59 protein-coding genes (2 of these 59 cut by a window edge) are annotated in these 53,492 nt (G+C 71.6%); 13 read left to right on the forward strand and 46 right to left on the reverse strand.

The window, feature by feature from the left end:
- The 12 genes in view from nuoL to ACLGIH_RS13945 are tightly spaced (at most 18 nt apart) and all read right to left on the reverse strand, a layout consistent with a single transcriptional unit that may run on beyond the window.
- On the reverse strand, window positions 1–778 hold the 5' portion of the coding sequence (nuoL, locus tag ACLGIH_RS13890) for an NADH-quinone oxidoreductase subunit L (protein WP_416529373.1). Its footprint begins 1,193 nt before the window's first position; the window shows 778 of its 1,971 coding nt (coding positions 1–778); the start codon lies at window positions 776–778; its stop codon lies off the left edge, out of view.
- An 18-nt stretch (window positions 779–796) separates the two neighbouring features.
- Window positions 797–1,096 (reverse strand): NADH-quinone oxidoreductase subunit NuoK, encoded by a 300-nt coding sequence (nuoK, locus tag ACLGIH_RS13895; protein ID WP_004927567.1) that lies wholly within the window; start codon window positions 1,094–1,096, stop codon window positions 797–799.
- Window positions 1,093–1,935, reverse strand: a complete 843-nt coding sequence (locus ACLGIH_RS13900; protein ID WP_416525555.1) for an NADH-quinone oxidoreductase subunit J — start codon at window positions 1,933–1,935, stop codon at window positions 1,093–1,095. The genes nuoK and ACLGIH_RS13900 overlap by 4 nt, the downstream gene beginning before the upstream one ends.
- A complete protein-coding gene (nuoI, locus tag ACLGIH_RS13905; RefSeq protein WP_416525556.1) occupies window positions 1,932–2,573 on the reverse strand; it encodes an NADH-quinone oxidoreductase subunit NuoI in 642 nt (213 codons plus the stop codon). Before nuoI ends, ACLGIH_RS13900 begins: the two co-directional genes overlap by 4 nt.
- Complete coding sequence (gene nuoH, locus ACLGIH_RS13910; RefSeq protein WP_416525557.1) at window positions 2,566–3,942, reverse strand: NADH-quinone oxidoreductase subunit NuoH; 1,377 nt, start codon at window positions 3,940–3,942, stop codon at window positions 2,566–2,568. Before nuoH ends, nuoI begins: the two co-directional genes overlap by 8 nt.
- Window positions 3,939–6,467, reverse strand: a complete 2,529-nt coding sequence (locus ACLGIH_RS13915) for an NADH-quinone oxidoreductase subunit G (protein WP_416525558.1) — start codon at window positions 6,465–6,467, stop codon at window positions 3,939–3,941. The genes nuoH and ACLGIH_RS13915 overlap by 4 nt, the downstream gene beginning before the upstream one ends.
- Window positions 6,464–7,816, reverse strand: coding sequence for an NADH-quinone oxidoreductase subunit NuoF (nuoF, locus tag ACLGIH_RS13920; RefSeq protein WP_416525559.1), 1,353 nt, complete (start codon window positions 7,814–7,816; stop codon window positions 6,464–6,466). The genes ACLGIH_RS13915 and nuoF overlap by 4 nt, the downstream gene beginning before the upstream one ends.
- A complete protein-coding gene (gene nuoE / locus ACLGIH_RS13925; protein WP_416525560.1) occupies window positions 7,813–8,685 on the reverse strand; it encodes an NADH-quinone oxidoreductase subunit NuoE in 873 nt (290 codons plus the stop codon). Before nuoE ends, nuoF begins: the two co-directional genes overlap by 4 nt.
- Window positions 8,682–10,004: an NADH-quinone oxidoreductase subunit D gene (locus ACLGIH_RS13930; RefSeq protein WP_416525561.1), complete on the reverse strand. Its 1,323-nt coding sequence runs from the start codon at window positions 10,002–10,004 to the stop codon at window positions 8,682–8,684. The genes nuoE and ACLGIH_RS13930 overlap by 4 nt, the downstream gene beginning before the upstream one ends.
- Window positions 10,001–10,756, reverse strand: a complete 756-nt coding sequence (locus ACLGIH_RS13935; protein WP_416525562.1) for an NADH-quinone oxidoreductase subunit C — start codon at window positions 10,754–10,756, stop codon at window positions 10,001–10,003. The genes ACLGIH_RS13930 and ACLGIH_RS13935 overlap by 4 nt, the downstream gene beginning before the upstream one ends.
- Window positions 10,753–11,307: a NuoB/complex I 20 kDa subunit family protein gene (locus ACLGIH_RS13940; RefSeq protein ID WP_416525563.1), complete on the reverse strand. Its 555-nt coding sequence runs from the start codon at window positions 11,305–11,307 to the stop codon at window positions 10,753–10,755. Before ACLGIH_RS13940 ends, ACLGIH_RS13935 begins: the two co-directional genes overlap by 4 nt.
- Window positions 11,308–11,320: 13 nt before the next feature.
- On the reverse strand, window positions 11,321–11,680 hold the full coding sequence (locus ACLGIH_RS13945; RefSeq protein WP_007490928.1) for an NADH-quinone oxidoreductase subunit A: 360 nt from the start codon (window positions 11,678–11,680) through the stop codon (window positions 11,321–11,323).
- Between the two features lie 743 nt (window positions 11,681–12,423).
- On the opposite strand from ACLGIH_RS13945, the gene ACLGIH_RS13950 reads away from it, so the two are divergent.
- Window positions 12,424–13,275 carry a C40 family peptidase gene (locus ACLGIH_RS13950; protein WP_416525564.1) on the forward strand — a complete coding sequence of 284 codons (852 nt, stop codon included), beginning with the start codon at window positions 12,424–12,426 and terminating at the stop codon, window positions 13,273–13,275.
- A gap of 110 nt (window positions 13,276–13,385) precedes the next feature.
- On the opposite strand, the gene ACLGIH_RS13955 is transcribed toward ACLGIH_RS13950, so the two are convergent.
- Together ACLGIH_RS13955 and ACLGIH_RS13960 are read right to left on the reverse strand one after the other, a co-directional pair.
- A complete protein-coding gene (locus ACLGIH_RS13955; protein ID WP_416525565.1) occupies window positions 13,386–14,669 on the reverse strand; it encodes a geranylgeranyl reductase family protein in 1,284 nt (427 codons plus the stop codon).
- Window positions 14,670–14,737: 68 nt separating this feature from the next.
- A complete protein-coding gene (locus ACLGIH_RS13960; RefSeq protein WP_416525566.1) occupies window positions 14,738–14,905 on the reverse strand; it encodes a pentapeptide repeat-containing protein in 168 nt (55 codons plus the stop codon).
- Here ACLGIH_RS13960 and ACLGIH_RS13965 point away from each other — a divergent pair.
- Together ACLGIH_RS13965 and ACLGIH_RS13970 are read left to right on the forward strand one after the other, a co-directional pair.
- On the forward strand, window positions 14,841–15,320 hold the full coding sequence (locus ACLGIH_RS13965) for a GNAT family N-acetyltransferase (RefSeq protein WP_416525567.1): 480 nt from the start codon (window positions 14,841–14,843) through the stop codon (window positions 15,318–15,320). The two genes, ACLGIH_RS13960 and ACLGIH_RS13965, sit on opposite strands and share 65 nt — an antisense overlap.
- Window positions 15,321–15,439: 119 nt before the next feature.
- On the forward strand, window positions 15,440–15,766 hold the full coding sequence (locus ACLGIH_RS13970) for a PASTA domain-containing protein (protein WP_416529374.1): 327 nt from the start codon (window positions 15,440–15,442) through the stop codon (window positions 15,764–15,766).
- A 137-nt stretch (window positions 15,767–15,903) separates the two neighbouring features.
- Here ACLGIH_RS13970 and ACLGIH_RS13975 read toward each other — a convergent pair whose 3' ends face one another.
- The 6 genes from ACLGIH_RS13975 to ACLGIH_RS14000 form a co-directional block, all read right to left on the reverse strand.
- Window positions 15,904–16,599 carry a demethylmenaquinone methyltransferase gene (locus ACLGIH_RS13975; protein WP_416525568.1) on the reverse strand — a complete coding sequence of 232 codons (696 nt, stop codon included), beginning with the start codon at window positions 16,597–16,599 and terminating at the stop codon, window positions 15,904–15,906.
- A gap of 31 nt (window positions 16,600–16,630) precedes the next feature.
- A complete protein-coding gene (locus ACLGIH_RS13980; protein WP_416525569.1) occupies window positions 16,631–17,230 on the reverse strand; it encodes an imidazolonepropionase-like domain-containing protein in 600 nt (199 codons plus the stop codon).
- A 7-nt stretch (window positions 17,231–17,237) separates the two neighbouring features.
- Window positions 17,238–18,437, reverse strand: a complete 1,200-nt coding sequence (gene mqnC / locus ACLGIH_RS13985) for a cyclic dehypoxanthinyl futalosine synthase (RefSeq protein ID WP_416525570.1) — start codon at window positions 18,435–18,437, stop codon at window positions 17,238–17,240.
- 78 nt (window positions 18,438–18,515) lie between these two features.
- Entirely contained in the window at window positions 18,516–19,370 is an 855-nt protein-coding gene (locus ACLGIH_RS13990; RefSeq protein ID WP_416525571.1) for a prepilin peptidase, read from the reverse strand.
- A gap of 92 nt (window positions 19,371–19,462) precedes the next feature.
- A complete protein-coding gene (locus ACLGIH_RS13995) occupies window positions 19,463–21,526 on the reverse strand; it encodes a serine/threonine-protein kinase (protein ID WP_416525572.1) in 2,064 nt (687 codons plus the stop codon).
- 65 nt (window positions 21,527–21,591) lie between these two features.
- Window positions 21,592–22,440, reverse strand: coding sequence for a menaquinone biosynthetic enzyme MqnA/MqnD family protein (locus ACLGIH_RS14000; RefSeq protein ID WP_416525573.1), 849 nt, complete (start codon window positions 22,438–22,440; stop codon window positions 21,592–21,594).
- A gap of 289 nt (window positions 22,441–22,729) precedes the next feature.
- Here ACLGIH_RS14000 and ACLGIH_RS14005 point away from each other — a divergent pair, with 289 nt between their 5' ends.
- Window positions 22,730–22,933 (forward strand): cold-shock protein, encoded by a 204-nt coding sequence (locus ACLGIH_RS14005; protein ID WP_004984723.1) that lies wholly within the window; start codon window positions 22,730–22,732, stop codon window positions 22,931–22,933.
- Window positions 22,934–23,068: 135 nt separating this feature from the next.
- Here ACLGIH_RS14005 and ACLGIH_RS14010 read toward each other — a convergent pair whose 3' ends face one another.
- The gene (locus ACLGIH_RS14010) at window positions 23,069–23,641 is read right to left on the reverse strand and encodes a helix-turn-helix domain-containing protein (protein WP_416525574.1); all 573 of its coding nucleotides are present in this window, start codon (window positions 23,639–23,641) and stop codon (window positions 23,069–23,071) included.
- A gap of 151 nt (window positions 23,642–23,792) precedes the next feature.
- Here ACLGIH_RS14010 and ACLGIH_RS14015 point away from each other — a divergent pair, with 151 nt between their 5' ends.
- Window positions 23,793–24,497: an AzlC family ABC transporter permease gene (locus ACLGIH_RS14015; protein ID WP_416525575.1), complete on the forward strand. Its 705-nt coding sequence runs from the start codon at window positions 23,793–23,795 to the stop codon at window positions 24,495–24,497.
- On the forward strand, window positions 24,494–24,808 hold the full coding sequence (locus ACLGIH_RS14020) for an AzlD domain-containing protein (protein ID WP_416525576.1): 315 nt from the start codon (window positions 24,494–24,496) through the stop codon (window positions 24,806–24,808). The genes ACLGIH_RS14015 and ACLGIH_RS14020 overlap by 4 nt, the downstream gene beginning before the upstream one ends.
- A gap of 351 nt (window positions 24,809–25,159) precedes the next feature.
- Here ACLGIH_RS14020 and ACLGIH_RS14025 read toward each other — a convergent pair whose 3' ends face one another.
- Together ACLGIH_RS14025 and ACLGIH_RS14030 are read right to left on the reverse strand one after the other, a co-directional pair.
- Window positions 25,160–27,088, reverse strand: a complete 1,929-nt coding sequence (locus ACLGIH_RS14025; RefSeq protein WP_416525577.1) for an AMP-dependent synthetase/ligase — start codon at window positions 27,086–27,088, stop codon at window positions 25,160–25,162.
- A 271-nt stretch (window positions 27,089–27,359) separates the two neighbouring features.
- Entirely contained in the window at window positions 27,360–28,646 is a 1,287-nt protein-coding gene (locus ACLGIH_RS14030; protein WP_416525578.1) for an acetyl-CoA C-acetyltransferase, read from the reverse strand.
- Window positions 28,647–28,763: 117 nt separating this feature from the next.
- Between ACLGIH_RS14030 and ACLGIH_RS14035 the strand changes: the two genes are divergently transcribed.
- Window positions 28,764–30,065 carry a 3-oxoacyl-ACP reductase gene (locus tag ACLGIH_RS14035; protein WP_416525579.1) on the forward strand — a complete coding sequence of 434 codons (1,302 nt, stop codon included), beginning with the start codon at window positions 28,764–28,766 and terminating at the stop codon, window positions 30,063–30,065.
- Entirely contained in the window at window positions 30,065–30,922 is an 858-nt protein-coding gene (locus ACLGIH_RS14040; RefSeq protein WP_416529375.1) for a MaoC family dehydratase, read from the forward strand. The genes ACLGIH_RS14035 and ACLGIH_RS14040 overlap by 1 nt, the downstream gene beginning before the upstream one ends.
- Here ACLGIH_RS14040 and ACLGIH_RS14045 read toward each other — a convergent pair.
- The 9 genes from ACLGIH_RS14045 to ACLGIH_RS14085 form a co-directional block, all read right to left on the reverse strand.
- A complete protein-coding gene (locus ACLGIH_RS14045; protein WP_416525580.1) occupies window positions 30,910–31,587 on the reverse strand; it encodes a TetR/AcrR family transcriptional regulator in 678 nt (225 codons plus the stop codon). The genes ACLGIH_RS14040 and ACLGIH_RS14045 overlap by 13 nt on opposite strands.
- Before the next feature lie 96 nt (window positions 31,588–31,683).
- Window positions 31,684–32,994, reverse strand: coding sequence for a dicarboxylate/amino acid:cation symporter (locus tag ACLGIH_RS14050; protein WP_416525581.1), 1,311 nt, complete (start codon window positions 32,992–32,994; stop codon window positions 31,684–31,686).
- Window positions 32,995–33,066: 72 nt separating this feature from the next.
- Window positions 33,067–33,168 (reverse strand): putative leader peptide, encoded by a 102-nt coding sequence (locus ACLGIH_RS14055; RefSeq protein ID WP_416525582.1) that lies wholly within the window; start codon window positions 33,166–33,168, stop codon window positions 33,067–33,069.
- A gap of 165 nt (window positions 33,169–33,333) precedes the next feature.
- Complete coding sequence (locus ACLGIH_RS14060; protein WP_416525583.1) at window positions 33,334–33,633, reverse strand: DUF4229 domain-containing protein; 300 nt, start codon at window positions 33,631–33,633, stop codon at window positions 33,334–33,336.
- A gap of 103 nt (window positions 33,634–33,736) precedes the next feature.
- On the reverse strand, window positions 33,737–34,261 hold the full coding sequence (locus ACLGIH_RS14065; protein WP_416525584.1) for a GNAT family N-acetyltransferase: 525 nt from the start codon (window positions 34,259–34,261) through the stop codon (window positions 33,737–33,739).
- Between the two features lie 16 nt (window positions 34,262–34,277).
- Window positions 34,278–34,928 (reverse strand): UdgX family uracil-DNA binding protein, encoded by a 651-nt coding sequence (locus ACLGIH_RS14070; protein WP_416525585.1) that lies wholly within the window; start codon window positions 34,926–34,928, stop codon window positions 34,278–34,280.
- Between the two features lie 180 nt (window positions 34,929–35,108).
- Window positions 35,109–36,272 (reverse strand): aminofutalosine synthase MqnE, encoded by a 1,164-nt coding sequence (mqnE, locus tag ACLGIH_RS14075; protein WP_416525586.1) that lies wholly within the window; start codon window positions 36,270–36,272, stop codon window positions 35,109–35,111.
- A 93-nt stretch (window positions 36,273–36,365) separates the two neighbouring features.
- On the reverse strand, window positions 36,366–36,821 hold the full coding sequence (locus ACLGIH_RS14080) for an Lrp/AsnC family transcriptional regulator (protein WP_416525587.1): 456 nt from the start codon (window positions 36,819–36,821) through the stop codon (window positions 36,366–36,368).
- A gap of 84 nt (window positions 36,822–36,905) precedes the next feature.
- A complete protein-coding gene (locus tag ACLGIH_RS14085; RefSeq protein WP_416525588.1) occupies window positions 36,906–37,589 on the reverse strand; it encodes a UbiX family flavin prenyltransferase in 684 nt (227 codons plus the stop codon).
- 89 nt (window positions 37,590–37,678) lie between these two features.
- Between ACLGIH_RS14085 and ACLGIH_RS14090 the strand changes: the two genes are divergently transcribed.
- The gene (locus ACLGIH_RS14090) at window positions 37,679–38,302 is read left to right on the forward strand and encodes a rhomboid family intramembrane serine protease (protein WP_416525589.1); all 624 of its coding nucleotides are present in this window, start codon (window positions 37,679–37,681) and stop codon (window positions 38,300–38,302) included.
- A 45-nt stretch (window positions 38,303–38,347) separates the two neighbouring features.
- On the opposite strand, the gene mqnP is transcribed toward ACLGIH_RS14090, so the two are convergent.
- Together mqnP and ACLGIH_RS14100 are read right to left on the reverse strand one after the other, a co-directional pair.
- On the reverse strand, window positions 38,348–39,253 hold the full coding sequence (gene mqnP, locus ACLGIH_RS14095) for a menaquinone biosynthesis prenyltransferase MqnP (protein ID WP_416525590.1): 906 nt from the start codon (window positions 39,251–39,253) through the stop codon (window positions 38,348–38,350).
- Window positions 39,250–40,707 carry a menaquinone biosynthesis decarboxylase gene (locus ACLGIH_RS14100; RefSeq protein ID WP_416525591.1) on the reverse strand — a complete coding sequence of 486 codons (1,458 nt, stop codon included), beginning with the start codon at window positions 40,705–40,707 and terminating at the stop codon, window positions 39,250–39,252. Before ACLGIH_RS14100 ends, mqnP begins: the two co-directional genes overlap by 4 nt.
- 78 nt (window positions 40,708–40,785) lie before the next feature.
- Here ACLGIH_RS14100 and ACLGIH_RS14105 point away from each other — a divergent pair, with 78 nt between their 5' ends.
- Together ACLGIH_RS14105 and ACLGIH_RS14110 are read left to right on the forward strand one after the other, a co-directional pair.
- Entirely contained in the window at window positions 40,786–41,124 is a 339-nt protein-coding gene (locus ACLGIH_RS14105) for a PLD nuclease N-terminal domain-containing protein (RefSeq protein WP_416525592.1), read from the forward strand.
- Between the two features lie 83 nt (window positions 41,125–41,207).
- A complete protein-coding gene (locus ACLGIH_RS14110) occupies window positions 41,208–41,573 on the forward strand; it encodes a PadR family transcriptional regulator (RefSeq protein ID WP_416525593.1) in 366 nt (121 codons plus the stop codon).
- Here the strand turns inward: ACLGIH_RS14110 and ACLGIH_RS14115 are convergent.
- From ACLGIH_RS14115 to ACLGIH_RS14135, 5 genes are all read right to left on the reverse strand, one after another.
- Complete coding sequence (locus ACLGIH_RS14115; RefSeq protein WP_416525594.1) at window positions 41,555–41,875, reverse strand: hypothetical protein; 321 nt, start codon at window positions 41,873–41,875, stop codon at window positions 41,555–41,557. The two genes, ACLGIH_RS14110 and ACLGIH_RS14115, sit on opposite strands and share 19 nt — an antisense overlap.
- On the reverse strand, window positions 41,872–42,219 hold the full coding sequence (locus ACLGIH_RS14120; protein WP_416525595.1) for a hypothetical protein: 348 nt from the start codon (window positions 42,217–42,219) through the stop codon (window positions 41,872–41,874). The genes ACLGIH_RS14115 and ACLGIH_RS14120 overlap by 4 nt, the downstream gene beginning before the upstream one ends.
- 87 nt (window positions 42,220–42,306) lie before the next feature.
- Entirely contained in the window at window positions 42,307–43,173 is an 867-nt protein-coding gene (locus ACLGIH_RS14125; protein WP_416525596.1) for a helix-turn-helix domain-containing protein, read from the reverse strand.
- A 232-nt stretch (window positions 43,174–43,405) separates the two neighbouring features.
- On the reverse strand, window positions 43,406–43,537 hold the full coding sequence (locus ACLGIH_RS14130; RefSeq protein WP_416525597.1) for a DUF397 domain-containing protein: 132 nt from the start codon (window positions 43,535–43,537) through the stop codon (window positions 43,406–43,408).
- Complete coding sequence (locus ACLGIH_RS14135) at window positions 43,479–44,441, reverse strand: helix-turn-helix domain-containing protein (protein ID WP_416525598.1); 963 nt, start codon at window positions 44,439–44,441, stop codon at window positions 43,479–43,481. The genes ACLGIH_RS14130 and ACLGIH_RS14135 overlap by 59 nt, the downstream gene beginning before the upstream one ends.
- 104 nt (window positions 44,442–44,545) lie before the next feature.
- Here ACLGIH_RS14135 and ACLGIH_RS14140 point away from each other — a divergent pair, with 104 nt between their 5' ends.
- Window positions 44,546–45,007, forward strand: coding sequence for a DUF7848 domain-containing protein (locus tag ACLGIH_RS14140; RefSeq protein WP_416525599.1), 462 nt, complete (start codon window positions 44,546–44,548; stop codon window positions 45,005–45,007).
- Window positions 45,008–45,036: 29 nt separating this feature from the next.
- On the opposite strand, the gene ACLGIH_RS14145 is transcribed toward ACLGIH_RS14140, so the two are convergent.
- Entirely contained in the window at window positions 45,037–46,560 is a 1,524-nt protein-coding gene (locus ACLGIH_RS14145; protein ID WP_416525600.1) for a carboxylesterase/lipase family protein, read from the reverse strand.
- Between the two features lie 237 nt (window positions 46,561–46,797).
- Between ACLGIH_RS14145 and ACLGIH_RS14150 the strand changes: the two genes are divergently transcribed.
- On the forward strand, window positions 46,798–47,502 hold the full coding sequence (locus ACLGIH_RS14150; RefSeq protein WP_416525601.1) for a MerR family transcriptional regulator: 705 nt from the start codon (window positions 46,798–46,800) through the stop codon (window positions 47,500–47,502).
- On the opposite strand, the gene ACLGIH_RS14155 is transcribed toward ACLGIH_RS14150, so the two are convergent.
- The 6 genes from ACLGIH_RS14155 to ACLGIH_RS14180 form a co-directional block, all read right to left on the reverse strand.
- Window positions 47,490–47,912, reverse strand: coding sequence for an SRPBCC domain-containing protein (locus ACLGIH_RS14155; protein WP_416525602.1), 423 nt, complete (start codon window positions 47,910–47,912; stop codon window positions 47,490–47,492). The two genes, ACLGIH_RS14150 and ACLGIH_RS14155, sit on opposite strands and share 13 nt — an antisense overlap.
- A gap of 67 nt (window positions 47,913–47,979) precedes the next feature.
- Entirely contained in the window at window positions 47,980–48,996 is a 1,017-nt protein-coding gene (gene ccsB, locus ACLGIH_RS14160; protein ID WP_416529376.1) for a c-type cytochrome biogenesis protein CcsB, read from the reverse strand.
- Window positions 48,997–49,088: 92 nt separating this feature from the next.
- Complete coding sequence (gene resB, locus ACLGIH_RS14165; protein ID WP_416525603.1) at window positions 49,089–50,960, reverse strand: cytochrome c biogenesis protein ResB; 1,872 nt, start codon at window positions 50,958–50,960, stop codon at window positions 49,089–49,091.
- Complete coding sequence (locus ACLGIH_RS14170) at window positions 50,960–51,727, reverse strand: cytochrome c biogenesis CcdA family protein (protein WP_416525604.1); 768 nt, start codon at window positions 51,725–51,727, stop codon at window positions 50,960–50,962. Before ACLGIH_RS14170 ends, resB begins: the two co-directional genes overlap by 1 nt.
- 1 nt (window position 51,728) lies before the next feature.
- Window positions 51,729–52,361, reverse strand: a complete 633-nt coding sequence (locus ACLGIH_RS14175; protein WP_416525605.1) for a TlpA family protein disulfide reductase — start codon at window positions 52,359–52,361, stop codon at window positions 51,729–51,731.
- 66 nt (window positions 52,362–52,427) lie between these two features.
- A protein-coding gene (locus ACLGIH_RS14180) for a polysaccharide deacetylase family protein (RefSeq protein WP_416525606.1) crosses the window boundary here: on the reverse strand, window positions 52,428–53,492 show its 3' portion. It continues 189 nt past the right edge of the window; 1,065 of the gene's 1,254 nt are visible here — the last part of the coding sequence; its start codon lies off the right edge, out of view — the gene reads right to left on this strand; its stop codon occupies window positions 52,428–52,430.

The following is a 53,492-nucleotide window of genomic DNA, read 5'->3' on the forward strand; positions in this document are numbered from 1 at the left end:
TCAGGGCGGACACCGGGGTGGGGCCCTCCATGGCGTCGCCGAGCCAGGACTGCAGCGGCACCTGGGCGGACTTGCCGCAGGCGGCGAGCAGCAGCATCAGGGCGATCGCGGTCAGCTTGCCCTCGCCGGCCTCGCCCGCGAGACCGGCCTCCCCGTGGCCGCCGAGCACCGGCCCGAAGGCGAAGGTGCCGAACCACAGGAACATCAGCATGATCGCGATGGACAGACCCATGTCGCCGACGCGGTTGACCAGGAAGGCCTTCTTCGCGGCCGTGGCGGCACTCGGCTTGTGCTGCCAGAAGCCGATCAGCAGGAAGGAGGCGAGACCGACGCCCTCCCAGCCGACGTACAGCAGCAGGTAGTTGTCGGCGAGGACGAGGATCAGCATCGCCGCGAGGAACAGGTTCAGGTAGCCGAAGAAGCGGCGGCGCCGCTCGTCGTGCTCCATGTACCCGATGGAGTACAGGTGGATCAGCGAGCCGACGCCGGTGATCAGCAGGACGAACGTCATCGACAGCTGGTCGAGCCGGAAGGCGACGTCGGCCTGGAAGCCCTCGACCGGGATCCAGCTGAACAGGTGCTGGGTGAGCGTGCGGTCCTCGGCGCCCTTGCCCAGCATGTCGGTGAAGAGGACGACACCGAGGACGAAGGACACGGCGGCGAGCAGGGTGCCGATCCAGTGGCCGACGGCGTCCAGCCGGCGGCCGCCGCACAGCAGCACCGCCGCTCCGAGCAGGGGCGCCGCCACCAGCAGCGCGATCAGGTTCTCAGCGTTAATCACGGTTCTAGCGACCCCTCACAGCTTCATCAGGCTGGCGTCGTCGACCGAGGCCGAGTGGCGGGAACGGAACAGGGACACGATGATCGCGAGCCCGACCACGACCTCCGCGGCGGCGACGACCATCGTGAAGAAGGCGATGATCTGGCCGTCGAGATTGCCGTGCATCCGGGAGAAGGCGACGAAAGCGAGGTTGCAGGCGTTGAGCATCAGCTCGACGCACATGAACACGACGATCGCGTTGCGCCGGATCAGCACGCCCGTGGCGCCGATCGTGAACAACAGGGCCGCGAGGTAGAGGTAATTGACGGGGTTCACTTGGATGCCTCCTCGGCCCGCTTGAAGTTGGCCGGGCCGATCGCCTTGCGCTCCAGCCGCTCCTCCGCGCGCTGCTCCAGCGCCCTGAGGTCGTTGAGGGCCTCCTGCGACACGTCACGGATCTGGCCGCGCTCCCGCAGCGTCTTGCTGACGGTGAGGTCGGACGGCGTGCCGTCGGGCAGCAGGCCGGCGATGTCGACGGCGTTGTGCCGGGCGTAGACGCCGGGCGCCGGCAGCGGCGGCAGGTAGGTGCCCTCGCGCACGCGCTGCTCGGCCAGTTCCCGCTGGGTCTTGGCCCGCTCGGTGCGCTCGCGGTGGGTGAGCACCATGGCGCCGACGGCGGCCGTGATGAGCAGGGCGCCGGTGATCTCGAAGGCGAAGACGTACCTGGTGAACATCAGGGCGGCGAGGCCCTCCACGTTGCCGTTCGCGTTCGCCTGGGCGAGGCCGTCGAACTCCGTCAGGGAGGCGTTGCCGATGCCGCCGGCCAGCAGGATGCCGAAGCCGAGCCCGCACAGCAGGGCCAGCCAGCGCTGGCCCTTGATGGTCTCCTTCAGCGAGTCGGCCGCGGTGACGCCGACGAGCATCACCACGAACAGGAACAGCATCATGATCGCGCCGGTGTAGACGATGATCTGGACGACGCCCAGGAAGTAGGCACCGTTGGCGAGGTAGAACACCGCCAGAATGATCATGGTCCCGGCGAGGCAGAGCGCACTGTGCACCGCTCGCCTCATGAGGATGGTGCACAGGGCGCCGATCACGGCGATCGTGCCGAGGACCCAGAACTGGATCGCCTCTCCGGTGGAGGTGGAGTAGGCGGCGAGCTGCTCGGTCATCGGCGGATCACCTTCTCCGACGCGGGCTCCTCCTCGCCGAAGGTCGAGGCGGCCTCCTGGACCACCTCTCCCTTGGAGTGGGCGACCTGCGGCTGGGTGCCGGGCGCGGCCTCCGTCACCAGCCCCCGGTAGTAGTCCTGCTCGTCCGTGCCCGGGTAGATGGCGTGCGGGGTGTCGACCATGCCCTCCTCGAGACCGGCGAGCAGTTGCTCCTTGGTGAAGATGAGGTCGGCACGAGTGGAGTCGGCCAGCTCGAACTCGTTGGTCATCGTCAACGCGCGCGTGGGGCACGCCTCGATGCACAGGCCGCACAGGATGCAGCGGGCGTAGTTGATCTGGTAGACGCGGCCGTACCGCTCGCCCGGGGAGTAGCGCTCCTCGTCGGTGTTGTCCGCGCCCTCCACGTAGATCGCGTCGGCGGGACACGCCCACGCGCACAGCTCGCAGCCCACGCACTTCTCCAGGCCGTCCGGATGGCGGTTGAGCTGGTGCCGTCCGTGGAAGCGCGGGGCCGTGGTCTTCCGCTGCTCCGGGTACTGCTCGGTCAGCCGCTTCTTGAACATGGCCCTGAAGGTCACGCCGAAGCCGGCCACGGGGTTCTGGAAACCGGGCTTGGTCTCCTTGGGCTCCTCAGCCATCGGACGCCTCCTTTCCCTCCGTAGATCCACCCAGCGGTCCGTCACTCTGAGTATCGGTCCCGCCACTGACAACCAGCTCCCGCTCATGGCGCGGGCGGCGGCGCGGCACCGGCGGCAACTCCTGTCCCGGCAGCGGCGGCACGGGGAACCCGCCGGCCATCGGGTCGAACGCGGGCGGTTCCCCGGCGGGCCGCTCCGCCTGCCCGGCCTTCTCGCGGAACATGTCGACGACGAAGGAGAGCAGGAGCAGGATGAGGACGCCGCCGCCGACGTAAAGGGCGATCTCGGTGAAGTCGTAGTTCTCGTTCCGCAGCGCCCGCACGGTGGCGACCATCATCAGCCACACCAGGGAGACCGGGATGAGGACCTTCCAGCCGAGCTTCATCAGCTGGTCGTAGCGGACCCTGGGGAGGGTGCCCCGCAGCCAGACGAAGAAGAAGATCAGCATCTGGAGCTTGACGACGAACCAGAGCATCGGCCACCAGCCGTGGTTCGCGCCCTCCCAGAAGGTGCTGATCGGCCAGGGAGCCCGCCAGCCACCCAGGAACAGCGTCACCGCGATCATCGACACGGTCACCATGTGGATGTACTCGGAGAGCATGAACATCGCGAACTTGATGGAGCTGTACTCGGTGTTGAAGCCGCCCACCAGGTCGCCCTCGGACTCCGGCATGTCGAACGGCGCCCGGCTGGACTCGCCCACCATCGTCACCATGTAGATCAGGAACGACAGCGGCAGCAGCAGGACGTACCAGCGCTCCTGCTGGGCTCCCACGACCGCCGAGGTCGACATCGACCCGGAGTAGAGGAACACCGAGGCGAAGGCGGCGCCCATGGCGATCTCGTACGAGATGATCTGCGCGCACGAGCGGATGCCGCCGAGCAGGGGGTAGGTCGATCCGGAGGACCAGCCGGCGAGGACGAACCCGTACACGCCGAGGGAGCCGATGGCGAGGATGTAGAGCAGCGCGATCGGCAGGTCGGTCAGCTGCATCGTGGTGCGCTGCCCGAAGATCGAGATCTCGTTGCCGGCCGGCCCGAAGGGGATCACCGCGATCGCCATGAAGGCCGGGATGGCCGCGACGATCGGCGCGAGGACGTACACCGCCTTGTCCGCGCGTTTGACGATGACGTCTTCCTTCAGCATCAGCTTCACGCCGTCGGCGAGCGACTGGAGCATGCCCCAGGGGCCGTGCCGGTTGGGGCCGATGCGCCGCTGCATCCAGGCGACGACCTTGCGCTCCATCACGATGGAGATCAGCACCGTCACCATCAGGAAGGCGAAGCAGAACACCGCCTTGATGAGGATCAGCCACCAGGGGTCGCGGCCGAACATCGAGAGGTCTTCTGCGGCGAGGTACGGGCTCATGCCTCCACCTCCTTGGGGGCCGCGCCGACGGGCGTCGCCGGGCCGATGCGGACGAGGGAGCCGGGCAGCACCCCGGCGTCGGAGGCGACGCCGGTGCCGGCGGAGTTCAGCGGGAGCCAGACCACCCGGTCCGGCATGTCCGTGACCTCCAGGGGCAGTTCGACGGTCCCGGCGACCCCGGTGACCGCCAGGACATCGCCGTCCTTGACCCCGGCCTCGGCGGCCGTGGCGGCCGACAGGCGCGCGTGTGCCGCGTGCCGGGTACCGGCGAGCGCCTCGTCCCCGAGCTGGAGGACGCCCTGGTCGAGCAGGAGCCGGTGACCGGCGAGCACGGCCTCCCCGGCGGCGGGCCGGGGCAGCGCGCCCGCGGTCTCGATCGGCTCGGTGGCCGTCGGGCCGTCCCAGGCGCCGAGCCGGTCGATCTCCGCGCGCACGGTCCGCAGATCGGGCAGGCCGAGGTGGACGTCCATGGCGTCGGCCACCATCTGCAGCACGCGCGCGTCCGTGGGCGCGAGGCGCCGGGTCATGTGGTCGGGCTTGAGCGCGGCCTCGAAGGAGCGCACCCGCCCCTCCCAGTTGAGGAAGGTGCCGGACTTCTCGGCGACCGCCGCGACGGGCAGCACGACGTCGGCGAGTTCGGTGACCTCGCTGGGCCGCAGCTCCAGCGACACCACGAAGCCGACCTCGGCGAGTGCCGCACGCGCGCGTGCCGGGTCCGGCAGGTCGGCGACCTCCACGCCCGCCACCAGCAGCGCCTGGAGTTCGCCGGTCGCGGCGGCCTCGACGATCTGGCCGGTGTCCCGTCCGTAGCGGTGGGGCAGGCCGGCGACGCCCCAGACGGCGGCGACCTCCTCACGCGCCCGCGGATCGGTGGCCGGACGCCCGCCCGGCAGCAGCGACGGCAGCGCGCCCGCCTCGATCGCCCCGCGCTCCCCGGCCCGGCGCGGGATCCACACCAGCCGGGCGCCGGTCGCCGAGGCGGTCCGTACGGCGGCGGTGAGGCCACCGGCGACGGCCGCCAGCCGCTCGCCGACGACGATCACCGCGCCCTCGGTGCGCAGCGCCTCGGCCGCGGCGTTGCCCGGGTCCTCCAGTCCGACGCCGCTCGCGAGCGCGTCGAGCCACTCGGTCTCGGTGCCGGGAGCCGCCGGCAGCAGCGTGCCGCCGGCCTTCTCCAGGCCCCGCGTGGCGTGCGTGGCCAGCGAGAAGACCCGCTGTCCGTGCTTGCGCCAGGCCTTGCGCAGCCGCAGGAAGACGCCGGGCGCCTCCTCCTCGGCCTCGAATCCGACCAGCAGGACGGCGGGCGCCTTCTCCAGGGCGGTGTACGTGACGCCCGTGCCGTCCAGGTCACGGCCGCGGCCGGCGACCCGGGCGGCCAGGAAGTCGGCCTCCTCGCCGCTGTGCACGCGCGCGCGGAAGTCGATGTCGTTGGTGTCGAGCGCCACGCGCGCGAACTTGCTGTACGCGTAGGCGTCCTCGACGGTGAGCCGGCCGCCGGTCAGGACGCCGGTGCGGCCCCGGGAGGCGAGCAGCCCCTGGGCTGCGATCTGCAGCGCCTCCGGCCAGGAGGCCGGCTCCAGTTCACCCTCCGCGTTCCGTACGAGCGGTGTCTCCAGCCGGTCCCGCAACTGCGCGTACCGGAACGCGAAGCGTCCCTTGTCGCAGATCCACTCCTCGTTGACCTCGGGGTCGTCGGCCGCCAGGCGCCGCATGACCTTGCCTCGCCGGTGGTCGGTGCGGGTGGCGCAGCCGCCCGAGCAGTGCTCGCACACGCTCGGGGAGGACACCAGGTCGAAGGGGCGGGAGCGGAACCGGTAGGCCGCCGAGGTGAGCGCGCCGACCGGGCAGATCTGGATGGTGTTGCCGGAGAAGTACGACTCGAAGGGGTCGCCCTCGCCGGTGCCGACCTGCTGGAGTGCGCCGCGTTCGAGCAGTTCGATCATCGGGTCGCCCGCGACCTGGTTGGAGAAGCGGGTGCAGCGGGCGCACAGCACGCACCGCTCGCGGTCGAGCAGCACCTGCGTGGAGATCGGCACCGGCTTCTCGAAGGTCCGCTTCTTTCCCTCGAAGCGGGACTCCTCGTTGCCGTGCGACATGGCCTGGTTCTGCAGCGGGCACTCGCCGCCCTTGTCGCAGACCGGGCAGTCCAGCGGGTGGTTGATGAGCAGCAGCTCCATCACGCCGTGCTGGGCCTTCTCCGCGACCGGCGAGGTGAGCTGGGTCTTCACCACCATTCCGTCGGTGCAGGTGATGGTGCAGGACGCCATCGGCTTGCGCTGGCCCTCGACCTCGACGATGCACTGGCGGCAGGCGCCGGCCGGGTCGAGCAGCGGGTGGTCGCAGAACCGGGGGATCTCGATGCCGAGCTGTTCGGCGGCCCGGATGACCAGGGTGCCCTTGGGCACGCTGATCTCGATGCCGTCGATCGTCAGCGTCACGAGGTCCTCGGGCGGGACCGCCGCCTCTCCCCCGCCGGAGGAGCGCTGGCCCGCGGCGGAGCCGCTGTCGGATTGCTGTACGGTCATGCGTTCACCTCCGTACGGTGGTCGGCCCAGGCCGTCGACCTGGCCGGGTCGAAGGGGCAGCCGCGGCCCGTGATGTGCTGCTCGTACTCCTCGCGGAAGTACTTGAGCGAGGAGAAGATCGGCGAGGCGGCGCCGTCGCCGAGGGCGCAGAAGGACTTGCCGTTGATGTTGTCGGCGATGTCGTTCAGTTTGTCGAGGTCGTCCATCGACCCCTTGCCGGCCTCGATGTCGCGCAGCAGCTGCACGAGCCAGTACGTCCCCTCGCGGCAGGGGGTGCACTTGCCGCAGGACTCGTGGGCGTAGAACTCGGTCCAGCGGGTGACGGCGCGGACGACGCAGGTCGTCTCGTCGAAGCACTGCAGGGCCTTGGTGCCGAGCATGGAACCCGCGGCGCCCACTCCTTCGTAGTCAAGAGGGACGTCGAGGTGCTCGTCGGTGAACATCGGCGTCGAGGAGCCGCCCGGTGTCCAGAACTTCAGCCGGTGACCGGGGCGCATGCCCCCGCTCATGTCGAGGAGCTGGCGCAGCGTGATGCCGAGCGGAGCCTCGTACTGGCCGGGGCTGGCGACGTGGCCGCTGAGCGAGTAGAGCGTGAAGCCCGGGGACTTCTCGCTGCCCATCGACCTGAACCATTCCTTGCCTTTGTTCAGGATCGCGGGAACCGAGGCGATCGACTCGACGTTGTTCACCACAGTCGGGCACGCGTAGAGGCCCGCGACAGCAGGGAAGGGGGGACGAAGCCGCGGTTGGCCACGGCGGCCTTCGAGCGAGTCGAGCAGTGCGGTCTCCTCACCGCAGATGTACGCGCCCGCGCCCGCGTGCACGGTGACGTCGAGGTCGAGTCCGCTGCCCAGGATGTTCTCGCCGAGGAAGCCCGCCGCGTAGGCCTCGGCGACGGCCGAGTGCAGCCGCCGCAGCACGGGGACGACTTCACCCCGCAGGTAGATGAAGGCATGCGACGACCTGATGGCGTAGCACGCGATCACGATGCCCTCGATGAGGCTGTGCGGGTTCGCGAAGAGGAGCGGGATGTCCTTGCAGGTGCCCGGCTCCGACTCGTCGGCGTTGACAACCAGATAGTGAGGCTTGCCGTCCCCCTGGGGAATGAACTGCCACTTCATCCCCGTGGGGAACCCCGCGCCGCCGCGTCCGCGCAGACCGGAGTCCTTGACGTACGCGATCAGGTCGTCCGGCGACATCGCCAGCGCCTTGCGGAGCCCCTCGTACCCCTCGTGCCTCCGGTAGACGTCCAGGGTCCAGGACCTGTCCTCGTCCCAGAAGGCCGACAGCACGGGTGCGAGCAGCTTCTCCGGGCTGGTGTCCTTGATCTCGGCTGCCAAGGTCATCACTCCCCCTCCTCGGCGACAGGACCCGCCGGGTTGGCGGGGTCGGAGGCCGATGTGTCCTGCGGCGCGTCGTGCGAGCTGAGGTGCTCCGTCGGCGACGGGTCGTGCACGGCCCGGTCGTGCGGCGCGTCGTGCGGCCCGCCGTCCCGCGGGTGCACCACGCGCGCGGCGGAGGCCTCGCCCTTCGCCAGCTTCAGGCCGACCAGGGAGGCGGGTCCGCCGCTTCCCCCGGCCTCGAGCGCGCCCTCGCGGCCGTCGGGGAAGCCGGCCAGGATCCGGGCGGTCTCCTTGAAGGTGCACAGGCGTGCCCCGCGCGTCGGGGTGACCGGCCGGCCCGCGCGGAGGTCGTCGACGAGGCGGCGGGCGCTCGCCGGGGTCTGGTTGTCGAAGAACTCCCAGTTGACCATCACGACCGGGGCGTAGTCGCAGGCCGCGTTGCACTCGATGTGCTCCAGCGTGACCTTGCCGTCGTCGGTGGTCTCGCCGTTGCCGACGCCCAGGTGCTCCTGGAGGTCCTCGAAGATGGCGTCGCCGCCCATCACCGCGCACAGGGTGTTGGTGCAGACCCCGACCTGGTAGTCGCCGGAGGGCTTGCGCCGGTACATGGTGTAGAAGGTGGCGACGGCCGTGACCTCGGCCGTGGTCAGGCCGAGTACGTCCGCACAGAACTGCATACCGGTGCGCGTGACGTGGCCCTCCTCCGACTGCACGAGGTGCAGCAGCGGCAGCAGGGCGGACCGGGAGTCCGGGTAGCGGGCGATGATCTCGTGCGCGTCGGACTCCAGCCGTGCTCGGACGTCGTCCGGGTAGCCGGGCGCGGGCAGCTCGGGCATGCCGAGGCTGACGCCCTGCTCCGAAGAACTGGTGGTCACCGGTCGACGCCTCCCATCACGGGGTCGATGGACGCGACGGCGACGATGACGTCGGCGACCTGGCCGCCCTCGCACATCGCCGCCATCGCCTGCAGGTTGGTGAAGGACGGGTCCCGGAAGTGGACCCGGTAGGGGCGGGTGCCGCCGTCGGAGACGACGTGCGCCCCGAGCTCGCCCTTGGGTGACTCGACCGCCACGTACGCCTGTCCCGGCGGCACGCGGAAGCCCTCGGTGACCAGCTTGAAGTGGTGGATCAGGGCCTCCATGGAGGTGCCCATGATCTTCTTGATGTGGTCGAGGGAGTTGCCCAGTCCGTCCGGTCCCAGGGCGAGCTGGGCGGGCCAGGCGATCTTCTTGTCGCCGACCATGACCGGGCCGGGCTGCAACCGGTCCAGGCACTGCTCGATGATCCTCAGCGACTGGCGCATCTCCTCCAGGCGGATCAGGAAGCGGCCGTAGGAGTCGCAGGTGTCGGCGGTCGGAACGTCGAAGTCGTATGTCTCGTAGCCGCAGTACGGCTGGGCCTTGCGCAGGTCGTGCGGCAGACCGGTGGAGCGCAGGATCGGGCCGGTGGCGCCCAGCGCCATGCAGCCGGCCAGGTCGAGATAGCCGATGTCCTGCATGCGGGCCTTGAAGATGGGGTTCCCGGTGGCGAGCTTGTCGTACTCCGGGAGGTTCTTCTTCATCTGCTTCACGAACTCGCGGATGTGGTCCACCGAGCCGGGGGGCAGGTCCTGGGCGAGTCCGCCGGGGCGGATGTACGCGTGGTTCATCCGCAGTCCGGTGATCAGCTCGTAGATGTCGAGAATCAGTTCACGATCCCGGAAGCCGTAGATCATGATCGTGGTGGCGCCCAGCTCCATGCCGCCGGTGGCGATGCACACCAGGTGGGACGACAGCCGGTTCAGCTCCATCAGGAGCACCCGGATGACGGTGGCCCGGTCCGGGATCTGGTCCTCGATGCCGAGCAGCCGCTCGACCGCCAGGCAGTACGCCGCCTCGTTGAAGAACGACGTCAGGTAGTCCATGCGCGTCACGAACGTGGTGCCCTGGGTCCACGTCCGGTACTCGAGGTTTTTCTCGATGCCGGTGTGCAGGTAGCCGATGCCGCACCGGGCCTCGGTGACGGTCTCACCGTCGATCTCCAGGATCAGACGGAGCACGCCGTGGGTGGACGGGTGCTGCGGGCCCATGTTGACGACGATGCGCTCGTCGTCGGCGCGGGCCGCGGACTGGACGACCTCGTCCCAGTCGCCGCCGGTGACCGTGTAGACGGTGCCCTCGGTGGTCTCCCGAGGAGAGGCGTGCGAAGTGCTCATGAGTACGACCTCCGCTGGTCCGGAGCCGGGATCTGGGCGCCCTTGTACTCGACGGGGATGCCGCCGAGGGGGTAGTCCTTGCGCTGCGGATGGCCCTGCCAGTCGTCCGGCATCATGATCCGCGTCAGGGCCGGGTGACCGTCGAAGACGATGCCGAAGAAGTCGTACGTCTCGCGCTCGTGCCAGTCGTTCGTCGGATAGACGGAGAACAGCGACGGGATGTGCGGGTCGCTGTCGGGGGCGCTGACCTCCAGCCGGATCAGCCGGTTGTGGGTGATCGAGCGCAGGTGGTAGACGGCGTGCAGCTCGCGGCCCTTGTCGTTCGGGTAGTGGACGCCGCTGACGCCGGTGCACAGTTCGAAGCGCAGGGCCGGGTCGTCGCGCAGGGTGCGGGCGACGCGGACCAGGTGCTCGCGTTCGATGTGGAAGGTCAGCTCGCCGCGGTCGACGACCGTCTTCTCGATGGCGTTGTCGGGCAGCAGGCCCTGCTCCTCCAGGGCGCCCTCCAGCTCGTCGGCGACCTCGTCGAACCAGCCGCCGTACGGCCTGCTCGCCGGCCCCGGGAGTCGGACCGAGCGGACCAGACCGCCGTAGCCGGAGGTGTCGCCGCCGTTGTCGGCGCCGAACATGCCGCGCTGGACGCGGATCTCCTCGCCGCCCTGACCGCGCTGGCCGGGGAGGTTCTGGGCGGAGAGGTCCTTCTCGGGGTTCGCGCCGTTCGCGTCGCCCGCGGTGTTGTTCGCGTCGCTCATCGCAGCAGCCCCTTCATCTCGATCGTGGGCAGGGCCTTGAGCGCCGCCTCCTCCGCCTCGCGGGCCGCCTCCTCGGCGTTCACGCCGAGCTTGGAGTTCTGGATCTTGTGGTGGAGCTTGAGGATGGCGTCCAGCAGCATCTCGGGCCGTGGCGGACAGCCCGGGAGATAGATGTCGACCGGGACGACGTGGTCGACGCCCTGCACGATCGCGTAGTTGTTGAACATGCCGCCCGAGGAGGCGCAGACCCCCATGGAGATCACCCACTTGGGGTTCGGCATCTGGTCGTAGACCTGCCGCAGCACCGGCGCCATCTTCTGGCTGACCCGGCCCGCGACGATCATCAGGTCCGCCTGCCGCGGCGAGCCGCGGAAGACCTCCATGCCGAAGCGCGCCATGTCGTAGCGGCCGGCGCCGGTGGTCATCATCTCGATGGCGCAGCAGGCGAGGCCGAACGTGGCGGGGAAGACGGACGACTTGCGCACCCAGCCCGCGGCCTGCTCGACGGTGGTCAGCAGGAAGCCGCTCGGCAGTTTTTCTTCGAGTCCCATGACTAAAGGCCCCTCAGTCCCATTCCAGGCCGCCGCGCCGCCATACGTACGCGTACGCGACGAAGACGGTGAGCACGAAGAGCAACATCTCCACGAGCCCGAAAAGCCCCAGGGCGTCGAAGGTGACGGCCCAGGGGTAGAGGAAGACGATCTCGATATCGAAGATGATGAAGAGCATCGCCGTCAGGTAGTACTTGATCGGGAAGCGCCCGCCGCCGGCCGGCGTGGGGGTCGGCTCGATACCGCACTCGTAGGCCTCGAGCTTGGCCCGGTTGTACCGCTTCGGACCGATCAGCGTGGCCATGACCACGGAGAAGATCGCAAAGCCTGCCCCGAGGGCTCCCAGTACGAGGATGGGCGCATACGCGTTCACCGCTCCTCGCTCCTCTCAGTCGGCACTGACTGCTGGCGGTTGCACTGGGCTCACATCCGCCTCCGCAGTCCCACGAACCCCGCTCGTCCCGGGCGAAGATCGAGAACATGTGAAGCAGGTCACAAGCCCAACTGCCTCGCATCTTATGCCCGCCGGTCTGTGATCTGCGACACGGGGTATTGCACGAGCTTTGTGATCTCCACCACCTGACGAAGGATCATGAAGTCGGATCAGCGGTGATCTTCACACAGGAAGCGTCCGAGTGATCACCAGAGGTGACATTTTCACTCGTCGTCGCTGGCCAGAGGGGGCGTCTCCATATCAAGAGAGTTCCCGCGCATGCAAATTGGCACTGGGCGCGATCTCTTGCTAGAGCGCGCGTTCACACATCAGGGGGAGGCGCGGGGCGCGATGTGGACGCGTGCACGCGTTCACGAGCGGATCCGGCCGGCGCGGGCACGCGGGACGCGACCGCCGCGGTAACCGTTCCGTGACCTCCGCCACATCGATGAGAGGCTCATGAGAAGCGGGCTTGGCCAACTGTCCCAACCAGTGGTAGGCGGGGAGCAATTCGGGCGTAACGATCAAAGTCCGTGATCACAGGCGTATCACTGCCGCCCGCTATGTCCGTTACGGCGTCAATAAAGGGCGACACGCCCGGCATTCAGGGGCCTCGCTGAACAACTGTGGCGCAGCACACGTTTCTTGAAGGTATGGAGGAGCTCCTGATACCGGTTGTTTCCATGTCCCACACCGCTCACATACGCAGCCACCGGAAGCCCCGCCGCAGCGCGTCCACCATCGCGATGCGGGCCGGAGTTGCCGGTGGCGTCCTCAGCACCCTGGCCGTGGCCGGGGCCTCCGGGTCGGCGAACGCCGCCGAGCCGGTCACGCAGACCCTCGAACTGCCCACCCTGACGGGTGACCTGGCCGCTCAGGTCGCCCAGTCCGCGGAGGCCACTCAGCAGGCGGCTGCGAACTACGAGCTGCGGGCCGAGCGTGACGCGGCCGCCGCCAAGGCCGCCAAGGAAGCCAAGGCGGACCTGAAGGAAGCCAAGAAGAAGGCGGCGGAGGAGGCCGCCCGGAAGAGGGCCGAGGAGGAGGCCGCCCGCAAGGCCGCCGCCGAGCGCGCCGCGCGCAGCAGCGAGCGGGCCACCCTGAGCGCCTCCGTGGGCGCCGGCTCCACCGGTTCCACCGGTTCCTCGGACACGTCCGCGAGCACGAGCACCTCCACGGCCACCGGTTCGGCCGCCGCGGTCGTCTCCTTCGTGCAGGCCCAGGTCGGCGACGCCTACGTCTCCGGCGGCACCGGTCCCAACTCCTGGGACTGCTCCGGCCTCGTGCAGGCCGCCTTCAAGCAGGTCGGCGTCGACCTGCCGCGCGTGTCGCAGTCGCAGTCCACCGCCGGCACCCAGGTCTCGCTGAGCAACCTCCAGCCGGGCGACATCCTGTACTGGGGCGGCGCGGGCAGCGCGTACCACGTGGCGGTGTACATCGGCGACGGCCAGTTCGTCGGCGCGCAGAACCCGTCCACCGGCGTCAAGCAGGCGTCGCTGTCCTACGACCCGCCGAGCGGCGCGGTGCGCGTGCTCTGACACGCGTTCACAGCCGTCAGTGAAGGGGCCGCAGCCGCTCGGGGGCAGCGGCCCCTTCGCCGTGCGCCGGCGGGGCGGGGCCGTCGGGCCCGCCCCCGCCGGCGCACGCGTCACGCCTTGGGCGCCACTTTGGTCAGGCCGTTGATGATGCGGTCCATCGCGTCGCCGCCCGTGGGGTCGGTCAGGTTGGCGAGGAGCTTGAGGGTGAACCTCATCAGCATCGGGTGCGTCAGGCCGCGCTGCGCCGCGATCTGCATGACCTTCGGGTTGCCGATGAGCTTCACGAAGGCGCGGCCGAGCGTGTAGTAGCCGCCGTAGGTGTCCTTCAGGACGCGCGGGTAGCGCTGGAGGGCCGCCTCGCGCTGGGCCGGTGTGGTGCGCGCGTGGGCCTGGACGATGACCTCGGCGGCGATCTGGCCGGACTCCATGGCGTAGGCGATGCCCTCGCCGTTGAAGGGGTTCACCAGACCGCCCGCGTCGCCGACGAGCAGCAGACCGCGGGTGTAGTGGGGCTGGCGGTTGAACGCCATCGGCAGCGCCGCCCCGCGGATGGGCCCGGTCATGTTCTCCGGCGTGTAGCCCCACTCCTCCGGCATGGAGGCGCACCAGGCCTTCAGCACCTCGCGCCAGTCGAGTTCCTGGAAGGAGGCGGAGGTGTTGAGGACGCCGAGGCCGACGTTGCTCGTCCCGTCGCCCATGCCGAAGATCCAGCCGTAGCCGGGCAGCAGCCGGTCCTGCGCGCCACGCCGGTCCCACAGTTCCAGCCAGGACTCCAGGTAGTCGTCTTCGTGACGGGGGCTGGCGAAGTACGTGCGGACGGCGACGCCCATCGGGCGGTCCTCGCGGCGGTGCAGGCCCATCGCCAGGGACAGCCGGGTGGAGTTGCCGTCGGCGGCGACGACCAACGGCGCGTGGAAGGTGACCTCGCGCTTGTCCTCGCCCAGCTTGGCGTGCACGCCCGTGATGCGGCCGGTGCGGTCGTCGATGACCGGGGCGCCGACGTTGCAGCGCTCGTACAGCCGGGCTCCGGCCTTCTGGGCCTGCCGGGCGAGCTGCTCGTCGAAGTCGTCGCGCTTGCGGACCAGGCCGTAGTCGGGGAAGGAGGCCAGCTCGGGCCAGTCCAGCTGGAGGCGGACGCCGCCGCCGATGATGCGCAGACCCTTGTTGCGCAGCCAGCCGGCCTCCTCGGAGATGTCGATGCCCATCGCCACGAGCTGCTTGGTCGCGCGCGGCGTGAGGCCGTCGCCGCAGACCTTCTCGCGCGGGAAGGCGGTCTTCTCCAGCAGCAGGACGTCGAGCCCGGCCCGGGCCAGGTGGTACGCGGTCGTGGAGCCGGCTGGCCCCGCGCCCACGACGATCACATCGGCGGTGTTGTCGGAGAGGGGCTCGGTCACGGCGGGATCTCCCCCAGGTTCGGAATCTGCGTGCCGACCGGCACCGGACACGGGCAGTCTATTCAGCGTCATCGATCTCCCGGCCGAAGGGCTGCCTCCGTGAACCGAGCCCCTGTGAACCGAGCCCCCGTGAACCGAGCCCCTGTGAACCGGGCCGTCCCCGCTGTACGGTTGCGCGTTCCCACGGACGAGGACGCCCTCGCCTGGCACCGGGCCTTCGCCGACCCCGATGTCATGGAGTTCCACGGCGGAAGGCCGGCCGAGCTGTCGGTGTACGAGGAGCTCACCGCCCGCCAGCGGCGGCACGACGCCGAGCGCGGCTTCTGCCTGTGGACGATGCTCGACGAGGCCGGCGAGGTCATCGGCTTCACCGGCGCCCAGCCGTGGCCGTGGGACTGGGGTCCCACGGGCGAGATCGAGATCGGCTGGCGGCTCGGCCGGGCGCACTGGGGCAAGGGGTACGTCACCGCGGCGGCGCGGCAGACGCTTGAGCGGTTGCGGGCGGCGGGGGTGACGGACGTGGTGGCGATGGTCGACGCCCGCAACGCCCGGTCCATCGCGGTCACGCAGCGACTGGGCATGCGGCTCGCGGAGGTGTTCAGCACGCCGGCGTCCGGGCGGGAGGGGCACTGCTACCGCCTGACGCTGTGACGGACAGTAACCGAATGTCACAGAACGCCACTTGGCGCTTCCGGCCGGTGCGCGGCGGAGTTACTCTGCCCGTACCGCTGGGGGTGACATTCGTGCGCACCATACGCAAGACACCCGAAGTGCGCGTACCGCGCCTTGTCGGACTGATGGCCGTGGACGCGCGGGAGGCGGCCCGGGCGCGGGGCCTGGCCCTGGCCGCGCCGGACCGGCCCGACTTCCCGCACGCCGTCGTCGACTACGTCGTACGCCAGTACCCGCAGCCCGGTGCCGAGGTGCCGCGGGACTCGGTGGTCCATGTGTGGCTGGACTTCGGGGAGGGCGAGGGCGGCGGTGGCATGCGGGAGCCTCGGACGCCGAGACCGCCGCGGGGCGGACTCCCGCGGGAGCTGACCGAGCCGGGCGACCCCGCCGCGTCCTCGTCGTTCGCGAGCACCGGCACCCTCTGACCGGACTCGGGCCCGCCGGGCGTCATGCCTCTGCACCCCGCGTCGGGCCTCTGCCCCCGCCGGGCGTCGGGCCCCTGCCCCCGCCCGGAGTCCGACCTCCGAAGCCGGCCGGCGTCAGCCCCTGGCCCCGCCGGGCGTCAGCTCTCCTTGAACCCCCGGTGCAGCGCCACCACCCCGCCGGTCAGATTGCGCCAGGCCACCTTCGCCCAGCCGGCCTCGCGCAGCCGCGCGGCCAGGCCGGCCTGGTCGGGCCAGGCGCGGATGGACTCGGCGAGATAGACGTACGCCTCCGGATTGGAGGAGACCGCGCGGGCGACCGGCGGCAGGGCGCGCATCAGGTACTCGGTGTAGACGGTGCGGAACGGCGCCCACGTCGGATGGGAGAACTCGCAGATGACGACCCGCCCGCCGGGCCGTGTCACCCGGTACATCTCGCGCAGCGCGGCGTCCGTGTCCTGCACGTTGCGCAGCCCGAAGGAGATGGTGACGGCATCGAAGACGTCGTCGGCGAAGGGCAGCCGGGTGGCGTCGCCCGCGGTCAACGGCAGCCAGGCGTGCCGCCGCTTGCCGACCTGGAGCATGCCGAGGGAGAAGTCGCACGGGACGACGTAGGCGCCGGTGCGGGCGAAGGGGAGGGAGGAGGTGGCCGTCCCGGCGGCGAGGTCGAGGACCTTCTGCGCGGGGCGGGCGTCGACGGCCCGGGCGACCTCCTTGCGCCACACCCGGTCCTGGCCGAGTGACAGCACGTCGTTCGTGAGGTCGTACCGTTCCGCCACGTCATCGAACATCGAGGCGACTTCGTGCGGCTGCTTGTTCAGGGAGGCGCGGGTCACGCCCCCATTGTGGCAGGCTGCCCCCTTCCGCCTACGCGCCCCTGTACACCAGACGGCCGCCCACGACGGTGGCCACGCACGTCGATGCGCCCCGGCGTACGAGCGCAGCCCGGTCGGGCACGTCGAACACCGCGAACCGCGCGGGCCGTCCGGCGGCGAGACCCGGCAGCAGCACGAGCGGCACCGGGGAGAACGCCGCGGGGCCCGGCGGTGTGCCCGGACGCCCGGCCAGGGCGAGTCCCGCCCGGCGCACCGCGTCCAGCGCGGCCCGGCCGTGCAGTTCACCGGCGACCGCGACCGTTCCGTGCGCCAGCATCCGCTGCACCCCGCGGCGTGCGCTGGCACCCGGCGCGGAGGCGTCGGCGCGCAGCAGCGCCTGCGCGCGCTGTCCGAAGACCGGCTCGGTTCCCAGCCGGCCGGCCTCGCGCGGGTCGGGGTGGTAGGCCTGCTCCAGGAGTTCGGGGCCGTACGGGTTGACCAGCCCGGGCGTGAGGATGCCGGGCCACCGCCGCACCCGTGCCCGCGGGTGGCCTGCGGCCAGCCGCTCGTACGGGCCGACGGCGGCGATCCGGGCGCCGTCGACCAGGACGGCCGCTTCGGGCGTGGCCTCGGCGACGTGGATCGTCAGCACGGCGGCCTCAGTTGGAGGCGAGGAGCTTCAGCTCCGGGTGGGCGGTGCCGCCCTCGATCGCGGTGGACGAGATGTGGGACATCACCCGCTCGTCGACGGGGTCGTTCGCCGGGTCGTCGTGCACGACGAGGTGCTCGTACGTCGTCGAGCGCTGCGCCGGGACGCGGTCCGCCCGGCGGATCAGGTCGATGATCTCCAGCCGGTTGGAGCGGTGCTTGGCGCCGGCGGAGGAGACGACGTTCTCCTCCAGCATGATCGAGCCGAGGTCGTCGGCGCCGTAGTGCAGGGAGAGCTGGCCGACCTCCTTGCCCGTGGTCAGCCAGGAGCCCTGGATGTGCGCGACGTTGTCGAGGAAGAGACGGGCGATCGCGATCATCCGCAGGTACTCGAAGAGGGTGGCCTGCGTGCGGCCCTTCAGGTGGTTGTTCTCGGGCTGGTAGGTGTACGGGATGAAGGCGCGGAAGCCGCCGGTGCGGTCCTGCACGTCCCGGATCATCCGCAGGTGCTCGATGCGTTCGGCGTTGGTCTCGCCGGTGCCCATGAGCATGGTGGAGGTCGACTCCACACCCAGCCCGTGGGCGATCTCCATGATCTCCAGCCAGCGCTCGCCGGACTCCTTCAGCGGCGCGATGGCCTTGCGGGGGCGGGCGGGCAGGAGTTCGGCGCCGGCGCCGGCGAAGGAGTCCAGACCGGCCTCGTGGATGCGGGTGATGGCCTCCTCCACCGACACCCCGGAGATCCGGGCCATGTGCTCGACCTCGCTCGCCCCCAGGCTGTGGATGACGAGCTGCGGGAACTCCTTCTTGATGGCGGAGAAGTGCTTCTCGTAGTACTCGACGCCGTAGTCCGGGTGGTGACCGCCCTGGAACATGATCTGGGTGCCGCCCAGTTCGACCGTCTCCGCGCAGCGGCGCAGGATGTCGTCCAGGTCGCGGGTCCAGCCCTTCGCCTTGTCCTTCGGGGCCGCGTAGAAGGCGCAGAACTTGCACGCCGTGACGCACACGTTGGTGTAGTTGATGTTGCGCTCGATGATGTACGTCGCGATGTGCTCCGTGCCGGCGTACCGCCGCCTGCGCACGGCGTCGGCGGCGCTGCCCAGCGCATGCAGCGGGGCGTCGCGGTAGAGGACGAGGGCCTCTTCGGGGGTGATCCGCCCACCGGCGGCGGCACGGTCGAGGATGGGCTGAAGGTCGGCCTTCTCGGTCACCGGCGTCCCTTTCGCAAGGTTCGTAAGGGTTGTGGACGGACGCGACCAGCGTACGCCAGGGGCTTTGCCCGGCCTTCCTCAGGCCGTGCAGGCACCCACGAGCACCCCGAGGAACGCTCCCGCGACGAGGAACGGCCCGAACGGGATGGCGGTCCTGCGCCCGGCCCGGCGCAGGACGACGAGGGCGCCGCCGTACAGCGCCCCGAGCAGGAATCCGGCGAGGGTGCCCAGCATCACCGTGGCCCAGCCGTACCAGCCCAGGACGGCACCGGCCCCGAGGGCCAGCTTCACGTCGCCGAAGCCCATGCCGGCGGGGTTGACCAGCCACAGGACGAAGTAGCCGGCGCCCAGAACGAGGGCGCCCAGCAGGGCCGTGGGCCAGGACCCGGCGTGCCCGGGCACGAGCGCGGCGAGGCCGAGCAACGCGAGCGCGACCCCGGCGAACGGCAGGGTGAGCGGGTCGGGCAGCCGCGCCACCCGCAGGTCGACGACCGCCAGCAGCACGCCGACGGGCGCGAGCAGCAGCCAGACGGCCAGCTCGGGCCGGACCCCGGTGGCGGCGGCGAGGCCGGCACAGACGAGGGCGGTCACGCCGGCGGGGACGACGGCACCGGGGCCGTACGACCCGGCATCCGCCGCGCCCCCGGCACCCCGGCCGCACGACCCGGCATCCGCCCCGTCCCCCGCGCCCGGGCCGCACGACGCGGCATCAGGAGCGTGCCCGACACCCGGGCCGTACGCCCCGGCGCCCCCTGCGCATCGGGCGCACCGCGGTCGGCCGAGCCAGCCCCGCAGCGGGTGCCCGCGCGGGCAGCTGTCCCGCCACGGCTCGCCCTCGGGGGCGGAGAAGCGGTACGCCGCCCGGGGCAGCAGCGCGCCGGCCGCCGCTCCCCAGAGAGCCGCGACGGCGATCAGCACGGGCCCGACGGTCATCCGGCGGCGCCCGCCCGGCCGCGGCGGTGCCTCCGCACCGCGTACACCGCCGCGTCCACCGTCAAGTCCACCGCCCCCCTCACCCACCGTCACTACTTGATCTTCGACAGGCGGGCCTTCGGCTGCCCCGACCCCTTGCTGTCCGACTCGTAGCGCAGGTCGTCGCCCACGGGGGTGAGCCGGACGGTGTGCAGAGCCTGCTCGCAGACACCGCGGTTGTCCTCCGCTCCGACGGCGCTCGCGACGATCTGTTTGCCCGTCACCTGCTTCAGTGTCAGTACGTCGTCGCACGTGCCGCCCAGCAGGTCGATGTGGCGCAGGGTGCCCAGCTTCTCGCCCACCTCGGCGTCCTTGACGGTCAGGCGGAAGGTGCCCATGGGGAGTTTGCCGTCGCGGGCGGCCGCCTGGCCCTCCCAGGTGCCGACGTACGCGTCCGGGACCGCCTCCCCGCCGCCGCCCATGGCGGGGTCGGAGGCGGTGGCCGAGCTGCCCGGCGACGGGGCGTGGGTCGTGGCGCCGGGGCCGCCGTCCGCCGAGTCCCGGCGGCCGCCGGGCACCAGGTCGAAGACGAACGCCCCACCGATCGTCACCGCCGCCAGCGCCCCGGCCACCGCGAGCGCCACCGTGCAGCTCAGCCGTCGGCCGCGGCCGTTTCCGCCCGGTGCGGCGGTCGCCGCCACGGAGACGGAGAGCTTGCCGGGGCGGGGCTCGGTGGGCCGGTACGGGAGCTGGGTGGGCTCGTGCGGCCGGCCGTCACGGGGCCGGCCGGGTCCGGGCACGGCAGGCGCGGCCTCGAGTGGCACCGGCGGCGGCTGCGGCACCGGCATGACCGGCGGCGGCCCGAACGCCCCCGCCGCGGCGTACCCGACACCTACGGGCTCCCCGGGCTTCCCAGTCCCTACGGACTCCCCGGACGCCCCGGAAGTCCCGGAAGTCCCGGAAGCCTTGGAAGTTCCGGAGCCTCCGACGCTCCCGGTGTCCCCGGAGTTCCGGGGATCCCCGGAACTCCCTGCAGACCCAAAGTTCCCCGGGTTCCCAGGGCCCCCGGCATTCCCGGCCTCTCCGGCAACCCCGGCCTCCCGGCAAGCCACCGCGCCGTCAGGAACCGCGCCGTCAGGAACCGCGCCGTCAGGAACCGCGCCGTCGGCTCCCGCGGCTCCGGCTCCGGCTCCCGTCCCGGCCAGGGACCCGGCGCCGCCCTCCGTCACCGCGACCCGGCTGAATCCCACCGGCCCGGACTCGGGTCCCGCGCCCGCCCCCGTCGCGTCCAGGTTCAGCAGCTGTACGGCGCTCCGGCTGACCTGCTCCACCAGTGCCCCGGGCAGCCAGCCGCCGGCGACCAGGCGGGCCGCGCCCTCCGGAGCCAGGCGGCGGGCCACCTCCCGCGGGGTCGGACGGGCGGCCGGATCCTTGGCCAGGCACGCCGCGGCCAGTTCCCGTATCCCGCCCTCCAGGGCCTCCAGTTCCGGCTCCTCGTGGACGACCTTGTACAGCAGCGCCGCCGAGGAGTCCCCCGGGAACGGCGGCTCGCCGGTCGCCGCGTAGGCCAGGACCGCGCCCAGGGAGAAGATGTCCGCCGCGCCGGTGACGCCCTTGCCGAGGATCTGCTCGGGCGCCATGTAGCCGGGCGAGCCGATCGACACGCCGGTCGAGGTCAGGGACGCCGTACCGTCCGTGGCGCGGGCGATGCCGAAGTCGATCAGCAGCGGGCCGTCGAGGGTGAGCAGGATGTTGGACGGCTTCACGTCCCGGTGGACCAGGCCCAGGTCGTGCACCGCCGCCAGGGCCTCGCCGAGGCCCGCCCCCAGCGCCCGTACGGTGCGGCCCGGCAGCGCGCCGCCGTGCGCGACCGCCGCCGTCAGGGAGGGGCCGGCCGCGTACGCGGTGGCCACCCAGGGCACGCGCGCCTCCGGGTCGGCGTCCAGGACGGGTGCGGTCCACGCGCCGCCCACCCGCCGCGCGGCCTCGACCTCCCGCCGGAAACGGGCCCGGAACTCCTCGTCGAGGGCGAAGTGCGGGTGCACGATCTTCACCGCGACCGTGCGGCCTCCGGAGCTGCGGCCCAGATAGACCCGGCCCATGCCCCCGGAGCCCAGCCGGCCGAGCAGCCGGTAGGGCCCCACGACGGTGGGTTCGTCGATGTCGAGCGGCTGCATGGCGTCCACCCCTCCCCCGTACGCCCGGCACTCCCCAGCAGCGTAGTGCCGGGCGCCGGCGGGCCTCACGGCCGGAGCAGGTCCACCTTCACGTCCGCCGGGAATCCCGTCGTCGGACCGACCCGGCGGGCGAACTCGGCGACCGCCTCCAGCTGCGGGGCGCCGAAGCGGAAGTCGAGGGTGGTGAAGTACTGCGCGAGGGTCGCCTCGTCGAAGTCCTCCCAGCGGGCCGCCTGCTCGGCGACCTTGCCGACCTCCTCCAGGGAGAGGTTGCGGGAGGCGAGGAAGGCCTCGTGCACCCGGCGGGTGATCTCCGGCTCGCGTTCGGCGTAGTCCCGCCGGGCCGCCCACACCGCGAAGACGAACGGCAGGCCCGTCCACTCCTTCCACAGGGCGCCCAGGTCGTGCACCTCGAGGCCGAAGCGGGGGCCGTCGAGCATGTTGGCGCGCAGCGCCGCGTCGCCGATCAGTACGGCCGCCTCCGCCTCCCGCATCATCAGGCTCAGGTCGGGCGGGCAGCTGTAGTAGTCCGGTGCCACGCCGAAACGCTCGGCCAGCAGCAGCTGGGCGAGCCGGACGGAGGTGCGCGAGGTCGACCCGAGGGCGACCCGGGCACCGTCGAGCTTCTCCAGCGGGACCTGGGAGACGATCACGCACGACATCACCGGGCCGTCGCAGCCGACGGCGATGTCGGGGAAGGCGACGAGTTCGTCCGCGTGTCTGAGGAACTCGACCAGGGTGACCGGTCCGATGTCGAGATCGCCTCGGACGATCTGCTCGCTGAGCCTTTCCGGGGTGTCCTTCGTCAGCTCGAAGTCGAGGAGCGTGCCCGTTCTCGCCAGCCCCCAGTACAGGGGCAGGCAGTTCAGGAACTGGATGTGGCCGACACGCGGCCGGGTGCGAGGATTGTCCACATCGTGAGGCTAGCCCTCGCCCGCCGCCCGCCGGGTGCCGGCCCCGGCGTCAGCCGGACGGCCGAGGTGTTCAAACATGCGGGTGAAGTGATCTTGGCCTCTGTTGCTTTCGGCGGCCTGCGTGCTAGGCTCGCCGCAAGTTGCAGTTTGGTTTCCCTTGCAGTGCAGAGCCTGCGGAGCATGTGACCGCGGGCTCTTGTCATTATCAGACGTATGCAGTTGTGCAGAATTCATCTTCACACTTGCTGGTTCTGGAGGCAGGGCAACCCTTTGAGCCCAAGGAGGGCTTATGGCTACCGGAACCGTTAAGTGGTTCAACGCCGAAAAGGGCTTTGGTTTCATCGCCCAGGAAGGCGGCGGCCCCGACGTCTTCGTCCACTACTCCGCGATCAACGCGACCGGTTTCCGGTCCCTCGAGGAGAACCAGCAGGTGTCCTTCGACGTCACGCAGGGCCCCAAGGGCCCGCAGGCGGAGAATGTCACTCCTGTCTGATTGACAGCAGTACCCAAGGAGCCCCGCGCCGTTCCGGCGACGGGGCTCCTGCCCTTTCCGGGCACCATGCGGTGATACGTGTCATACGTGTCATACGTGTCATACGTGTCATAGGTGTCATACGTGTCATACGTGTCATACGTGCTGCATGATCAGCACGAACGCGGTTCCCGGCACCAGTGCCTCGTAGGCGTGCGGCACATCCCCGCGATAGGCCAGGTAATCCCCGGGACCCAGTTCCACGCTTTCGCCGCGCGGACCCGCCTTGACCCGCCCGGCGCTGACGATCAGATGCTCCACCGTCCCCGGAACGTGCGGCTCTGATTCCCGGGCGGCGCCCGGCTCGGCGGTGAGGCGGTAGATGTCCCGGCGGGCGCCGGGCGGGCTGGCGGAGAGCAGGGTGGCGACGTAATCGGCCTGTTCGGACGCGACCTGGGGGCCCTCGCCGGCCCGGATCACCCGCACGGCGGGCACCGGCGGCTCCACCAGCGCACTGAACGGCACACCCAGGGCCACGGCCAGCGCCCAGAGCGTCTCCATGCTCGGGTTGCCGCCGGCCGCCTCCAGCTGCGACAGCGTGGACTTCGCGATGCCCGCCCGCTTGGCCAGCTCCGACAGGGACAGCCCGGCGCGGGCCCGTTCGCGCCGCAGGGACGTGGCGATCCAGTCGAGGGGCAGTCGGGGCGGCAGGTCACTCGGGTCGGTCATGGCCTCACTCCGGTCGTCTCTGTTGCTGCGCTGCGGCCGTCGGTTCGGTCGGCACGTTCGGGTCGGTCGGGACGGCCACCCCATTCGTTCGGCATGGAAGTCCGATCGTTCGCGTTGACGAACGCGACGCCTACCGTCCATTGTAGAAAACATGCGTTCGGTACAGCGAACACCCCTCCTTTTCCCCGTCCGTGATCCGGACCTCCTCCGGGACGTGGCCCTCGTCTGCGTCGCCGGCGGCATCGTCGGTGTGTCCTTCGGTGCCATCGCCGTCGCCGGAGGGCTGCCGGTATGGGTGCCGGTGGTGATGTCCCTGGTGGTCTACGCGGGCTCGGCCCAGTTCAGCGCGGTCGGCGTGCTGCTCGCCGGCGGCGGCCCGGTCGCCGCGGTGGCCACGGGCCTGCTGCTCAACACCCGCACGGCGGCCTTCAGCCTCGCGGTCGCGGACATCATCGGCACGAGCCGGGCGGCGCGTCTGCTGGGCGCCCACCTGGTCACGGACGAGACGGTGGCGTTCGCGCTCGCCCAGGCCGGCCCCGAGCGGCGGCGGGCGGCCTTCTGGCTCGCCGGCATCGGCCTGTTCGCCGTGTGGAACGCGGGTGTCCTGGCCGGGGCGCTCGCCGGAAGCGCGCTGGGGGACCCGGCGGCCTACGGGCTGGACGCCGCCTTCCCGGCGGTGCTCGCCGCGCTCGTGCTGCCCGCCCTGCGCAAGGACGCGGGCCTGCGCCGGGCCGCTCTCGCGGGGACCGTCGTCGCGCTGGCGGCGACCCCGGCCGTACCGGCGGGCGTGCCGGTACTACTGGCGCTGAGCGGGCTGGTCTTGCTCGGCTCCTTCCGGCGGGAGGGGGCGGCATGAGCGCGACGGTCGCCGTGATCCTGGCCCTCGCCGTCGGGACGTACGCCTTCCGGCTGGTGGGCCCGGCCCTGCACGGGCGGGTCACCGTCCCGGACCGGGCCCAGCAGCTCCTGTCCGCCGGTGCGGTGCTGCTGCTGGTCGCGCTGCTGGCGACGGGGGCGCTGGCGGAGGGCGGGGGCTTCGCGGGCTGGGCGCGTCCGGCCGGGGTGCTGGTGGGCGGTGTCCTGGCGTGGCGCCGAGCGCCGTTCGTGGTGGTCGTCGTCGGAGCGGCGGCGGTGACGGCGCTGCTGCGGGCGGCCGGGGTGCAGTGAGAACTCGGCCGTAGCCGGCGGTCACCGGCCACCCACGACCTCCGGCACCACCGGCACCACCGGCCACCCACGACCTCCGGCACCACCGGCACCACCGGCCACCCACGACCTCCGACACCACCTGCACCACCGGCACCACCGGCCACCCACGACCTCCGGCACCACCGGTACCCACCGCCCAGCCACAGCCTCCGGCACCACCGGTACCCACCGCCCAGCCACAGCCTCCGGCACCACCGGCACACCACCGGCCAACGGCGCCCACGGGGCACCGGCGCACCACCGGCACCGACAGCCTCGCAGCTCGGCCCCTCCCCCTCACAGCTCGGCCCTCGGACATCGGACGTCGGCTCAGCTCCCGTACAGCCCCTCCACCGCCTCCGCGAAGTCCCGCATGATCGCCTCTCGCCGTAGCTTCATCGACGGGGTCAGATGGCCCGCCGCCTCCGTGAAGTCCCTCGGCAGGACGGCGAAGCGGCGGATGGACTCCGGGCGGGAGACCAGCTTGTTGGCCTCGTCGACCGCGCGCTGCAGCACCGCCAGCAATTCCTCGTCGTCGGTCAGCAGTTCCGGCGGCACCGGGTGCTTGCCGTTCATGCGGCGCCAGTGGGTGATGCCGTCGGGGTCGAGGGTGAACAGCGCCGTCACGTAGGGGCGGGCGTCGCCCAGGACGATGCACTGGGAGATCAGGGGGTGGGAGCGCAGCCAGTTCTCCAGCGGGGCCGGCGCCACGCTCTTGCCGCCCGCCGTGATCAGCATCTCCTTCTTGCGGCCGGTGATCGTCAGGTACCCCTCGTCGTCCAGGGCACCGATGTCGCCGGTGGGGAACCAGCCGTCCGGCGCGGCCGGGACCACGCCCCCGGCGGCAGGGTCCCAGTAGCCGTGCAGGATGTGCTCGCCGGCGAGCAGGATCTCGCCGTCCGCGGCGATGCGGACCCGGGTGCCCGGCAGGGGCCAGCCCACGGTGCCCAGCCGGGGTTTCAGGGGCGGCGTCACCGTCGCCGCGCCCGTCGCCTCCGTCAGGCCGTAGCCCTCGTAGATCTCGATGCCCGCACCGGCGTAGAAGGCGGCCAGGCGGCGGCCCAGCGGGGAGCCGCCGCAGATGGCGTAGCGGACGCGGCCGCCCATCGCGTTGCGCAGCCGGCGGTAGACCAGGGGGTCGTACATGGCACGGGCCGCCCGCAGCGCGCGCGAGGGTCCGCCTCCCCCGCCCGTCTGTTTGGCCTCCAGCGCCTCGCCGTACTTCACCGCCACCGACACCGCGCGGTCGAAGGTCGACGCCCGGCCGCCCGATTCGGCCTTGGCGCGCGCGGTGTTGAAGACCTTCTCCAGCATGTAGGGGATGGTGAGCAGACAGGTGGGGCGGAAGGCCGCCAGGTCCGGGAGGAGGTGCTCCGGCTTCAGGCTCGGGGCGTGGCCGAGGCGGACCCGGGCGCGGACGCAGGCCACGGCCACCATGCGGCCGAAGACGTGGGACATGGGCAGGAAGAGGAGTACCGAGGCCTCTTCGCTCGTCCTCGCCTTGAAGATCGGGTAGAGCAGCTCGATGGCGTTGTCGACCTCGGCGAAGAAGTTGCCGTGGGTGAGGGCGCAGCCCTTCGGGCGGCCGGTCGTGCCCGAGGTGTAGATGAGGGTGGCCAGCGTGGTCGGGCCCAGCATGCCGCGGCGCACGGCGACCTCGGAGTCCGCGATCGCCGCGCCCGCCTCCGCGAGCCGGTCCACGTGGCCCTTGTCCATCACCCACAGGTGCCGCAGGTCGGGTATGTGGCCCAGTTCCGGGCCGAGGGCCGCCGCCTGGGCCGACGTCTCCGTGACCAAGGCGACGGCGCCCGAGTCCTGGAGTATCCAGCGGGTCTGGAAGAGGGAGGAGGTCGGGTAGACGGGGACGGTCACCAGGCCGGCCGCCCAGGCGGCGAAGTCGAGCAGGGTCCACTCGTACGTCGTCCGGGCCATGATCGCCAGCCGGTCGCCCGGCATCAGGCCCTCCGCGATCATGCCCTTGGCCACCGCCAGCACCTGCGCGGCGAACTCGGCCGCCGTCACCTCCGCCCAGCTCCCGTCCGGGCCCTTGCGGCTGAGCACCACCGTGTCCGGGACCGCCGCGGCGTTGTCGAACGGCAGGTCCGCGAGCGAGCCGTGCCGCACCGGAGGCGCGAAAGGCGGGACATACGCCTCCCGGACCGCCCCGTCCAGCCGCCGGGTCTCGGGTTCCACGAGGGCGGGGCCGGGCGCGTCGGTGAAGGCGGCGGACGCGGCGAAGGAGGGAAGGGGGGTCGACACGGGCGGCTCCTGGGACGTGCAGCGGCGACGCTGCCTGCTGCATGACGTGCGTGCCTCGTACGCCGGGGCGTTCACCGAGGCCTTCACCGACGGACCGTCACGGGCAGGGGGTTACCGCCGGTCAGGTGAGGATCGTACGGGGCTGTCGTGGGGAGGTCGTGCACGTTCGGGGACGGTCCGGGGCCGGGTCTGTGCAACCTCGCGGGTTACGTGAGGGTAGATCAGGTTTCCTCCACCGGTCGTCCACTCGGTCGCCCGCCCGGTCGTCCGCTCAGGGCCGCTCCAGCACCGCCGTCACCCCTTGACCGCCCGCCGCGCACACCGAGATCAGGCCCCGCCCGGGTCCCTCGCGCTCGGCGAGCAGCTGGGCCAGCGTCGCCACGATCCGGGCGCCGGTGGCCGCGAAGGGGTGGCCGGTGGCGAGGGAGGAGCCGGCCACGTTCAGCCGGGCGCGGTCCACCGGGGGCAGTCCGCGCTTCTCCCAGGCCGCCAGCGTGGCCAGCACCTGGGAGGCGAAGGCCTCGTGGACCTCGACCAGGTCGAAGTCGGCCAGGGACAGCCCGGCCCGCTCCAGCATCCGCGGGACCGCGTACGCCGGGGCCATCAGCAGGCCGTCCTCACCGTCCGCCACGTCACCGGCGACGAAGTCGACGGCCGCCGTCTCGTACGTCGTCAGATACGCCAGCGGTTCCAGGCCGTGCCGCTCGGCCCACCCCTCGCTCGCCAGCAGCACCGTCGCCGCGCCGTCCGTCAGGGGTGTCGAATTGCCGGCCGTCATGGTGGGGTTGGCGTCCTCGGTCCCGAACACGGGTTTCAGGCCCGCCAGTTTCTCCGGTGTCGAGTCCGGGCGCAGGTTCTGGTCGCGGGCCAGGCCGCGGAAGGGGATCACCAGGTCCTGGAAGAAGCCGCGTTCGTAGGCCGCCGCCAGCCGCTGGTGGCTCGTCGCCGCCAGTTCGTCCTGCGCCTCGCGGGTGATGCCCCAGGCGCGGGCGGTGACGGCGGCGTGCTCGCCCATCGACAGGCCGGTGCGCGGCTCGGCGTTGCGCGGGATGTCGGGGACCAGGTGCGCGGGGCGCACCTGCGCCAGGGCCTTCACGCGGCCCTGGAGCGTCTTCGCCCGCCGCGCCTCCAGCAGCAGGCGCCGCAGCCGGTCGTTGACCCCGAGGGGCGCGTCGCTCGCCGTGTCGGCGCCGCCCGCGACCGCCGACTCGGTCTGGCCGAGGGCGATCTTGTTGGCGGCGGCGATCACGGCCTGGAGCCCGGTGCCGCAGGCCTGCTGGACGTCGTACGCGGGGGTGCGCGGGTCCAGTGCCGAGCCCAGCACGGTCTCGCGGGCGAGATTGAAGTCCCGGCTGTGCTTGAGCACCGCGCCGGCCACGAACTCGCCGACGGCTCCCGGGCCGTGCAGGCCGAACCGCTCGACCAGCCCGTCCAGGGCGGCGGTCAGCATCTCCTGGTTCGAGGCCGTGGCGTACGGGCCGTCGGAGCGGGCGAACGGGATGCGCGCGCCGCCGACGATCGCGACCCGGCGAACCCCTGGAGACTCCACGGAACTCATCTGGACCTGCTCCTCACCCGTGCGCTGGACGATAGGCTTACCACCGGTAACCTTACTCCAGAGTAATCACCGAGTACCCAGATGTCAGCCGCTGAGCCACCCATGGGGAGACGGAACATGGCCGACCGCTATCTACGCTTCACCGGCACCGCACCCGGCCGCTTCCTGACCCGCCGCCTCGGTCTGCCGCAACCCGCCGAGCTGCACCGCTGGTCGCCCGGCCGTCCTCACCTGGACGGCGGCCTGCGGCACCTGACGGCGGGCAAGTCGGACCTCGACCTGGCACCGGTCCTGCACCGCACCGGTCCGGCCGCCGGCACCGGACGCCCGGCCGCCGTGGTCCTCGACGCCACCGGCGTCGGCGACATCGAGGCGCTGGCCGAGGTGCACGCGGCCCTGCACCCGGTCGTGGGGTCGGTCGCGCCCGGCGGCCGGATCGTCCTCCTCGGCGCCCCGCTCGACGCCGCCGACCACCACCAGGCCGCCGCGCAGCAGGCGCTGGAGGGCTTCACCCGCTCGCTCGGCAAGGAGATCGGCCGGGGCAGGACCGTGAACCTGGTCCGGCTCACCGACGCCGCCGCCGCCGAGTCCACCCTGCGCTTCCTGCTCTCCCCCGCCTCGGCCTACGTCAGCGGCCAGGTCATCGACGTCGGCGCCGGGGAGACGGCCGTCCCGGAGGACTGGGACCGCCCCTTCGCCGGGCGCACCGCCCTGGTCACCGGCGGTGCGCGCGGCATCGGCGAGGCGGTCGCCGAGACGCTGGCCCGCCACGGCGCCCGGGTCGTCGTCCTCGACGTGCCGCAGGCGGAGGCGGACGCCCGGCGCGTCGCCGAACGGCTCGGCGGCGGTGCGCTCGGCCTCGACATCACCGCCGCCGACGCCGGTGAGCGGATCGCCCGCGCCCTGCCCGGCGGCCTGGACGTGCTGGTCCACAACGCGGGCATCACCCGGGACCGGCGGCTGGTCAACATGCCCGCCGAGCGCTGGAGTTCGGTGCTGGACGTCAACCTGGCGAGCGTGCTGCGCACGACGGACGCGCTGCTGGCCACCGGCACGCTGAAGCCGGGCGGCCGGATCGTGGCCACGGCCTCCATCGCCGGGCTCGCGGGCAACGCGGGCCAGACCAACTACGGGGCGAGCAAGGCCGGGATCGTCGGACTGGTCCGCTCCCTGGCGCCACGCGCGCTCGCCGAGCACGGGGTCACCGTGAACGCGGTCGCGCCGGGGTTCATCGAGACGAGGATGACGGCGGCCGTCCCGCTGCTCATCCGCGAGGCCGGGCGCCGGATGAACTCCCTCGCCCAGGGCGGACTGCCCGTCGACGTCGCCGAGACGACCGCCTGGCTCGCCCACCCGGCCTCCGGCGCGGTCAACGGCCAGGTCGTGCGGGTCTGCGGCCAGAGTCTGCTGGGGGCGTGATGACCGCGACCGCGAGTACCGTGACCCTGGCCGCCCCGCCCGCCCTGCCGCCGCTCCTCGCCCGCGGCGCCCTGCTCTCCCCCTTCAAGCGGCCCCGCCCCGACGCCGCCCACCCCCGCACCCGCCTGGTGCTGCCCGGGCTGCGCATCGATCTCGCGCGGCTGGCGGCGTACGAGCGGGTGTGCGGGTTCGCGACGGGGGCGAACGCGCTTCCGGTGACGTATCCGCATGTGCTGGGGTTTCCGCTGGCCATGCGGCTGATGAGCGGGCGGGACTTCCCGCTGCCCCTGCTCGGTCTGGTGCACACGTCGATCGGCATCACGCGGTGGGCGGCGATGCCGGCGAGCGGGGAGTACGAACTCGCCGTGCGCGTGGCCGAGCTGGCGCCGCACCGGCGCGGGACCGAGGCCGCCGTCGTCACCGAGGTGAGCAGCGGCGGGGACGTCGTATGGGAGTCGCGCAGCACGTATCTGGCGCGGCACCGGACGTCCCCGTCCCCCGCCGGGAAGCCCCGCCGGCCGGAGCCCGGACCGCTGCCGGTCCGGGACGAGTGGCGGCTCGGCGGCGACCTGGGCCGGCGCTACGGTGCCGCCTCCGGTGACCGCAACCCGATCCACCTCCACCCGCTCACCGCCCGCCTGTTCGGCTTCCCGCGGGCCATCGCGCACGGCATGTGGACCGTGGCGCGCTGCCTGGCCGCGCACGGCACGCCCGACGCGGTGGTCGTGGGGGCCGAGTTCCGGGCGCCGGTGCCGCTGCCGGGGAGGGTCGTGTACGGGGCGGCGGACGGGCGGTTCGAGCTGCGCGGCGGCCCGGACGGCCGGCTGCATCTGACCGGCGACGTCTACCCGGCCTGAGCGACCGGCTCCGCGTCCTCCTCGGCGGGCGGCGACCAGGAGCGGCCCGCCATGAGGCTGCCCAGGCCCGCCCAGGCGAAGTTCATCAGGGTGGCCGCCGCCTGCCGGGCCGTCACGCCGGGGCTGCCGCCGGCCCAGTCGGCGAGCGACTCGGCGGCGCCGACCAGGGCCTCGGCGAGTCCGGCGACCTCGTGCTCGGGCAGGTCGGGGTCCCGGTGGGCCTCGCGTGCGGCGGCGGCGATCAGCTGGGTCACGAACGCGACGATCTCCTTGCGCATCGCCGTGACCTCGGCGGCGAAGGTCTCGCCGTGGGTGCGGGCCTGGATGTGCAGCACCGCCCAGCCGTCCGGGTGCTGGGCGGTGTGCGTGAAGAAGGCCCGCAGACCGTTCCAGAGCTGGCGGTCGGCGGGCAGCTCCGAGGGCTGTGCGGCGGCCCGGACGGCCTCGGTGAGGGCCTGCGCCTCGCGGCGGATGCAGGCGCTGAAGAGGTCTTCCTTGGAGTTCAGGTACAGGTAGACCAACGGCTTGGAGACACCGGCGAGTTCGGCGATCTCGTCCATCGACGCGGCCATGTAGCCGCGCTGCCCGAAAATCGTCACGGCGGCGTCCAGCATCTGCTGCTCACGGACCGCACGCGGCATCCGCTTGGTCTTTCCGGCACCCATGCGGATTAGCGTACGGTCCGTGCGGCGGTCTGCGGGCACGTCGCCGGCCGGAGGCCACGGCGTCCGGCCGCGACGCCGTCGGCCGGGGCCCCGTCGTCAGGCCGCGGCCGCCACCGGCTCGGCCTGGCGCTCCCGCTCGGGCTCGTCGATCGGCGAGCTGTGCGCCGCGTCGTAGGCCTTGCGGTCGAGCAGGCCCTCGCGGGCGGAGACGATGACGGGGACCAGGGCCTGGCCGGCGACGTTGGTCGCGGTGCGCATCATGTCCAGGATCGGGTCGATCGCGAGCAGCAGACCGACGCCCTCCATGGGCAGGCCGAGCGTGGACAGGGTCAGCGTCAGCATGACCGTCGCACCGGTGAGACCGGCCGTGGCGGCCGAGCCGACCACCGAGACGAATGCGATCAGCAGGTAGTCGGTGACGCCGAGCTGGATGTCGAAGATCTGCGCGACGAAGATCGCGGCGATCGCCGGGTAGATCGCGGCGCAGCCGTCCATCTTGGTGGTCGCGCCGAACGGCACCGCGAAGGACGCGTACTCCTTCGGCACGCCGAGCCGCTCGGTGACCTTCTGGGTCAGCGGCATGGTGCCGACCGAGGAGCGCGAGACGAAGGCCAGCTGGATGGCGGGCCAGGCGCCCTTGAAGAACTGGAGCGGGTTGGCCTTGGCGACGGTGGCCAGCAGCGCCGGGTAGACCACGAACATCACGATCGCGCAGCCGACGTAGATGTCGGCGGTGAAGGTGGCGTACTTGCCGATCAGGTCCCAGCCGTAGGTGGCGATGGCCTTGCCGATCAGGCCGACGGTGCCGATCGGGGCGAGGCGGATGACCCACCACAGGGCCTTCTGGAGGAGGGCGAGGACGGACTCGCTCAGGTTCAGGATCGGCTGGGCCTTCTCGCCGAGCTGGAGGGCGGCGATACCGGCGACGGCGGCCATGAAGACGATCTGGAGCACGTTCAGCTCGGTGAACGGCGTGATGACGTCGGTCGGCACGATGCCGGTCAGGAAGTCGATCCAGGAACCGGTGCTGTCCGGCTTGGCGCCGTCGGCGGGGGTCAGGCCGGTGCCGGCGCCGGGGTTGGTGACCAGGCCGATGGTGAGGCCGATGGCCACCGCGATCAGCGAGGTGATCATGAACCAGAGGAGGGTGCGGGACGCGAGGCGGGCCGCGTTGTTGACCTTCCGCAGGTTGGTGATCGACACCAGGATCGCGAAGAAGACGAGCGGTGCGACGGCCAGCTTCAGCAGGCCGATGAAGGTGTCGCCGACCTTCTCCAGGGTGGTGACCAGCCAGGAGACGTCCTGGCTGCGGGCCAGCCAGCCCAGCAGGACGCCGAGGACGAGACCGGCGAGTATCTGGGCCCAGAAGGGCACCTTGAAGGACTTCGTGCGTGTGGACACGGACATGCTCCGTAAGGGACGGGACGCGGGGACGGACGCGCTGTACTGACGTGGGCGATGACGGGGTGAAGAGGTACGTCAGGGGCGACAGGTCGCGGACGCGCACCGACAGAGGTCCACGTGCAGGCGCGCCACGAGCGGAACGCTCGACGGCGGTGGGGGCGCGGCTGCGTGCTTCATGCGCACGACTTTAACACTGGTGCTTTGGGACGCCCAAAGCCTCACTTTGAGAGGCCGAGGGGGCCCGATGCCCCGCAAAACGCAAAGCGCCCCGGTTTCCTGCGGATTGGGAAACCGGGGCGGGTGCGTCTGTGACGGAGGTTACGGCCGTCGCGACGGTGGTGGCTACGGGGTCTGCCCCTGGGCCCGGGCGGTGTCGTCGGCGACGTCCTCCTGGCTGCGGCTGGCCTCCAGGTTGGCCTTCATCCGGTCCACCCGCTGCACGACCTGCACGGAGGCCCGGTCCCGCTCCTTGCGCAGCACCACGAAGCTGATCGGGGCCGAGAGCAGCAGGGACAGCAGGATGATCCACATGCCGTTGGAGTCACCCAGGCCGCGCGGGAAGACGCCGGCGTAGACGAGGCCCCAGACGACCACGAGGCAGCCCACGAAGATCCCGAGGCGCATCAGCGTGTAGCGGAGCATCTCAATCCACTCTTCCGTTTCTGGCACAAAGAGGCATCGTCCAGTGAAGCATGCCGGGGCGCGGACCCCGCAGGGGGGTGGCGGGAGCCCTCGGGCGCGGGGCTCAGCCCAGCGGCAGCAGCATGACGATGTCGTCGCGGTCGTCGCCCGGCGCCACCCGGATCGCGCCGGGCACCCGGCCGACCTCCTTGTAGCCGCAGGACTCGTAGAACCGCTCCAGGCCGAGGCCGCCCCGGCAGGTCAGGCGTATCGCCTCGATCCCGTCGACGGTGCGGGCCGCGTGCGCGGCGGCGGACATCAGGTCCCGGCCGTACCCCCGGCCCTGGTACCTCGGGTGCACCATCACCGTGTAGAGCCACAGCCAGTGCGTCATCAGGCGGTGGGTGTTCAGGGTGAGGAAGGCGGTGGCGGCCACCCGTCCGTCCGCGTCGTGGCCGACGAGCAGCCGGGTGCGGCCCTCGGCCATCGCCACCAGGTGCTTGACCAGCTCCGGGCGGATGGTCTCCCGGCTCACCGGGGGGACGAAGCCGACCGAGCCGCCCGCGTTGGAGACGTCGGTCCACAGATCGAGGATGCCGTCACGGAGTTCGGGCGTGACGGCGGGATCGAGCGTGAAGGTAAGGGACACGTACTGATGGTAGCCATTACGCCAGGGTGTCGGCCGCCACTCTCAGATCGGACAGCAGCCCCTGGTACGCCGCGTCCCGGTCCTCCGCCCGCAGCACCGAGGACGGGTGCACGGTCGGCACCAGCAACTCGGGGCGCCCGTGGATCTCCTCCTCCAGGACCGTGCCGCGCACCTGGGTGACCCGGAACGACGAGCCGAGCAGCGCCTTCCCGGCCGTGGCCCCGAGCACCACGATCAGCTCGGGCTCCACCACGGCCAGCTCGGCGGCGAGCCACGGCCCGCACGCCGTCATCTCGCGCAGGCTGGGCGCCTTGTGGATACGGCGCTTGCGCGGCTCGGCCTGCGTGAACTTGAAGTGCTTGACGGCGTTGGTGACGTACGCCTCCGCCGGGTCGATGCCGGCGTCGGCCAGGGCCCGGTCGAGGAGCTTGCCGGCGGGTCCGACGAAGGGCTTGCCCTGCCGGTCCTCCTGGTCGCCGGGCTGCTCGCCGATGAGCATCACCCGGGCGTCGGTGTTTCCGGCGCCGAACACGGTCTGCGTGGCGTCCCTGTGCAGGGGGCAGCCCCGGCAGCCGGCGGCGGCCTTCCGCAGGGCGGCGAGGCCGCCGCGGTCCGGAACGAAGGGTTGTGCGGTGTAGTCGTCCTCGGGGGCTCGGGCGGTGGACATGGGTACCGGGTACCCGCCGCGGGAGTCACGGATCCCTGCCGGGTGCGGGTACGTGGGGGCCCGGTCGCACAGTTCGCCGCGCCCCTTGGAGGCTGGTCCGGTGCACGTACCCGAAGGGGCGCGGGGAACTGCGCGACCAGCCACGAACCACCCGCACCCGGCGACGGACCCGGAGCGACCTCACACCCTCATCGGCTGCGGCGATTCGCGGCGCCCGGCGTCAGGGCCGTCGTACTCGCGGATGATCTCGTACCGCGTGTTCCGCTCCACCGGCCGGAAGCCCGCGTCGCGGATCAGGTCCAGCAGGTCCTCGCGGGTCAGCTTGTTCGGCGTGCCGTAGTTGTCCGCGTCATGCGTGATCTTGTACTCGACGACCGAGCCGTCCATGTCGTCCGCACCGTGCTGGAGGGCCAGCTGCGCGGTCTGCACGCCGTGCATCACCCAGAAGACCTTGACGTGCGGGACGTTGTCGAACAGCAGCCGGGAGACCGCGAAGGTCTTCAGCGCCTCGGCGCCGGTCGCCATCTGGGTGCGGGCCTGGAGGCGGTTGCGCACCTTGCCGTCCTGCATGTCCACGAAGTCGTGCTGGTAGCGCAGCGGGATGAAGACCTGGAAGCCGCCGGTCTCGTCCTGCAGCTCGCGCAGCCGCAGCACGTGGTCCACGCGGTGCCGGGGCTCCTCGATGTGGCCGTAGAGCATGGTGCACGGCGTCTTGAGCCCCTTCTCGTGCGCCAGCCGGTGGATCCTGGACCAGTCCTCCCAGTGGGTGCGGTGGTCCACGATGTGCTGCCGGACCTCCCAGTCGAAGATCTCCGCGCCGCCGCCGGTGAGGGACTCCAGACCGGCGTCGATCAGCTCGTCGAGGATCTCGGAGGCGGACATCCCGGAGATGGTCTCGAAGTGGTGGATCTCGGTGGCGGTGAACGCCTTGAGCGACACGTCCGGCAGGGCCGCCTTCAGCTCGCGCAGCGAGCGCGGGTAGTACCGCCACGGCAGGTTCGGGTGCAGTCCGTTGACGATGTGCAGCTCGGTGAGGTTCTCGCTCTCCATCTCCTTGGCGAGCTTGACGGCCTCCTCGATGCGCATGGTGTACGCGTCCTTCTCCCCCGGCTTGCGCTGGAAGGAGCAGTAGGCGCAGGAGGCCGTGCACACGTTGGTCATGTTGAGGTGGCGGTTGACGTTGAAGTGGACGACGTCGCCGTTCTTCCGCGTCCGCACCTCGTGCGCGAGGCCGCCGAGCCAGGCCAGGTCGTCCGACTCGTACAGCGCGATGCCGTCCTCGCGGGACAGCCGCTCACCGGAGCGGACCTTCTCCTCCAGCTCGCGCTTGAGCCCGACGTCCATGCCGATACCTCTTTCCTGAGACAGACTGCGTCCACCGTACGCCCCCGCCCTTCGGCCGGGGGGAACCCCGGGCGGCGCTCCGCGCCCGGTCCGCTACACCTCTTCGGGCAGCTCACCGACCCGGTTCTCCCACTTCGTGGAGAGCACGATGGTGGTACGGGTGCGGGAGACACCCTTGGTGCCGGAGAGCCGGCGGATGATCTTCTCCAGGCCGTCCACGTCGGTCGCGCGCACCTTGAGCATGTAGGAGTCGTCGCCGGCGATGAACCAGCAGTCCTCGATCTCCTGGAGGTCCTTCAGCCGCTGCGCCACGTCCTCGTGGTCGGCGGCGTCGGACAGCGAGATGCCGATCAGGGCGGTGACGCCGAGGCCGAGCGAGGCGGCGTCCACGGTGGCCCGGTAGCCGGTGATGACGCCGGCCGCCTCCAGCCGGTTGATGCGGTCGGTGACGCTGGGTCCCGACAGACCGACGAGGCGCCCCAGCTCCGCGTAGGAGGCCCGGCCGTTCTCTCTGAGGGCCTGGATGAGCTGCCTGTCCACCGCGTCCATTGCGATCGAAGCCTTCCGATGAGGAGGTCTGAGAGGAGGTCTGAAGAGTTCCTGAAACGTGCGTGTGTGTGGGGGTGACGGCGGTCAGGCGGGGCGCGAGCCGCCGCCCAGCTCCCCCCGCCAGCGTCGGTAGAGGCCGTGCTCGACGCCCGCCGCGTCGAGGACGCGTCCGGCGACGAAGTCCACCAGGTCCTGGATGTGCGTGGCCCCCGCGTAGAAGGCCGGTGAGGCGGGCACCACGGCCGCGCCCGCGTCGTCCAGGGCCACCAGGTGTCTGAGGGTCCGGCCGTCCAGCGGGGTCTCCCGGACGGCCACCACCAGCTTGCGCCCCTCCTTCAGGGTCACGCTCGCCGCCCGCTGCAGCAGGTCCTTCGACAGGCCGAGGGCGACCCCCGCCACGCAGGCCGTCGAGGCGGGCACGATCAGCATGCCCTTGGTGCGGTACGACCCCGAGGACGGCCCGGCGGCCAGGTCGCCGGCGCTCCAGTGCCGTACGCCGGCGATGTCCGCCTGGAAGGTCCCCGGCTTGCCGTCGGCCCCGCGGGAGAGCCATTCGCGCAGGTCGTCCTGCCAGTGGGCGTCCCGGAAGGAGATGCCGGTCTCATCGAGCAGGGTGAGCCGCGAGGCCCGGCTGACGACCAGGTCGACGCTCTCGCCGGCGGCGAGCAGTGCGCGCAGCACCGAGGCGGCATACGGAGTGCCGGAGGCGCCGGACACCCCTACGATCCAAGGCGTACGACGCGTCTCTCCTGGCTTGACTGGGTTCACGACACCGAGCCTATCCGGCTCCCGGGGGTGGGAACCGGCCAAGGGGGCCCGGGCGTTCCCTGGATGGGACGCACGCAGTGGGGGTCGTCATGTCGGGTACACCGGACACGCCGGTATCGGGGCGGCAGTGGTCGCGCGGCGACCGGGTGAGGGCCGCGGCCAAGCTGATGGTGGCCTGGGTGGCGCTGCTGTGGCTGCTGGAAGTGATCGACGTGGCCACCGGCCATGCGCTGGACCGCTTCGGCATCGTCCCGCGGGTGCTGTCCGAGCTGGCCGACGTCGTGCCCGCGTCCTTCGTCCACTTCGGCTTCACCCATGTGGCCGCCAACAGCGTGCCGCTGCTGGTCCTCGGCTTCCTGGCGGCGCTCGGCGGCATCGGCCGGTTCCTCGCCGTGTGCGCGCTGATCATCGTGGCCGACGGCCTGGGCGTCTGGCTGGTCTCCCCCGGGTACAGCAACACGGCGGGCGCCTCCGGCCTGATCTTCGGCCTCTTCGGCTTCCTGCTGGTCAGCGGCTTCGTGGAGCGACGCCCGCTCGGCGTCCTGGCCGGCGTGCTGATCGCCGCGATCTGGGGCGGCACCATCCTGGCGGGCATCGCCCCGACCCAGTCCGGCGTGAGCTGGCAGGGCCATCTGATCGGCCTGGCGGCGGGAGTGGCGGCGGCGTTCGTCTTCCGCCGGCGGCCCGATCAGCCGACTCCGCTCATACGGTGAGACTCACACGGCCGGACTCATGCGGTCGGACCCATACGGTCGGACTCATACGGTGAGCCCGCGCACCAGCAGATCCAGCAGCGCGCACACGAACAGGGCGATCCCGATGAAGCCGTTGACGCTGAAGAACGCCCGGTTCACGCGGGACAGATCGTGCGGGCGCACGATGGAGTGCTCGTAGACGAACGCGCCCGCGACGATCAGCAGGCCGAACCAGAAGAAGGCACCGGCGCCGGTGGTCACGGCGTACCAGGCGAACAGGGCCGTGGTCACGGTGTGGCAGGCGCGGGCGCCCCAGATCGCGGCCGGGACGCCGAAGCGGGCCGGGACCGACTTGACGCCGATCTTCCGGTCGGTCTCGACGTCCTGGCAGGCGTAGATCAGGTCGAAGCCGCCGATCCAGACGCCGACGGCGAGGCCGAGGACGACGGCGTCCCAGGACCAGCTGCCGGTGATCGCCAGCCAGCCGCCGATCGGGCCCATGGCCTGGGCGAGGCCGAGGATGGCCTGCGGGAAGTTCGTGAACCGCTTGCCGTACGGATAGACCACCATCGGCACGACCGCGACGGGCGCGAGGGCCAGGCAGAGCGGGTTGAGCAGGGCCGCCGCGCCCAGGAAGACGACCAGGGCGACGACCGCGCCCGTCCAGGCGTGCTTGACCGACATCGCGCCGGTCACCAGCTCGCGGTGGGCGGTGCGCGGGTTCCGGGCGTCGATCTCGCGGTCGATGATGCGGTTCACGGCCATCGCGAAGGTGCGCAGGCCGACCATGGCGACGGTGACCAGGAGCAGCCGGCCCCAGTGGATGTTCTGGTCCCACTGGTACATCGCGGTGAGCGAGGCGATGTAGGCGAAGGGCAGCGCGAAGACGGAGTGCTCGATCATCACCAGCCGCAGGAACGCCTTCGTGCGCCCCGGCTGCTGCGGGATCGCGGCGGACGCGCCGCTCACAGGCCGTACTCCTTCCAGCGGCGGTCGACCTTCGCGGCCGTCTCCGGGTCGGACAGCACCATGTCCGGCCAGCCCCCGTCGCGGGTGTACCCCTCCTCGGGGAGCTTCCTGGTGGCGTCGATACCCGCCTTGCCACCCCAGAACTGCTGGTAGGAGGCGTGGTCGAGGTGGTCGACCGGGCCCTCGACGACGGTGAGGTCACGGGCGTAGTCGGTGTTGCCGAGCGCCCGCCAGGCGACCTCGTGCAGGTCGTGGACGTCGCAGTCGGAGTCGACGACCACGATCAGCTTGGTCAGCGACATCATGTGCGCCCCCCAGATGGCGTGCATCACCTTCTGGGCGTGCTTGGGGTACTTCTTGTCGATCGAGACGATCGCGCAGTTGTGGAAGCCGCCGGCCTCGGGGAGGTGGTAGTCCACGATGTCCGGGACGATGATCTTCAGCAGCGGCAGGAAGAAGCGCTCGGTCGCCCGCCCCAGCGGGCCGTCCTCCGTCGGGGGCCGCCCGACCACGATCGACTGGAGCAGCGGGCGGCGGCGCATCGTCACGCAGTCGATGGTGAGCGCCGGGAAGGGCTCCTGCGGGGTGTAGAAGCCGGTGTGGTCGCCGAAGGGGCCTTCGGGCAGCATCTCGCCGGGCTCGAGCCAGCCCTCCAGCACCACTTCCGCGTTGGCCGGGACCTGGAGCGGCACCGTCTTGCAGTCGACCATCTCGATCCGCTTGCCCGCGACGAACCCGGCGAACAGGTACTCGTCGATGTCGCCGGGCAGCGGGGCGGTGGAGGCGTAGGTCACGGCGGGCGGGCAGCCGAAGGCGATGGCGACCGGCAGCCGCTCGCCGCGCCGGGCGGCGACCTGGTAGTGGTTCCGGCTGTCCTTGTGGATCTGCCAGTGCATGCCGATGGTGCGGTTGTCGTGGCGCTGGAGGCGGTACAGCCCGAGGTTGCGGATGCCCGTCTCCGGGTCCTTGGTGTGGGTCAGGCCCAGATTGAAGAAGGAGCCGCCGTCCTGGGGCCAGGTGAACAGCGCCGGGAGCCGGTCGAGGTCGACGTCGTCACCGGTGAGCACGACCTCCTGCACGGGCGCGCTGTCGGACTTCACCTTCTTCGGCGGCACGTGCGCCATCGCGCCGAGCTTGCCGAAGGCCTCGCGCACCCCGACGAACCCGTGCGGCAGCTCGGGCTTGAGCAGCCCGCCGATCTTGCCGGAGATCTCGTCGTAGGACTTCAGGCCGAGCGCCTTGAGCAGGCGGCGGTCGGTGCCGAAGACGTTCATCGCCAGCGGCATGGCGGAGCCCTTCACGTTCTCGAAGAGCAGCGCGGGACCGCCGGCCTTGTTCACCCGGTCGACGATCTCCCCGACCTCCAGATACGGGTCGACCTCGGCCTTGATGCGCTTGAGGTCACCCTCGCGCTCCAGCGCCCTGAGCAGGGAGCGAAGATCGTCGTAAGCCATGGGGTCAAGTATCCCCGAGCGGCTACCCTGGCTTCGTACCGACCCTGCTGTCCCCACCGCTTCCGCTGGAGAGGCCCCATGCTCCGGGTGCTGATGTTCCTCGTGCCACTGGCGCTGAGCGTCTACGCGTTCATCGACTGCATCAGCACGAAGGACGAGGACGTGCGGCACATCCCGAAGCCGCTGTGGGCGATCCTCGTGCTGCTGTTCCCGCTGGTCGGCTCGATCTCGTGGATCATCGCGGGCAAGAAGCGGCAGCCGGACGGCTCCTCGTGGCAGCGGCAGGGCGGACGCCAGTGGGTCGCGCCGGACGACAACCCCGACTTCCTCAAGTCCCTCGGTGAGGACCAGGACAAGGCCGGGGACAAGGACGGCGACAAGGACAAGGACGAGGAGCCCAAGCGGGACGGCGAGTAGCGGACCGGCTCTCCCCTGCACAGCGCAGAGCCCTCGGGCTCTGCGTTTTTTTGGCTCGACTATTCGGAGAACCGAAGTAGTCGATGAACGAGACGTCTGGAAGTCCGGTGGCGGCGAACACGTCCTGGACGCGGGCGGCCCTGCCGCTGTGCCTGCTGGGGGTCCTCGACACCGAGGGCCGGAGCTACGGCTACGCGCTCCTGCGCCGGCTCGACGAGGCGGGCATGCCGCAGGTGAAGGCCGCGACCCTCTACCCCGCGCTGACCCGCTTGCAGGAGGAGGGCGCGGTGGAGGTGGAGTGGGGCGCCGGCGACGGCGGTCCCGGGCGCAAGTACTACCGCATCACCGAGCAGGGAAGGGCGAGGCTGCGGCACGACCGGGCGCTGTGGAACGACTTCGGCGCCGCCGTCGCCTCGCTCCTCGACGACCGTCAGCAGGGGGAGACATGACCACACAGGGTGAGTCGGCCCGGGCGCGCCAGGAGGACGCGGACTGGGCGGCCGAGGTAGGTGATCTGGACGATGTAGAGGCGCTCCCTGCGTACAACGATCTGGTACGTGAACATGCCGCCGGGGACGATGACGTCCTCGCCCCTCGGGTCGACGCCCTCGGGCGCTCGCCCGTGTACGTGCAGTGCCTCCGCTGCCCTGACCAGTTCGTCGGCCCTGCGTCCCACTCCGGCGAGGAAGTCCGGCGGAGCGCTGCGGGCGGCTTCTTCGGCGCCGAAGGCGTACTCCCAGGTCCAGCTCAACTCCGCACTGCCTTCATCGCCTCATCCAGGACCGCGCTCAACTCCCGCAGTGCTTCCTGGGCGACGGCAGCGTCCTGATGTTCCAGATCACGCCGGGCGCGGTCATGGCGGGCGGACAGGTCGGGGCGGCGAGCGATCTCGATGTCCCTGGCCCAGGTCAGGACCCAGCTCCGCACCGGACTGAGGGACTGCCACTCGACGGCCTTGGCGAAGGCCTCGTCCTTCGACTGCTGCATCTCCGCGAGGCGGCCGGGGGCGACGACGGCGAGCGCGGCTCGCAGGGCATCCGGCGTCTGCTCCGGACGGGGAACCAGCTCGTGCCCGTGGTCGGCCTGGGTGCTCATGGTGTCCTCCCAAGAGTGCACTGGCCAGGGTAGTCCTGCGGGACGGCTGAGGCGCGGGGCTACGGACATCACGGACGTTCCTCCTGGTCAGCCCTGGGGCGAGAGGGTGTCCGCCGAGCGGCAGTCGCGGCAGCGGTTCTCGGCCTCGGGGGCGCGGAAGCCGCGGTCGCAGCCGTCGCAGTTCCGCAGGGGGTACCGGGGTGGTGGTGAGGCGGCCGGTGCGCGAAACGGCGGGGGTGGCGGCAACTGGGCCGTGAGGCGGTGGGCCAGGAGGGCCGCCGGGCGGCGCATGCCCTCCGGCGGCAGGTCGGTGGTCAGGGCGTGGCGTACGGCCGCGGGGGGCACGTCCCGCTCCAGCCAGGCGGCGACGCCGGGGGCCAGGTGGGTCGTGTCGCAGGTCGACAGGAGCAGGCGGGAGTCGCGGTCGCGCAGGCCGGCGAGAAGGTCGGTGGCCTGCTGGATCAGCGCGGAGGCCTTGCGGCTGGGCTGCGGTACGGCGGGGAGGGGGCGCGGTTTGCGGGGCGCGCGGCGCGGAGTGTTCTCCCGGGCGGGTGCGTGCTGGCGCGCGGCGGTGCGGCGCCGGGCCGCTGCCGCCGGGTGGTTGCAGGAGACGGTACGGGTCACGATGCGGCCGCCCGGGACGCGCTCGCGTTCGCGGCGCAGGTAGCCGTGGGCCTCCAGCTCGCGCAGGGCGGCGGCGATGCGGGCGGTGCCCTCCTTGAAGCGGGCGGCCAGGCTCTTGATGTCCACGGGGGTGCCCGCGCGGACCGACTGGATGTAAACGCCCAGTCCGATCGCCAGCAGCGAGAGGTCCGGGTGCTGGGCCAAGTGGTTGCCGACCACCGTGAAGCGGGTGGTGTGGCGGACGTTGTCGTGGATCACGCCGGAGGGGTGACGATTGCCGTCAACGGCGGACCGGGCGCGCCGGGGCACGCTAAGGTCGGGGGTACCCATCAGGAAGGCTCCGACTTCCTCGGTGGTCAGGCCCTCGCGGGGATCGCTACTCCCCGGCGGGGGCCGACATATGTCAGCGGTTGTTGCGCTGAGCGTAAGGGAGTTGGGCCCCGCGAATTCCAGTCCGGCCGGTGATGTTCACCCGCGTGAGTGAGGCCGCGCCGTGGGCGGGAGGGGTGGGGCTTGGTGGGGTTCTTTTCTCCCCGGTGTTCCTTTCAGGTGACCGCCCGCGTCACCGGAGCGCGAGGAACCGGGTCCCGGTGAACGCGGTCCACGCGGCGCGGCTGATCAGCAGGACGGGACCGTCAGGGTTCTTGCTGTCGCGGACGGGGACGACGTCGGGGATATCGGGGGCGATTTCCACGCAGTCGCCGCCGTTCGCGCCGCTGTGGCTGCTCTTGATCCAGGTCGCCGTGCGGAGCTGGTGGGTCGTCATGGGCCTCGTACCCTTCCATCACGTCGCTGATCAGAGCGGCGGACCCGGGGGCTGAGAGGGCGTCCGCCCTGAGCACATCATAAGTCCGGCTGTGCCGCGTGAAAGCGGCCGGATCATCGCTGAAGTGGCCCCGGTCCAGGGACTCCGAGTACACCCACCGCTGCCCGTCGGGCAGTTCGATCAACGACAGCGACGTGTCCGGTCGGTCGATGTCCGCACGGTCCGAAGGGGCGATCTGAATACGGATGTTGGGCAATCGCCCCACAGCGAGCAGGTGCTCGCACTGCCCGCGCATGATGTCGGGGCCGCCCACCATGTGCCGCAGGCAGCTCTCGTCCAGCACCACGAGGTACAAGGGACCGCCGTCCGCGAGGAACCTCTGCTGGCGACTCAGCCGGGCCCTGACCCGCTCCGCCACCTCGTCCGCCTTGATGAGCCGACGGCCGAACAGCGCCTTCGCGTAGTCGGGCGTCTGCAACAACCCGGGCATCACCTGGGTCTGGTACGCCCGCACGGCCACCGCCTCGGCATCCATACGCGCCCTGCGCTCGAACCAATCCGGATGCTCCACCCGCGGATACCAGTCGATCCGCCCCCACAACCGCCCCAGCACCCCACCCGTGCCCAGCAACTCGTCGCACGTCTTGGCGAACGTGTCCTGCGGCACCCGCGTGCCCGCCTCCACCCGGGCCACGTGCGAGCGGTCGCACGGGATGCGGCGGGCCAGTCCCTCCTGCGTCAGCCCCGCCGCCTCCCGGAAATGCTTCAGCACCTCGCCGAACACGGCGGCCGTGCTGGCCCCCGTATCGCCTTCGGCGTTGCGTCGGCTCACGGTTCCCCCTCCGTGACAGTGCGCGAGTGTCACGCGGCAAGCGTTGCCACCGAAGATTCCCCTGAGCCACGCTCGGTACACCGAGAGTGACGAAAGGGACGCGCATGGATCTGAGTGCCGAGGTGCGTGAGGCCAACCGCCGTTCGGTGGCCCGCCTGTCGACGGCGTACCCGCTGGTCTCCGTGGGGCCGCCGCCGGAACCGGTGCCCGGCTGCGCCCGGTGCGCCGAGCTGGCCGCGGACCGGGAGGACGCGCGGGCGGCGGACGACGGCAGCGCGGAGACCGACGCCGACGTCCTGCTCACCCGGCACCAGCGGCAGCGGCACCCCGGCCGCCGGGTCTTCCGGTACGTGCCGTACGCGATCGTGCAGGACCCGTCGGCCGAGCCCGAGTACCAGGCCTGGTGCGTCTGGGGCGACGAGGCGGACTGCGGGGCCTCCTCCGGGCCGTGTCCGAGCCCGGAGGAGGTGGAGGAGTGGCAGCGCAGGCACACCCAGGAGACCCGGCACCTGCGCTACCGCCGCAGCTTCGCCGACTACGCGGTGCTGTCGGCGCGGCACCCGTGAGGACCGGGGCCGTCGTCAGCGGCCGCCGGTCAGGAGACGTTCCACAGGTCGCACTTGTGGTCCTCGGGGAAGGTGGTGACCGCGGTGATCGCCTCGGGGGCGAGGACCTGCACCTTCGGGAACCGCGGCCAGCGCGGGGCGTCCGTCGCGTACGGGACGCCGGTGCGGGCGAAGCTGGTCCAGTAGCCGAGCATCGCGTCGGCCAGGGCGTTCTGGGCCGGGGTGCCGTCGACGCCGCCGAATATGTAGCGGATCTCCGAGCCGTGCGGGGCGCCGAGCGGGAAGCTCAGCGGCAGGTTCAGGTAGGCCATGGCGTCGGGGTCGGCGAACTCGTACTGGTAGGACCGGGTGTGGTCGGCCATCAGGTCGGCCGTGCGGGACTGCAGGCAGGCGAACTGGGAGTCGGTGAGGACCGCCCCCAGGGCCTCGGCCGGGGTGCCGTACTCCGACAGCGGATAGCGGGCGAGGATCGCGTCGGACCGGTCGCCGTAGAGAGCGCGGACGGCCCCCGGGTAGCCGGCCGCGGTGAGCGGCCGGCCGGCCAGGTCGTAGGTCGTGGCCACGGTCAGCCGGCCCTCGTCGGCGGTGGTGCCCTGGAGGACGGGGACGCGGTGGAAGCGTCCGCTCGCCAGGGCGTCGGTCACCTGGTGCGGCAGGACCCGGCCGTCGACGTTCGGTACCCAGCGGGCGGTGGGCGCCTGGGCCGCGGCGAGGATGTCGGCGGCGGGCCTGGCGCGCAGGCAGGCCACGTCCGTGCAGCCCAGGGAGCCGGCCCAGGCGGCACCGGTGCGCTCCTGGGACTCCTGGGTGGGCAGCGGGAAGCCGCAGCCCGACTGGGCGATGGCCCGGTCGAACAGGCCGCGCGCCCGGGGCGAGACCAGGTGCTGGCAGACGCTGCCGCCGCCCGCCGACTCGCCGAAGACCGTCACGTTGCCCGGGTCGCCGCCGAACGCGGCGATGTTGCCCCGCACCCAGCGCAGGGCGGCCTGCTGGTCGAGCAGCCCGTAGTTGCCGGAGACGCCGTGTGCCGACTCCTCGGCGAGGCCGGCGTGGGCGAGGTAACCGAAGGCGCCGAGGCGGTAGTTGAGGGTGACGACGACCACGTCGCCCTGGGCGGCCAGGTCGCCGCCGTCGTAGAAGGTGCCGGAGCCGACGGTGAAGCCGCCGCCGTGGATCCACACCATCACGGGCCGCTTGAGCGGCGAACGGTCGGCGGGTGTGTGGACGTTCAGGTACAGGCAGTCCTCGCTGGGCGTGCCGGGCCCGGCGAGGTCGCCCCACGGGGTGGACGAGGGGGCCTGCATGCAGGGGTTGCCGGGCGTGGTGGCGTCGCGGACGCCGGTCCAGCGCTCGGGCGGGGCCGGCGGCTTCCAGCGCCGGTCGCCGACCGGCGGGGCGGCGTAGGGGATGCCGAGGTAGGCGTGCGCGGCGTCCCCGGCCTTGCCGCGCACCTGCCCGTACCAGGTGGTGGCGGTCGGCGCGGTGGCGGTCGGCGCCCCGGTGGCGGGGGCGGCGGACAGCCCGACGGCCGACAGCAGCAGGGCGGCCAGCACCACACCGACCTTACGCGCGCATGACAATAAGGGGCGGGTCGGTGTTCCCGCCGGGCCTCGGGCGAACGGACCGGGCATCGGTACCTCCGTCAGAACGGATGCGGACATCGGTCACCGAAGTCTCGGCGACCGGCGCCCGCCCGGCATCGCGTGAATCACCAGTCCCGGCCGGGCCTTCTGCCGACGCGATCGCACAGGTGCGTCCGCGTCGGTGGACGCCGTCTAAGCTCCTGCCGGATGAAGGACGACCACCGCCACCGGCTGCGGACCGTCGACCTGGCCCGTTCGGCCGGGCTCTCCACGCAGCAGATCCGCAACTACGAGGAGGCGGGCGTCCTGCCGCCCGCCGCCCGCACCGAGTCCGGCTACCGGGTCTTCGGCGAGCGGCACCGGCGGGCACTGCTGGCCTACCGGAAACTGCAGCAGGGGTACGGGCCGGTGCCGGCGGCGCGGATCATGCGGGCCGTGCACGACGGTGACGTGCCGGGCGCGCTGGCGCTGGTGGACGCCGCGCATGCCGCGCTGCACGAGGAGCGGGTGGCGCTGCGGGCGGCGAGCGAGGCCCTGGAGACGCTCGCCCGTGCGGAGCCGGTGCCGCCGCCCGCCGCCGGCCTGCGCATCGGAGACGTGGCCGCGCTGATCGGCGTACGCACGTCCGCGCTGCGGGTGTGGGAGGCGGCCGGGCTGCTCGCGCCCCGGCGGGAGCGGGGCACGGGGTACCGCGTGTACGACCCGGCGGACGTGCGCGACGCGCGCGTGGTGCACGTCCTGCGCCGCAGCCACTATCCGCTGGACCAGATCCGTCCCGTGCTGGAGGGGCTGCGCCGGGAGGGCGGCAGCGAGGCGCTGCGCACGGCGGTCACGGCACGGGACCGGATGCTCACGGAGCGTACGAAGCTGATGCTCGCGGGTGCGGGGGCGCTGTCCGGCTACCTCGAGTAGGAGAGCCGCTCCCCGCTCTCCAGCACCTCGATCAGCCGCTCGAACCGCGCCCGCCAGCGCTGTTCGGTCTCCTGCCCGCCCCGGTACTCGTGGGTGAAGCGCAGGACGGTGCCCCGGTCGCCGTCGCGTTCCAGGTGGAAGCGGAGCCGCCCGCCGTCCGTCAGTGAGTACTCGGCGATCCGCTCCACGTCCCAGGCGGTGATCCGGCCCGCGCCGACGCCCCGCAGGGTGACCGCGCCGCCGAGGTGCGGTTCGAGGACGTCGGCCGGGGCGAACCAGGCCGCGAGCCCGTTCGGCGTGGCCAGCGCGGGCCAGACCTTCTCCATGGGCCGCGGGAGCCGCACCAGGAAGTGGAGGATGTGCGTGTTTCCGTGGACCTGACTGGTGCCCTGTTCGATGGAAGCGGTCATGCCTCCAGCGTCACTCCGCGGCACCCGAAGTGCGAGCCTGACGGCCGCCGGCCCGCCTCGTCCCCGGTCACACCCCCGCGTAGGAGTGCTTGCCGGAGACGAAGATGTTCACTCCGTAGTAGTTGAACAGCCAGCAGCCGAAGGCGATCAGTGCCAGGTAGGCGGCCTTGCGGCCCTTCCAGCCGGCCGTGGCGCGGGCGTGCAGGTAGCAGGCGTAGGCGACCCAGGTGATGAAGGACCAGACCTCCTTGGGGTCCCAGCCCCAGTAGCGGCCCCAGGCGTCGCCCGCCCAGATGGCGCCCGCGATGATCGTGAAGGTCCACAGCGGGAAGACCGCGGCGTTGACCCGGTAGGCGAACTTGTCGAGGGAGGAGGCGGCCGGCAGGCGGTCCAGGACCGAGTTGGCGAAGCGGCCCGGCGTGCCGCCGCTCGCGAGCTTGCTCTCGAAGCCGTCCTTGAAGAGGTACAGGATCGTGGAGACCGCGCCGACGTAGAAGACCGCCCCGCAGAAGATCGCCGTGGAGACGTGGATGTACAGCCAGTACGAGTGCAGGGCCGGGACCAGCTGGTCGCTGGCGGTGTAGAGCACGGTGACCGCGAGGCCCAGGTCCAGCAGGACCGTGGTGGTCAGCGGCAGGCCGAGCCAGCGGACGTTCTTCTTCAGCGCCAGCAGCGTGAGGTACACGCCGACGGCGACCGTGGAGAAGGTGATGCTGAACTCGTACATGTTGCCCCACGGCGCCCGCTGCACCGACAGCGCACGGGTGAGCACGCCGCCGAACTCCAGCAGGAAGGCGAGCACCGTGAGGGAGATGGCGATCCGGCCGTACAGGTCGCCCTTCTCGGTGCCGCCGTGCGCGCCCGGCCCGTCGGGTACGTCACGGGAGCCGGCCGCGGCCCGGACGACGACCTGCGGCCGCTCCAGCACGGCGGTGCCGCCGGCCTTCTTCACCGTCACCGCGGGGGCGGCGGCCTTGGTCTCCGCCCGGGCGGTGAGCGCGGCGGCGGTACGGCCGACCTTGCTGCGGCTGCCGAAGATCCACTCGGCGATGTACCCGAAGAAGGCCAGTGTGTAGACCGCCATCGCGGAGTAGATCAGCGTGTTGCTGAGGTTCGCGAGGTTCTCGTTGGTCGCGGCGGCCAGGTCGACCGCGGCGGCGGCGGCGTCGGCGAGAGTCACTTCTGCTCAGCCCTCTCGGCAGGTGCGGATGCGGGGTCGGGGGTGCCGGGCGCCGACGTGTCGGGCTCGGGCGGGACGGGCTCGGGCGGGTCGGGCTCGGACGAGTCGGGGCCGGACGAGTCGGGCTCGGACGGGTCGGGGCCGGACGAGTCGGGCTCGGACGGGTCGGGGCCGGACGAGTCGGGCTCGGACGGGTCGGGGCCGGACGGGTCGGGTCCGGGGGCGCCGGGGGCCTTCTCGTACAGGGCCGCGGCGAGGTCGCCGAGTTCCTCGGGCACCTTGGCGGACTCGCTGCGGCCGAGGCCGGCCATCTCGACGACGGTGACGCCGTCCGCGCCCTTGACGGCGCGCACCCAGACGCGGCGGCGTTGGATGAACAGGGAGGCGGCGAGGCCGAGGATGGCGGCGACGGAGCCCGCGAGCGCCCAGCCGCTGGCGGGCTGCTGGGTGATCTGGAAGCCGGCCCACTCCTGGACGCCGTCGAAGGTGACGGAGCCCGCGCCGCCCGGGAGCTGCATGGTCTCGCCGACGGCGAGCTGCTTCTTGAACAGGTTGCCGTCGGAGTCCTTGAACTCCTTCAGGTTCTTCTTGTCGAGCTGGTAGACGCTCTGCGGGAAGCCCGCGTCCACGCCCAGGTCGCCGTGGTAGGCGGACAGCGCCAGCATCGGGTTGAGCAGCGCCGGGAACTGGGACAGCATCGTGGTGCCCTTGCCGCCGTAGGTTGGCAGGAAGAACGCGTTGAAGCCGAGCTGTTCCTTCTCGCCCTTGGCGTTGCGGTAGCCGTCCATGACCTTGACGGCGCCGGAGGAGGTGACGTTGCCGTCGAGCGGCAGCAGCGCCACGGCCTCGCGGTCCATGACGACGTTGCCCTGGGCGTCCCGCACGGTGAGGATCGGGGCGTAGCCGTGGCTGACCAGGTAGACCTTCGAACCGTCGATCTCCAGCGGCTCGTTGACCTTGATCGTGGTCGTCTTCTCGTCCCCGAAGGCGCCCTCGCTGTAGGTGATGTCCGCCTCGTAGGTGCGCGGGGTGCCGCGGTTGGGGCCGGTCGGCTCGTAGGTGCCCTTGAAGTCCTTCAGGGTGAAGCTGAACGGGTCCAGGTCGTCGGGTGTGAAGAGGTTCCCGGACTTGAAGTCGTCGTACTGGGTGAGCGTGTTGGCGAAGCCGTCGCCCTCCAGGATCAGCTTGTTGCCCTCGTACTTGAACAGCTGGCCCCAGGCGAAGGCGATCAGCATCACGATCAGCGCGACGTGGAAGAGGAGGTTGCCGACCTCGCGCAGATAGCCCTTCTCGGCGGCGACCGCGTCACCGGCGACGTGCGCGCGGAAGCGGCGCTTGCCGAGCAGCGCGAGCGCGGCCTCGCGGACCTGCTCGGGCTCGGTCCCGGTACGCCAGGTGGTGTAGGCGGGCAGCCGGGTCAGGCGCCGGGGGGCGCCGGGCGGCCGGCCGCGCAGCTGGCCCACGAACTGCCAGGTACGCGGGACGATGCAGCCGATCAGGGAGACGAACAGCAGGATGTAGATCGCCGAGAACCACACCGAGCTGTAGACGTTGAAGAGGCCGAGCTTGTCGTAGAGCGGGGCGAGGGTCTCGTGCTTCTCGCGGAAGTCCTCGACCTTGGTGGCGTCGATGCCGGACTGCGGGATCAGCGAGCCGGGGATCGCGCCCAGCGACAGCAGCAGGAGCAGCAGCAGCGCCACCCGCATCGAGGTCAGCTGCCGCCAGAACCAGCGGGCCCAGCCGATGACGCCCAGGGCGGGCAGTCCGGGGGCCTCCTCCTGGGGGGCGGTGGACAGCTGGGAACCGGCGGCGCCGAGATCCTGGTCGTCGCCGGCCCTGGGGGTGTCGTCCGTCGTGGTGTTGCTCATCAGATCCCCACAGTGAAGCCGTCGGACCAGGTCTGCATCTGCTGCACGATGCTGTCCCACGCGCCGGTCAGCAGCAGCAGACCGGTCGCGATCATCATGGTGCCGCCGATGCGCATCACCCAGACATAGTGGCGCTTGACCCAGCCGAAGGCGCCGAGCGCCCTGCGGAAGGCGACCGCGGCGAGCACGAAGGGGACGCCCAGACCGAGGCAGTAGGCGACGGTCAGTACGGCGCCGCGGCCGGCGCTGGCCTGCTCGAAGGCGAGCGTCTGGACGGACCCGAGAGTGGGGCCGATGCAGGGCGTCCAGCCGATGCCGAACAGCGCGCCCAGCAGGGGCGCGCCGGCCAGACCGGCCGTCGGACGGGTGTGGAACCGGAACTCGCGCTGGGTGAGCCAGGGCATCAGCCCCATGAAGAAGACGCCCATGAGGATCATGAGTACGCCGAGCACCCTGGACAGGGTGGACTGGTACTCCTGGAGCGTCTGGCCGAAGTAGCCGAACAGGGCCCCGCCGGAGACGAACACGACGGTGAAGCCCAGGACGAAGAGGGCGGCCCCGGCGGCCATCCGGCCGCGCCGGGCCTCGGCCAGATCGGTGCCGGTGACTCCGGTCACGTAGGACAGGTAGCCGGGGACGAGGGGCAGGACGCAGGGCGAGAAGAAGGAGACGAGACCGGCGAGGACGGCGATCGGCAGAGCGAGCAGGAGTGCACCGCTGCGTACCGTCTCGCCCGGGTCCGCGGCGAGCGTGAAGGCGACGCTCACGTCACTTCTCCGCCATGACCGGGTCGAGCATCTTGCGCAGCTTCTCCTCGCTGAGCGCCTGGAGGGCGCGTGCGGCGATCTTTCCGTCCCGGTCGATGATCAGCGTGGACGGGATGGCCTGCGGGTTGAGCGTGCCCTTCTCGAAGCGGAGCATCAGCTTGCCCGAGGGGTCGTACAGGCTCGGGTAGGTGACGCCCTGCTCCTCCTCGAAGCGGAGGGCCGCGGCGGTGGAGGTGTCGCGGGTGTTGATGCCGACGAACCGGACGCCCTGGTCCTTGGTGTCCTGGTGGACCTTCTCGAAGTTCTTCGCCTCGGCGCGGCACGGCCCGCACCAGGAGCCCCACACGTTGAGCACGACGACCTCGCCCCGGTAGTCGTCGACGTCGAGCTGCCCGCCGTCGACGGTCCTGCCGGACAGCTCGGGGGCGTCGTGCCGGTCGGCCTTCGCCACGGTGGCGATGCCGTCCGTGCCGGTGACGAAGTTGGTGTTGCCGCCGCCGCCCGAGGTCCCGCCGGAGCCGCACGCGGAGACGAGCAGCGCGCTCACGGCGGCGCCGACGGTCAGGGCGGCACGGCTGCGGGCGCGGGCGGTGGTGCGGTTCGAGCGCAGGGGGGCGCGGCTGGCGGCACTCATGTGAAAAGTTTCGCATGTCCGTTCCGGGGATCTTGCGCACCCCCCTCAAGGGTGAAAACCCCCATTTCAGAGCCGCTTCCAGCCCCCCGCCGGCGCCTGCCCGACCTCCAGCCCGCGCAGCTTGGCGAGGACCTCCGGCGGCTGCACGTCCAGCCAGTCGGTGAACTGCCGGAAGGAGACCAGCCGGATGTCGCCGCCCTTGTCCCGCTCCCGGGCGATGTACTTGAGGGCCTCCTCGACGGCGTCCATGTAGATGCCGCCGTTCCACTCCTCGAAGTGGTTGCCGACGAAGAAGGGTGCCCGATTCGACTCGTATGCCCGCTTGAAGCCCGATATGTACGCCTGGGCGGACTGCTCGCGCCAGGCCGGGTAGTTGTGGGCCGGCGCTTTGGTGGAGTTGAGCGACTGGTTCGCCAGCATGTTGTAGTCCATCGAGAGGACCTCGAAGGAACGCCCGGGGAAAGGTATCTGCTGCAACGGCAGGTCCCAGATCCCCTGCTTCTTCACCGGCCACACCTGTCGGCCGCCGGGCGAGGAGGCGTCGTAGCGCCAGCCCAGCTCGCGGGCGGTGGGCAGCAGGTTGTCCTGGCCGAGCAGGCAGGGCGTCCGGCCGCCGACCAGCTCCTTGTCGTAGTCGAAGGGCAGCGGGGGCAGGTCCGTCCAGCCGGTGTTGGTCCGCCACTCCTTGACGAAGGACTTCGCCTGCTCGATCTCGCTGCGCCACTGCCGCGGCGTCCAGTTGCCGACCGAGCCGGAGCCGGCGCAGAAGTGGCCGTTGAAGTGGGTGCCGATCTCGTGCCCGTCCAGCCAGGCCCGGCGGACGTTCTGCAGCGTGTCCTTGATGTGGCCGTCGGTGAGGTAGCCGATGTCGGAGGCGCCGCGGCGGTTGTTCGGGGGGTCGTAGAGGCGCTTCTTCGACTCGGGCAGCAGATAGAGCCCGGAGAGGAAGAAGGTCATGTGCGCACCGCACTCCTCGGCGAGGTCGAGGAAGCGCGGGAAGAGGCCGTTGCCGACCTCACCGGCCCCGTCCCAGGAGAAGACGACGAACTGCGGCGGCGTCTGGCCGGGCTCCAGCGGCACCGGCGCCTCGGGCTGGTGCGGCTGCTTGCCGGTGTACGAGGTGGAGCCGTC

It is taken from the genome of Streptomyces hamibioticus, from assembly GCF_047946815.1.
In the GTDB taxonomy this organism is placed as follows: Bacteria; Actinomycetota; Actinomycetes; order Streptomycetales; family Streptomycetaceae; genus Streptomyces.

What these genes read in the sequence shown, in the direction of transcription:
- nuoH (WP_416525557.1), bottom strand. Translation starts at nt 3,942, where the DNA reads ATGAGCCCGTACCTCGCCGCAGAAGACCTCTCGATGTTCGGCCGCGAC.
- ACLGIH_RS13990 (WP_416525571.1), bottom strand. Translation starts at nt 19,370, where the DNA reads ATGACCGTCGGGCCCGTGCTGATCGCCGTCGCGGCTCTCTGGGGAGCG.
- ACLGIH_RS13930 (WP_416525561.1), bottom strand. Translation starts at nt 10,004, where the DNA reads ATGAGCACTTCGCACGCCTCTCCTCGGGAGACCACCGAGGGCACCGTC.
- ACLGIH_RS14015 (WP_416525575.1), top strand. Translation starts at nt 23,793, where the DNA reads ATGCGTTCGGTACAGCGAACACCCCTCCTTTTCCCCGTCCGTGATCCG.
- ACLGIH_RS13950 (WP_416525564.1), top strand. Translation starts at nt 12,424, where the DNA reads ATGTCCCACACCGCTCACATACGCAGCCACCGGAAGCCCCGCCGCAGC.
- ACLGIH_RS14080 (WP_416525587.1), bottom strand. Translation starts at nt 36,821, where the DNA reads ATGGACGCGGTGGACAGGCAGCTCATCCAGGCCCTCAGAGAGAACGGC.
- ACLGIH_RS14050 (WP_416525581.1), bottom strand. Translation starts at nt 32,994, where the DNA reads ATGTCCGTGTCCACACGCACGAAGTCCTTCAAGGTGCCCTTCTGGGCC.
- ACLGIH_RS14020 (WP_416525576.1), top strand. Translation starts at nt 24,494, where the DNA reads ATGAGCGCGACGGTCGCCGTGATCCTGGCCCTCGCCGTCGGGACGTAC.
- ACLGIH_RS14105 (WP_416525592.1), top strand. Translation starts at nt 40,786, where the DNA reads ATGCTCCGGGTGCTGATGTTCCTCGTGCCACTGGCGCTGAGCGTCTAC.
- ACLGIH_RS14005 (WP_004984723.1), top strand. Translation starts at nt 22,730, where the DNA reads ATGGCTACCGGAACCGTTAAGTGGTTCAACGCCGAAAAGGGCTTTGGT.
- ACLGIH_RS14155 (WP_416525602.1), bottom strand. Translation starts at nt 47,912, where the DNA reads ATGACCGCTTCCATCGAACAGGGCACCAGTCAGGTCCACGGAAACACG.
- ACLGIH_RS13915 (WP_416525558.1), bottom strand. Translation starts at nt 6,467, where the DNA reads ATGACCGTACAGCAATCCGACAGCGGCTCCGCCGCGGGCCAGCGCTCC.
- ACLGIH_RS13940 (WP_416525563.1), bottom strand. Translation starts at nt 11,307, where the DNA reads ATGGGACTCGAAGAAAAACTGCCGAGCGGCTTCCTGCTGACCACCGTC.
- ACLGIH_RS13960 (WP_416525566.1), bottom strand. Translation starts at nt 14,905, where the DNA reads ATGACATCGGGGTCGGCGAAGGCCCGGTGCCAGGCGAGGGCGTCCTCG.
- ACLGIH_RS14030 (WP_416525578.1), bottom strand. Translation starts at nt 28,646, where the DNA reads ATGAGTTCCGTGGAGTCTCCAGGGGTTCGCCGGGTCGCGATCGTCGGC.
- ACLGIH_RS14125 (WP_416525596.1), bottom strand. Translation starts at nt 43,173, where the DNA reads ATGGGTACCCCCGACCTTAGCGTGCCCCGGCGCGCCCGGTCCGCCGTT.
- mqnE (WP_416525586.1), bottom strand. Translation starts at nt 36,272, where the DNA reads ATGGACGTCGGGCTCAAGCGCGAGCTGGAGGAGAAGGTCCGCTCCGGT.
- ACLGIH_RS14035 (WP_416525579.1), top strand. Translation starts at nt 28,764, where the DNA reads ATGGCCGACCGCTATCTACGCTTCACCGGCACCGCACCCGGCCGCTTC.
- ACLGIH_RS13995 (WP_416525572.1), bottom strand. Translation starts at nt 21,526, where the DNA reads ATGCAGCCGCTCGACATCGACGAACCCACCGTCGTGGGGCCCTACCGG.
- ccsB (WP_416529376.1), bottom strand. Translation starts at nt 48,996, where the DNA reads ATGGCGGTCTACACACTGGCCTTCTTCGGGTACATCGCCGAGTGGATC.
- ACLGIH_RS14045 (WP_416525580.1), bottom strand. Translation starts at nt 31,587, where the DNA reads ATGGGTGCCGGAAAGACCAAGCGGATGCCGCGTGCGGTCCGTGAGCAG.
- ACLGIH_RS14090 (WP_416525589.1), top strand. Translation starts at nt 37,679, where the DNA reads ATGTCGGGTACACCGGACACGCCGGTATCGGGGCGGCAGTGGTCGCGC.
- ACLGIH_RS14010 (WP_416525574.1), bottom strand. Translation starts at nt 23,641, where the DNA reads ATGACCGACCCGAGTGACCTGCCGCCCCGACTGCCCCTCGACTGGATC.
- ACLGIH_RS14060 (WP_416525583.1), bottom strand. Translation starts at nt 33,633, where the DNA reads ATGCTCCGCTACACGCTGATGCGCCTCGGGATCTTCGTGGGCTGCCTC.
- ACLGIH_RS14110 (WP_416525593.1), top strand. Translation starts at nt 41,208, where the DNA reads ATGAACGAGACGTCTGGAAGTCCGGTGGCGGCGAACACGTCCTGGACG.
- ACLGIH_RS14150 (WP_416525601.1), top strand. Translation starts at nt 46,798, where the DNA reads ATGAAGGACGACCACCGCCACCGGCTGCGGACCGTCGACCTGGCCCGT.
- ACLGIH_RS13935 (WP_416525562.1), bottom strand. Translation starts at nt 10,756, where the DNA reads ATGAGCGACGCGAACAACACCGCGGGCGACGCGAACGGCGCGAACCCC.
- ACLGIH_RS14070 (WP_416525585.1), bottom strand. Translation starts at nt 34,928, where the DNA reads ATGTCCACCGCCCGAGCCCCCGAGGACGACTACACCGCACAACCCTTC.
- resB (WP_416525603.1), bottom strand. Translation starts at nt 50,960, where the DNA reads ATGAGCAACACCACGACGGACGACACCCCCAGGGCCGGCGACGACCAG.
- ACLGIH_RS14100 (WP_416525591.1), bottom strand. Translation starts at nt 40,707, where the DNA reads ATGGCTTACGACGATCTTCGCTCCCTGCTCAGGGCGCTGGAGCGCGAG.
- ACLGIH_RS14175 (WP_416525605.1), bottom strand. Translation starts at nt 52,361, where the DNA reads ATGAGTGCCGCCAGCCGCGCCCCCCTGCGCTCGAACCGCACCACCGCC.
- ACLGIH_RS14120 (WP_416525595.1), bottom strand. Translation starts at nt 42,219, where the DNA reads ATGAGCACCCAGGCCGACCACGGGCACGAGCTGGTTCCCCGTCCGGAG.
- ACLGIH_RS14055 (WP_416525582.1), bottom strand. Translation starts at nt 33,168, where the DNA reads ATGAAGCACGCAGCCGCGCCCCCACCGCCGTCGAGCGTTCCGCTCGTG.
- nuoI (WP_416525556.1), bottom strand. Translation starts at nt 2,573, where the DNA reads ATGGCTGAGGAGCCCAAGGAGACCAAGCCCGGTTTCCAGAACCCCGTG.
- ACLGIH_RS14140 (WP_416525599.1), top strand. Translation starts at nt 44,546, where the DNA reads ATGGATCTGAGTGCCGAGGTGCGTGAGGCCAACCGCCGTTCGGTGGCC.
- ACLGIH_RS13900 (WP_416525555.1), bottom strand. Translation starts at nt 1,935, where the DNA reads ATGACCGAGCAGCTCGCCGCCTACTCCACCTCCACCGGAGAGGCGATC.
- ACLGIH_RS14040 (WP_416529375.1), top strand. Translation starts at nt 30,065, where the DNA reads ATGACCGCGACCGCGAGTACCGTGACCCTGGCCGCCCCGCCCGCCCTG.